This window comes from Collinsella sp. AM15-2 (assembly GCF_003471985.1).
GTDB lineage: Bacteria > Actinomycetota > Coriobacteriia > Coriobacteriales > Coriobacteriaceae > Collinsella.
Map to the genome: position 1 here is coordinate 1 of NZ_QRKO01000005.1, position 57671 is coordinate 57671.

Below are 57671 nucleotides of genomic sequence, written 5' to 3' on the forward strand. Positions count from 1 at the left end.
TCTGGCCGAACGAGTCCCCATACCCTCGTTCGGTCAGACACGCCGCCGCGTTGCTGCTTTGTGCCGTATAATGTCCACTACCTATGACGCGATACAAAAGAAAGGTGTTTGCCCATGCAGGCACAGAAGGCGGAGGGAACCCGCGACCTTATCGGCGCCGAGATGCGCGCTTGGCAAAAGATGCAGCAGATCGCTGCCGGCGTGTTCGAGCCGTTTGGTTTTAAACCCATCGAGACGCCCGCGATCGAGCAGGTGGACGTCTTTGTCCACGGCATCGGCCAGTCGACCGACGTCGTGCGCAAGGAGATGTTCCGCGTCTTTAGCGGCGCCAACCTGGAGCGCGTCTTTACCGAGGGCACCGACACAAAACTCAAGCCCAAGCAGCGCCTGGCGCTTCGTCCCGAGGGCACGGCCGGTGTGGTGCGCGCAGTCGTGGAGAACAACCTGGTGCCCCAGGGCTCCACGCCGTTTAAGGCTTACTACGCCGAGGCCATGTTCCGCGGCGAGCGTCCCCAGAAGGGCCGCCTGCGTCAGTTCCACCAGGTGGGTATCGAGTGGCTCGGCGCTCCCGATCCGGCGGCAGACGCCGAGTGCATCATCATGCTCATGGAGTTTTACAAGCGCCTGGGCTTCGATCTTTCCAAGCTCCGTCTGCTCATTAACTCGATGGGCGACGCTCAGTGCCGTCCGGCTTACCGCGAGCAGGTCAAGCAGTTTATCCTCGATCACGCTGACGAGATGTGTGACGAGTGCCGCGAGCGCGCCGAGCTCAACCCGCTGCGTGCCTTCGACTGCAAGAACGACCACTGCCGCGAGATCATGGCCGACGCGCCGCTGATGGGCGACAACTTGTGCGACGAGTGCCGCGAGCACTACGAGCAGGTCAAGCGCTATCTGGATGCCGCCGGTATCGAGTATGTCGAGGATCCCACACTGGTGCGTGGTCTGGACTACTACACCCGTACCGTCTTTGAGGTCGAGGCTCCCGGCGCCGGTGTCGGCTCCATTGGTGGCGGCGGTCGCTATGACGGTCTGGTCGAGCTCGAGGGTGGCAAGCCCACGGCGGGCGTCGGCTTCGCTGTCGGTTTTGAGCGCGCCCTGCTGGCCCTGCAGGCCTTTGGTAACGACTTGGGTGCCGAGGAGGCCCCGTGCGTCTACGTCGCCAACGCCGGCAAGGAGCTGCGCCAGAACGTCTTTGCCATCACGCAGGAGCTTCGCGCCGCTGGCATCGTGACCGAGGCCGACTACCAGGGTCGTTCGCTCAAAGCTCAGTTTAAGCAGGCCGACAAGGTTGGCGCCAAGCTCATTTTGGTCCTGGGTGGCGACGAGCTTGCCGCCGGCAAGGTCAAGGTGCGCGACATGGAGAGCCATGAAGAGGTCCTTGCCGATCTGGCCAACGTCGTCGAGGCGGTTCGCGAGCGCCTGTAGCGCATCATTTTGAGCTGCGGGTCCGCTTGAGTGTCTCGTCCATTGCGAGCGATTGTTACGGGGGTGTTTCGCATTTATGCGGAATGCCCCCGTTTGTGTATGCCGTCCACCGAGAAATACGACCATTTAGAGCAAAAACCCTTGCAATGCAGAAAAAACTTTTGTGTGGTAAAGCGCAATCAGTGTCGAAAGTATTTCGCAAGCGCCTATAATGAATACCGCATGTTACGTGCATAGAAGGAGGAATGGGAGGAAACGTGGCTGAGAACCTAAGCAACCAGTCTGTACCCGAAGCCGCGGCGCGCGTCGCTGCCGTGGTCAACCGCCTCGTTAACCGAATCGGCTCGAATGCCGAATCCAAGGAGCGTCTCGCTGAGATCGAGATCCCCGAGGAGCTGCGCGACAATCTGGCGCTGTTCTTGCGCCTGGAGCGCCGTGTGCTTAGCGAGTATGATCCCGAGATTGCGGACCTGTTCGACAAGATTTTGACAGCCGAGATTGTGGCCAATGCCGGCAACCCCGGTAGCCGTGCTGTCGACGAGTCCGTCGACGAGCAGGGCGTGCCCACTGCCGACGAGCCCACCGCCGTGGCGTTTCGCGAAGTCGTCGATCTGATCGACAGCCTGCCGCTCGATAAACAGCAGGTTATCGTCCGCGCCTTTACGAGCTTCTTCCATCTGGCAAACCTGTCGGAGGAGAATTACCGTGTGGCGCAGCTGCGCGAGCGCGAGGCCGGTGCGTCGACCGATACCGAGGTCGATCCCGCCAACGAACTCACCGTCGCCTATCACCAGTTGGTAAACGAGATGGGTGTCGAGGGTGCCAACGAGCTGCTCGGCAAGCTTGAGTTCCACCCTGTCTTTACCGCACATCCCACCGAAGCCCGTCGCAAGGCCGTCGAGGGCAAGATTCGCCGTATCTCCAACCTGCTGGAGGAGCGTCCGCGTCTGGGCGGCTCCGACCTGGTGGAGAACGAGCGCCATATGCTGCAGGAGATCGACGCCCTGGTGCGTACGAGCCCCATCGCGCTCAAGAAGCCCACGCCGGTCGAGGAAGCCGATACCATCATCGACATCTTCGATAACACGCTGTTCGACGTCATTCCCGTCATCTATCGTCGTTTTGACGACTGGGTGCTGGGTGATAAGGCCGGTACCGTGCCGCCGCTGTGCCCGGCATTCTTCCATCCCGGCAGCTGGATCGGCTCCGACCGCGACGGTAACCCCAACGTCACCGCCAAGGTAAGCCGTGAGGTCGCCGCCAAGTATTTCACCCATATGGTGCTCAAGCTCGAGGACAAGTGCCGCCGCATCGGCCGCAACCTCACGCTCGAGGCCACCTACAGCAAGCCGTCTGCCGAGCTCATCAACCTGTGGAACCATCAGGTCGAGATGAGCACCCAGTACACGGCACGCGCCGAGCTGATCTCCGAGCACGAGCCGCATCGCGCCGTCATGCTCGTCATGGCAGACCGACTCAACGCCACCGTCCGTCGCATCACCGACACCATGTACCACAGCGCCGATGAGTTCCTGGAGGACCTGCGCGTCGTCCAGCGCTCGCTGGCCGCCTGCGGTGCCGTCCGTGCTGCCTACGGCCCGGTCCAGACCATCATCTGGCAGGTCGAGTCCTTCGGCTTCCATATGGTCGAGATGGAGTTCCGTCAGCACTCCGTGGTGCACGCCCGCGCCCTCAAGGATATCCACGAGAACGGTATCCATGGCGACCTGCAGCCCATGACGCGCGAGGTCATCGATACCTTCCGTGCCATCGGCTCCATCCAGAAGCGCTACGGCAAGAAGATGGCGCATCGCTACATCATCTCGTTTACCAAGAGCGCCCAGCATGTGGCCGACGTCTTTGAGCTTGCCCACCTGTCCTTTGCACACGAGGAGGATGTCCCCGAGCTCGACGTGATCCCGCTGTTCGAGCAGCTCGAGGACCTTGAGGGCTGCGTCGACGTGCTCGACCAGATGCTTACGCTGCCCGTGGTGCAAAAGCGCCTTGCCCAGACCAACCGCCGCATGGAGGTCATGCTGGGCTATTCCGACTCCTCCAAGGACGCCGGTCCTACCACGGCCATGCTCGCGCTGCACTCCGCGCAGGAGCGCATCGCCAAGTGGGCCGAGAAGAACGATATCGACCTGGTGCTCATGCACGGTCGCGGCGGTGCCGTGGGCCGTGGCGGCGGCCCGGCCAACAAGGCCGTGCTGGCGCAGCCCAAGGGCTCGGTCAACTGTTTCTTTAAGCTCACCGAGCAGGGCGAGGTCATCTTTGCCCGTTACGGCAACCGCACGCTGGCCCAGCGCCATGTTGAGTCCGTTGCCGCCGCAACGCTTTTGCAGTCGGCCCCGAGTGTCGAGAAGACCAACACCGAGACCACGCAGAAGTTCTGGGATATGGCGGAGAAGCTCAACGCAGTAAGCCATGAGCGCTATCTGGACCTGCTGAACACCGAGGACTTTACACCGTGGTTCTCGACCGTGACGCCGCTGACCGAGGTCGGTCTGCTGCCGATCGGCTCGCGTCCCGCCAAGCGCGGCCTGGGCGCCAAGTCGCTCGACGACCTGCGTACCATTCCGTGGATCTTCAGCTGGAGCCAGGCGCGCATCAATCTGGCCGCTTGGTACGGCCTGGGTACTGCCTGCGAGCAGCTTGGCGACCTTGATCAGCTCAAGGCTGCCTACCAGGAGTGGCCGTTCTTCCGCACCTTTATCGACAACATCGAGATGTCGATCGCTAAGACCGACCAGCGCATTGCCAAGATGTATCTGCACCTGGGCGATCGCCAGGATCTGTCCGAGAAGGTCTTCACCGAGATGCAGCTCACCCGTAAGTGGGTCCTTGCCATCGTCGGTGACGAGTGGCCGCTACAGCGCCGCCGCGTGCTTGGCTGCGCTGTCCGCGTGCGCAACCCCTACGTCGACGCCCTGTCCATCGCCCAGGTCCGCGCCCTTCGCGAGGTGCGTATGAACCAGGACGAGATGGCCGAGGAGAAGAAGGCCGAGTACATGAGCCTGATTCTTTCGACTGTGACCGGCGTCTCGGCAGGATTGCAGAACACGGGGTAATCGATAGCCCTGTAGTCGTCCGGGCCCGCCATCAGCTTACTTTTAGGCACGTCCTCGGACATGCAAGAAGCCCTCGCTGCGCACTTCGTGCGGCGAGGGCTTCTTGCGTCCTGCGGAGTGTGCCTAAAAGTAAGCTGATGGCGGGCCCTACGATGTCCGGTCTTCGGTGGATTACTGGCTGGAGAGAGCTGGCGCGCTTCGCGCGTTTTGGATTGGGCCTGTCCCGGCGGCGCGTTTGGCGCTTCGCGCCTCGCGTCTTATCGATCGGGATTGATATGCATTTGGCGCTTCGCGCCTTACGACTGTAGCGGCCGCGGTTCCTTTTGGGATTGCGGCCGTTTTGTTGTGGGTCAAATATGAACGTTGTGTTAATGAGTCGGTGGACGGTGGTGTTTTTCGGCGAGCGGCGTATCCTCTCAACGGTTTAACTAGTGTGTTAGATGAAAGGAAGAGGGCGCTCGTCATTGTTTGAATGTGAACTGCCGTTTGACCACAAGACGTTGCATCTGGAACTCGAGGATAAGAACTTCGCGGGTGTGATGGAAGGTCATCAAAACGAGTTTAAGACCACGAAATCGCAGGAAGAGCTGGTGGAGGAGTCGCTTTCCAACCCTTACGGCTCGCCTTCGCTCGAGGAGCTTTGTGCTGGCAAGAAGGATATTGTCATCATTAGCTCAGATCATACGCGTCCCGTTCCCTCGCGTGTGACGATGCCTATTCTGCTGCATCACATCCACTCCGCTGCGCCTGAGGCGCGCGTTCGCATTCTGGTTGCTACGGGTATGCATCGTCCGTCGACGCACGAGGAGCTCGTCAACAAGTACGGCGAGGAGATCGTTGCCAACGAAGAAATCGTTATGCACGTCGCGACTGACGACAGCATGATGAAAAAGATCGGCACCCTGCCTTCTGGTGGCGAGTGCATCATCAACAAGATTGCGGCCGATTGCGATCTGCTGCTTGCCGAGGGCTTTATTGAGCCGCACTTCTTTGCCGGTTTCTCTGGTAGCCGCAAGTCCGTCCTGCCTGGCATCGCCAGCTACAAGACCATCATGTACAACCACAACGGTCAGTTTGTGAACGATTCCCACTCGCGTGCCGGCAACCTGTGCCACAACCACGTGAGCGAGGACATGTTTGCCGCCGCCGAGATGGCTCACCTTGCCTTTGTGCTCAACGTGGTGCTCAACGGCAAGCACGAGGTCATTGGCTCCTTTGCCGGCGACATCCACAAGGCGCACGAGGCTGGCTGCGAGTTCGTGAAGAGCCTTGCCGGCGTTGAGCCCGTCGAGTGCGAGATCGCCATTACCACTAACGGCGGCTACCCCCTCGATCAGAACATCTATCAGGCTGTGAAGGGCATGTGCGCTGCCGAGGCCACGCTTCCCGAGGGCGGTGTGATCATCGACGTCGCCGGTTGTGCCGACGGTCACGGCGGCGAGGGCTTCTATCACAACATCGCCGACAACGATCCGGCAGAGTTTGAGCGCGCCTGCATCGATCGTCCTAAGGACGAGACCCTGCCCGATCAGTGGACGAGCCAGATCTTTGCCCGCATCCTGGCGCATCACCCTGTGATCATGGTCACCGACCTGTGCGATCACCAGATGCTCAAGGATATGCACATGACGCCGGTCAACACTATCGAGGAAGCGCTCAAGCTCGCCTTTGAGATGAAGGGTGCCGATGCCAAGGTCGCCGTCATCCCCGATGGCCTGGGTGTTGTTGTCGCACAGCACTAGTGCGCGGCTTAAACGAATCGTTTATAACCGACAAGAAAGATAAGGTTTTATGCTTACCAAACTCCTCTGCGAATTCGGCGCAACGGCCCTCATGATCGTCTTTGGCGTGGGCGTTCACTGCGATACCGTGCTCAAGGGCACCAAGTATCAGGGCTCCGGCCATATGTTTGCCATCACCACCTGGTCCTTTGGCATCTCGGTCTGCCTGTTTGTCTTTGGTGGCGCTGTGTGCATGAACCCCGCCATGGTGCTTGCCCAGTGCATCGTCGGCCTGGTGCCGTGGGGCAACTGCATCCCCTTCATGCTTGCCGATATGCTCGGCGGCTTTGTGGGTGCCGTGATCGCTTGGTTTATGTATGCCGATGAGTTCAAGGCTTCCGAGGGCGTCGTCGACCCCATTGCCCAGCGCAACATCTTCTCGACCAACCCCACCACCGAGGGCACGAACTATGCTCGTAACTTCTTCTGCGAGGCTATCTGCACCTTCGTGTTCATCAGCGCCATCCTTGCTGCCGCTAGCCGCGCCGGCGAGAACGTTCTGATGCTCGCAATCTGCGTCGGCCTGATCGTTTGGGCTGTCGGCATGGGCATGGGCGGCATCACCGGCTTCGCCATGAACCAGGCTCGTGACCTTGGTCCTCGCATGGCCTATCAGGTGCTGCCGATTAAGAACAAGGCCGATAACAACTGGAAGTACGGCCTGCTTGTTCCTGGCATCGCGCCGTTTGTCGGTGCTATTGTGGCCGCGCTGTTTGTGCATGGCTTCTTGGGCATGTTCTAGTTCAAGGCTACATAGTTGTCCGCTGGCCGCATGGGGTAACTTCCCAGCGCGTCCTCGGACATGCAAAAAGGCTCGCTGCGCACTTCGTGCGGCGAGCCTTTTTGCGTCCTGCGGAATGCGCTGGGAAGTTACCCCATGCGGCCAGCTGCGGGATCTTAGTCGCGTTGGAACAAGCAACCCAACATATATATCTGAATTTGGATGGGAGGGGCTTATTGCTGATAGGGGCGTTGGGCTGATGTTGGCGCTTTGGGATGGGTTGTGCTTTTGGTTGGGCGGGGCATTGGGATGAGGGTTCTGTCTAGCCGAAGAGGGGCTTGATGGCTGATAGGTAGTCTTTGGCTACGTCCTCTTTTGGGGCTTCGAAGTTGTGCCAGGCCCACCATTGGACCATTCCTACGAAGCTTGAGGCTATGTGGTGTAGTAGGAAGCTTCGGTCCATGGTGGCGGCGGGGCCGTTTGGGTCGGTGGGGACGGTTTCGGCTGCTCGTGACATGATGGTCTTGCGTAAGCAGTCGGCGAAGACGCGTGAGCCGGCGCCGGCTACGAGGGCTCGGACGCCCTGGCGGCGCTCCCAGAGGTTGTTGAGGATATGTTCGACCTGTACGAGTGGGTCATCGAGGGGTGTACCGTCATCGTCGAGGGCATGGGTGCAGATATCGCGCACCAGCTCAGCGAGCAGGTCGTCTTTGCTCTTAAAGAGGCCGTAGAATGTCGCGCGGCCTACGTGAGCGCGCGCGATGATGTCGCCGACGGTGATCTTGCTGTAGTCCTCCTCGCGCAGGAGCTCGGAGAATGCTGCAACGATGGCGGCGCGGCTTTTTGCCTTGCGGGCATCCATGGCTATGCGTCCGCGTGAACGAGCAGGCAGCGGAGCGTGTCAGAGCAGCCCTCGTAAGGGCGCTTGCCGGCGCCGTAGCCGACGGCCTCGATGCGGTAACGGACCGGAAGGTGCTCGGACGTGCGTAGCGCGGCGACGATGGCGGCGCCCGTGGGCGTCACGAGCTCGCCGGTGACCGGTGCCGGCGCGAGAGCGATATTGCCTGCCTGGCACAGGTTGACGACAGCGGGGACGGGAATGGGCATGTGGCCGTGGGCGCAACGAATGGTACCGTGGCCCTCGGAGAGCGATTCGACCACAACATCCTCAACGCCCAGGTCGTCGAGGCAGATGGCGACAGAGCAGACATCGACGATGGAGTCGATGGCGCCCACCTCGTGGAACATGACGGTCTCGGGCGTTTTGCCGTGGGCCTTGGCCTCGGCGGCAGCGAGCGCGGTGAAGATGGCGAGGGCGCGACGTTTTGCTCCGTCGCTCAGCTGCGAGCCGTCGATGATGGCGGTGACGTCTGCCAAAGAGCGGTGGTGATGGTGGTGGGCGTGATGGTGACCCTCGTGGCCATGACCGTGGCCCTCATGGTCATGCTCGTGGCAGTGCTCGTGTTCGTGCTCGCCATGATCATGATGGTGGTGCTCGTGCATATGTTCGGCAGCCGCTTCGTTGCCGTAGAGCCAAGCCATATCGTGGTCGTGGTTCTCGAGCTCCTCTGCCAGCTGAACGTCAAAGTCGCAGGCGTCGATGCCATGCTTGTTTACGCGTGAAACGGCAATCTCAAAGCCGTCGACCGGCAGCGTGGCGAGTTGTTCGCGCAGGTGCTCCCCGCTGGCGCCCAGGTCGAGCAGGGCCGCGACGGTCATGTCGCCGCTGATGCCCGAGGTGCCGTCGATGATAAGCGTGCGCTGATGATTTGACATGGAATGCTCCTTAACGGGCGCAGGGTGTGCCGGCGCTCAGATGATTGATAAGACTTGCCTGGTAGGCGGCACCAAAGCCGTTGTCGATATTGACGACCGAAACGCCGCTGGCACAGGAGTTGAGCATGGCGAGCAGCGCGGCTACGCCGCCAAAACTTGCGCCGTAGCCCACGCTGGTGGGAACGGCGATGACCGGACAGCTCACCAGGCCGCCGATAACGCTCGCAAGGGCGCCCTCCATGCCGGCGATGGTGATGACCACCTGCGCCCGGGCAAGTTCCTCGGCGTGCGCGAGCAGTCGGTGCAGGCCAGCGACACCCACGTCGTAGAGGCGATTGACCTCGTTGCCGTAGAACTCGGCCGTCAACGCGGCTTCCTCGGCGACGGGCAGGTCGCTCGTGCCGGCGCAGGCGACGACGATGCGTCCGTTGCCGGTAGGGGAGGGCTTGCCGCCCACGAGGGCGAGCTGGGCGTCCGGGACATATCCCAGGTCGATGTCGTTGCCGAGAAGCTCAGCGGTGCGGGCTGCCTTTTCGGCATCCAAGCGTGTGACCAGGATGCGCTCCTGGCCGGCAACGAGTAATGCTTTGATAATGGCGGCAATTTGCTCGGCGGTTTTACCGGCACCGTAGACAACCTCGCCGGCCCCCTGGCGTACCCCGCGCGAAAGATCGAGTTGCGCAAAGCCCAGATCGGCGGTCGGCGCTGTCTGGATGCGCGTGAGGGCGGCGGCCGGGCTGACTGCTCCGCCGGCAACGTCGCTCAGCAATTGCTCAAGATCTCGCTTATCCATATATGTTCCCTTCGACGGCGCAAAGTTTAGCACTCAAAGGGTATGTTTCCGAACACTAAGACAGAATTGTTCGGAAACTATAGGACAGACTGATTCAATTGCTAGACGGATTGGCTAGTCGCGCAGGATGATGTCCATGGCGAGCATCAGATTGCGCTCGTCGATGGCAAACGGGGCGGCCTCGCGCGTCTTGGGCTTGGCACAAAACGCGATGCCCGTGCCCGCGGCCTGAATCATGGGGATGTCGTTGGCACCGTCGCCGATCGCGACGGTGTGGGCCATATCGACGCTGCACTCAACTGCCCAGTCCAGCAGCTGGATGAGCTTGGACTCCTTGGTCACAATGTCGGCAGCCAACTTACCGGTGAGCTTGCCGTCCACGACCTCCAGACGATTGGCCAGGCAAAAGTCGATACCCGCGGCAGCCACGATCTTATCGGCGACTTCGTGAAAGCCGCCACTCACGACGCCGACCTTCCAACCCTTGCTGTGTGCCGAGCGCACAAGCTCCAACGCGCCGGGGGTAAATGTCACGCGCTCAAAGGTGCGCTCGAACACGCTCTCGTCCAGGCCGGCGAGCAGCCCCACGCGCTCCTCGAGCGCCTGCTTAAAGTCAAGCTCGCCGCGCATGGCGCGTTCGGTGATCTGTGCCACCTGCTCGCCCACGCCGGCCTCTTCGCCCAACAGGTCGATGACCTCCTGGTTGATGAGCGTGGAGTCGATATCCATAACGATGAGGCGTGCAGTCATGGCGGGCCTTTCCGAGTGCTGTTTTATTGGGGCATATTGTCGCACGTGACGAGCGCGGGCGGGTGTCGCGGCGCGTCAATTGTTTCGTCTCCGTCAAGTCTTTGGGCAGGAGCCACTTTTTCGCGGCACATCGACGCGAGTGCGATAAGATAGAACGCCATGTCTGGCTGCGCGGTTTACGCAGGCTGGGCAAATCTGTACGACGCCGCCCGGAACGACACGGGGCGGCACAGATCCATAAAGGAGGATCACTGGTATGAGCCAGACCCGTCCCATCGATGAGCATTCCATGCACACCCGTACCTGCGGCGAGCTTCGCTTCGAGAACGTGGGCGAAGAGGTCACCCTCACCGGTTGGGTGAGCCGTCGCCGCGACCACGGCGGCCTTATCTTCTGCGACCTTCGCGACCGTGAGGGCATCACGCAGCTCACCTTCGACCCCGAGCACTCCGACGGCGACGCCTTTAAGATCGCCGAGACCATGCGTCCCGAGTGGCCCATCAAGATTCACGGCGTCGTGCGCGCCCGTGGCGAGGAGACCACCAACACCAAGCTCGCCACCGGCGAGATCGAGGTCCTGACCGACCACGCCGAGGTGCTCAATACGTCCGTCACCCCGCCGTTCCAGATCGAGGACGGCATCGAGACCAGCGAGGACACCCGTCTGCGCTATCGCTATCTGGACCTCCGTCGTCCCGAGATGATGGCCAACCTCAAGCTGCGCTCCGACTTTACCTTTGCCATTCGCGAGGCGCTGCACAACCGTGAGTTCATGGAGGTCGAGACGCCCTCCCTGTTCAAGTCTACGCCCGAGGGCGCCCGCGACTTCATCGTCCCCAGCCGCATCCAGCCGGGCAACTTCTATGCCCTGCCGCAGTCCCCGCAGCTCCTGAAGCAGCTGCTTATGGTCGGTGGCGTCGAGCGCTACTACCAGGTTGCCAAGTGCTTCCGCGACGAGGACTTGCGTGCCGACCGTCAGCCCGAGTTCACCCAGGTCGATATTGAGATGTCCTTCGTGGACCAGAATGACGTCATGAGCGCGCTCGAAGAGGTCCTGGCCGATGCCTTCGGCCGCATGGGTGTCGAGATGCCCACGCCGCTGCGTCGCATGAACTACTGGGAGGCCATGGACACCTATGGCTCCGACAAGCCCGATACCCGCTATGGCATGCACTTGGTCGACCTGACCGACATCTTCGCCAACTCCAAGTTCAAGGTCTTTGCGACTGCCGCAAACGAGGAGGGCTCTGTCGTCAAGGCTATCAACGCCAAGGGCGCCGGTGCCTGGGCACGTGCCAAGATCGATAAGCTCGCCGGCGTGGCCTCCACGTTTGGCGCCAAGGGCTTGGCCTGGATCGCCTTCCGCGAGGACGGCTCCATCAACAGCCCCATCGTCAAGTTCTTCTCGGACGAGGAGATGGCCGCTCTGCGCGAGCGCATGGACGTCGAGCCCGGCGACCTTGTGATGTTCGCCGCCGGCCCGCGCCTGCTCTCCGACGAGATCCTGGGCGGCATGCGTTCCCACATGGCCAACGCGCTCGAGATCAAGCGCGAGGGCCACGACTTCCTGTGGGTCGTCAACTTCCCGCTGTTCCACTGGGATGAGGACCGCAAGGCCTACGCTGCCGGGCACCAGCCCTTCACCCTGCCGACCGAGACCGACATCGCCAAGATCGAGGCCGACCCGCTGGCAGCCGGTTCGTGCACCTACGACTTTGTCATGGACGGCTTTGAGGCCGGCGGCGGCGGTATGCGTATCCACAACGCCGAGATGCAGATGTCCATGCTCAAGCTCCTGGGCTTTACTGAGGAGCGTGCCGAGTCTCAGTTTGGCTTCCTCATGGAGGCGCTCAAGTTTGGTGCGCCCCCGATGGGCGGTTTTGCTCTGGGCCTGGACCGCGTGTGCATGCTGCTCACCGGTTCCGACTCCATCCGCGACGTCATGGCGTTCCCCAAGACGGCCAGCGGCTCCGACCTCATGTCGGGCGCCCCGAGTGCCGTTAGCGGCGCCCAGCTCAAGGACGTTAGCCTGCGCCTGATGTAGGCGAGCGGCTACATATTGCCCGTAACGAGGGAAGGACGCGCGCCTTCCCTCGTTTTTTATGCGCCGAGGTTGTGGGGGCATGGGATGACCGGGCGTCGCGGAAAGTGCGTCCCGGAATCTGCGTCCAGAACGGGTCGCGCTTTCCCAAAGGGGGTCCTCTGGGAAAGCGCGACCCAGAATTCGGCAAAAAATGGGGCACAGTTTCCGGTTGAGCGGTCTAACGGAAACTGTGCCCCAGAATGAGCACTCAAAACGGGGCAGGCTTTCCGCAACAACTGTCTGGCGGAAAGCCTGTCCTAGTTTCTTATAGCGAGTCTCTCTGGATTAGCTGCATGTGCATCACGGAGGTGGTGGGCTCGGCGCCCTTGATCATGTCGAGCGCAATGTTGGCGGCCATGTGGCCTTCTTCGCGCAGGGGCTGGCGGACGGTCGTGAGCGCGGGGACGCAGCGCGCCGCAATCTCGTGATCGTCGAAGCCGACGACGGAAACGTCCGCCGGAACGGATAGGCCTGCCTCGTTGAGTGCGGTGATGACGCCAGCCGCGATACGGTCCGATCCGCAGAGCACGCCATCGAAAGCAATCTCGCGCGCGAGGATCTGGTGCATGGCCTGATAGCCGTCTCCGCTGTTCCAGCCGGTATAGATAACGTTTGCGCCTGGGAGGTCTTCGCCCAGGACGGTGCGGTAGCCGCGCAGGCGGTCGACAACAGCGGGGTTGTCTTGCGGTCCCAACACGGCGACGATATCTTTGCGCCCGCGCTCTTTCATAGCGAGCGCTGCAAAGCGTCCGCCCTCTTCGTCGTCAGAGTAGACTGTCGAGAACACATCGCGATAGGGGTGGCCCTCGAGCTGGCCGCACAACACGGTGGGTACGCCCAGCTCGCGCAGCACCTCGAGCAGCTCGCTGCCCTTGTAAGGGGAGACGTCGATCACGGCGTCGAACGAGCGGCGCTCAAAGTGCTCGCGTGCGCGGTTGCGCTCATGCGTAGAAGACGCCTGCAAGATAACGGGCAGATAGGACGACTCCGACAGTTCCTCGGTAATGCCGCTCAAAAATTCGCTATAGGTGGGGTCGCTGAAGAGCTCACTCAGGGGCTCGGTCACGAGCACGGCGATGATTTCCGTGCGCCCGACAGCGAGCGCTCGGCCGCGAGCGTTGGGGACAAAATTGACTTTCTTGGCCGCCGCACGGACGCGCTTTTTGGTTTCCTCGCTAATGCGGGGCGAATCGTTGAGGGCGCGCGATGCCGTGGAGCGCGACACGCCGGCAGCTGCGGCAACCTCGGCAAGCGTAGGTGCGGTGCGAACTGGCTGGGTCATGGCGTCTCCTGGAAAATGCGGTCGATGTTGTCACTGATACGGGCTGGTGCGGATACAGCTTACTATAGTGCACCTGAACAGCGTTCATGATATCCGGTGACAGGTGTCGTTTTGCAACCAAGCCGCAATCGAATACGTCTCGTGTGGGTGAGATATCAGCGGGCGTGGCGGTTGCCTACGAGCTTAAGAACGATGTTTTGCGTTGAGTTTCGATATTCAGGGTGACATAAGTGTCGCGGTTGTACAACCGGTTGCACCGTTAATCCGGCCAAATCGACCGTTCAGCGGACAACCGGTTGCACAGTTTTTTGCATCGCCCGTAAGATAAGGACAACCGGTTGCACAAGAATCACTACGATGACGAAGGAGCATCACCATGGACGCCATTAACGATTGGGAAAACCAAGCGCTCACCCACAGGAACCGCCTGGCACCCCATGCGTACTTTATGGGTTATGAGACCGCCGATCTCGCTGCTACGTACAGCCGCGAGCTGTCGCGCGGGTTTGTCCAGCTGTCTGGCTCGTGGCAGTTCCGCCTCTTTGAGGGGCCTGCTGCCGTCTCCAACGAGGAGCTCTCCACGTACAAGTCTGAGTGGGATCACGTGGAGGTTCCGCACCTGTGGCAGGTAGACGGCTATGGCAACCTTGCCTATACCGACGAGGGTTTCCCGTTTCCGGTGGATCAGCCGTTCGTTCCCTCCGACGACCCCACGGGCGTCTACCAGCGCATCGTCAACCTTCCCGCCGTTCCTGCCGGCGCCCGCGAGATCATTCGCTTCGATGGCATCGAGAGCTATGGCGAGCTGTACGTCAACGGCCAGTTTATCGGCATGACCAAGGGCTCGCGTCTGTCCGCCGAGTTCGACGTGACCGACGCGCTCGTCGAGGGCGACAACCTGTTTGCGGTCAAGGTCCTGCAGTACAGCGATGGCAGCTATATCGAGGATCAGGACATGTGGTGGGCTTCGGGCATCTTCCGCGATGTGTACCTTATGCAGCGTCCCGCCGCGCACCTGGTCGACTTTAGGTTCCGCACGCACCGCGAGGGCGATGCCGCTCTGATCACGCTCGATACGGTGGCCGAGGGCGCTACCCGCGTCGTGTTTACGCTCAGCGATGGCGAGAACGTGGTCGCTACGGGCGAGTGTGTCGACGGCCATGCCGAGTGCAGCGTTGCCGATGCCCACTTCTGGAACCCCGAGGACCCCTTCCTCTATGACCTTACGTTTGAGGTCTACGACGGTGACGAGGTCAGCGAGTACGTTCCGCATCGCCAGGGCCTTGCCGAGGTGACGGTCGAGGGCAATCATATCTACCTCAACGGCACCTACTTTAAGATGCATGGCGTCAACCGCCACGATCACGACGATCACAAGGGCCGCGCCGTGGGCCTCGATCGCATGCGCCGTGACCTGGAGCTCATGAAGCGACACAACATCAACGCGGTGCGCACCTCTCACTATGCCAATGACCCGCGCTTCTACGAGCTGTGCGATGAGTATGGCATCATGCTGGTCGCCGAGACCGATATGGAGAGTCACGGCTTCGAGAATATCGGCAATATCGCCCTGGTCACCGACGACCCGGCATGGGAGGCGGCCTACGTCGACCGCATTGAGCGCCTGGTGATGCAGGAGCGCAACCACGCCTGCATCATTATGTGGTCGATGGGCAACGAGAGCGGCTATGGCTGCAACATCCGCGCGATGTACGCCAAGGCTCACGAGCTCGATGATCGTCCGGTCCATTACGAGGAGGACCGCAACGCCGATACCGTCGACGTCATTTCCACGATGTACTCCCGTGTGTCGCAGATGAACGACTTTGGTGAGCATCCGTTCCCCAAGCCGCGCATCAACTGCGAGTACGGCCACTCCATGGGCAATGGCCCCGGAGGCCTGTCCGAGTACCAGGAGGTCTTCGATCGCTGGGATTGCATCCAAGGCCAGTTTATCTGGGAATGGTGCGACCACGGTTTGGCTGCTGTGACCGAGGACGGCGTTGCTTACGATATGTATGGTGGCGACAACGGCGATTACCCCAACAACAGCAACTTCTGCATCGATGGCATGGTGTTCCCTTGGCAGCAGCCGAGTCCGGGCCTCACTGAGTATGGCCAGGTCATCTGCCCGGTTCGCATGGCTTATGACACCGAGGCGGGCGAGCTGACCGTCACGAACAAGCGCTGGTTTACTACCCTCGAGGATGTCTGCCTGTCGGCGGAGACCCTGGTAGACGGCGATGTAGTGTGCCGCAAGACGCTTATGCCCGGCGCGGTGGCTCCCGGCGAATCCGTCCAGCTGCCACTGGTGATTCGCGAGGCCGCGGTAGGCGAGACCCTGCTGACCGTGTGCGCCTACACCATGGCGGCTCACGCCTGGTGCGAGCCGATGTTCCAGCTGGGCGCAAGCCAGTTTGCCATCGCAAACCATCCGGCGCCGGCCATCGCCGCCCCCGCTCGTCCTGAGCTTACGGTCGAGGAGACCGAGCAGGAGATCCGCATTCACTCCCTCAACGGCGAGCTGACCTTCAGCAAAGTCAACGGTACCGTGAGCGAGTGGAAGGCATCCGGCCGCGACGTAATGGCCTCTGGTCCCCAGGTTGGTTTTTGGCATCCGCTCGTCGACAACCACGCTCAGGAGTATGACTCCCTGTGGAAGGACAACTTCATCGATGTGATGCAGACGTCTACCCGCAAGGTTTCTTGGAAGCAGGACGGCAATGCGGTCGTCGTTACCGTGAGCCAGCGTATCGCTCCTCCCGTCCGCGCGTTCGGCATGCGCGTCGAGCTCGTCTACACCGTGCTTCCGAGCGGTCGCGTCGACCTCAAGGTTTCCGGCGAGCCCTACGGCGATTACTCGGATATCATCCCGCGCATCGGCATCTCCTTCGAGGTCCCCGGTTGCAATCGTGCCGTCGAGTGGTATGGCCACGGCCCGGGCGAGAACTATCCGGACTCGCTGCGCGCCAACCCGGTCGGTCATTACCGCACTACGGTCGACGACATGTTTACGCCCTACGTTATGCCTCAGGACTGCGCCAACCGTGAGGGTACCCGCTGGGTTGCCCTGCGCTCCAGTCACGGTGACGGCGTGTTGGTGACTCGTCCGGCTGATGCCGCCTCCAACCCGTTCTCGTTCTCGGCATGGCCCTATAGCTGCGAGGCAATCGATAACGCCAAGCACGTCTACGACCTTGTCAAGGGCGATACGGTCACGGTCAACATCAACGACCAGCTGCTCGGCCTTGGCTCGAACTCTTGGGGTTCCGAGGTACTCGATTCCTACCGCACCCGTTTTGAGAGCTTCAGCTTTGAGGTGTCCCTGCGACCGCTGACGTCTGCCGATCTGGCTCAGGCGCTGGCACCCATTAAGGAGGCATAAGTCATGCATGTCTTTAACTCGCGCGCCGATTTCGACGCTCAGATGAAGTCTGTCAAGAAGTGGATGCGCACCGGTCAGGCGCTCGATGGCGTTGCCGACCTGCAGCACGACGTGGCGTACTCCATCGGCGACTCGTTGGTGTACTGGTGGGTGAACGCCCACGAGGCGGCTACCGCCGACCTGGTCGGTCACCGTCGCTACCATGCCGTGCTCGCCCCGCTCGACGGCGACCTGACTGTCGAGGTGGCTTCCAAGACGGATCTTACCCGCACGCGCGCCTACAGCGATATCGACGATCGCGAGCGCTTTGAGGGTACGGGGGAGACCGTGACGATTCCCGCCGGCGGCGTTGCCGTCGTCGAGATCGACGAGGCCTACCGTGTCGTGGCCGATGTCGCGGATCCCCGCGTCGTGGTACTGCACGTGACGGTTGAAGGTTATTCCTTCCCCAACAAGTAGTATTCGTCCGTTTGGACGTTTGCTTCGCGCCGTTAAGGGGGATGGCTTTGTTGACTCCCTTTTCCCCATTCCCCTTAGCAGGTGCGTCGTCCACGATTGCGCTTGCAGTCCGGACGGTTTTAGATGAGATATAACGGATGATTGGGAGGGCTTATGAGCTCTGAAAAACGAGGAACGATCGGTTCGTTCGCTCTGCTGGGCATGACGGTCGCCGCCGTGTTCGGTATCAAGAACATCATCAACAACAACGCGGCCATCGGCTTGGCAGCTGCGCCGTCGTTCTTCTTCGCCACGCTTTTGTACTTTGTCCCCTATACCCTGGTTACCGCTGAGTTCGTCGGCCTCAACAGGGACTCCGAGTCTGGCGTGTACGCATGGGTTAAGACCTCGATGGGTGGTCGCTGGGCGTTCCTGACGGCATTTAGCTACTGGTTCGTTAACCTGTTCTACTTTGCGTCCGTCCTGCCCAACGTCATCATTTACGCGAGCTACGTGTTCTTTGGTGCCAATGCCGAGCTCTCGCAGCTGTGGATCACCATTATCGAGATCGTCGTCTTTGCTATCGCCACGTGGGTTTCGACCAAGGGCGCTAAGTGGATCGGCTCCATTTCCTCCTTCGGCTCGACCGCGGCTCTCGGCCTGACTGCCGTGTTCATCTTGCTGTCCCTGGCTGCTGCCTTTGGCGGCGTCGAGTTCGCTACGGCTCCTACCCCCGCTAACATGGCTCCCGACATGAGCAACTTCGCAACTATGTGGGGCTTCTTCGGTACGCTTGCCTGGATCATCCAGGGCGTTGGCGGCGCTGAGTCTGTCGGCGTGTTCCTTAACGACCTTAAGGGCGGCGTCAAGGCCTTCGTGCGCACCGTCGTTATCGCCGGCCTGACCATCGGCCTTCTGTACGCAGGTGCTTCGCTGCTGGTCAACCTGTTCATTCCCGAGGGCGGTGTTGCCATCTCCACCGGTATCTTCGACGTATTCGGCGCTGTCTTTGCCCACTTTGGCATTCCCATGGAAGTGTCCACGCGCGTCATTGGCCTGATCCTTCTCGCTGCCACGCTGGGCTCCCTCATGATGTGGACCTCTGCTCCCATCAAGGTCTTCTTCACCGAGATCCCCAAGGGCGTCTTTGGTAGCAAGATCGTCGAGCTCAACGAGCACGGCATTCCCGCCCGCGCCGCTTGGCTGCAGTTCGCCATCGTCGTCCCCATCCTGATCATCCCGGCCTTGGGATCTGGTAACCTCGACGACCTGCTCATGATCGTCACCAACATGACGGCTGCCACTGCTCTGCTCCCGCCGCTGCTGATCCTGCTTGCCTACTTTATGCTGCGCAAGAACTTCGACGCCGCTCCCCGTGACTTCCGCATGGGCTCGCGCAGCTTTGGTCTGGTCGTTGCCGCATTCCTGCTTGTGGTCTTCTGCTTTGTGCTTGTCTGCGGCACCATCCCGCTCGATCAGCCGCTGTGGCTGACGCTGGTCTACAACGTTGGCGGTGTGGTTGTCTTCCTGGGCCTTGCCGTGATGTGGTACAACCGCTATATCAACCGCCTGCGCGAGACCGATCCCGAGGCCGCCGAGAGCGAGCTGCGCCCTTCCGTCCTCGACATGATGGAGTAGCGGCTAGGATTAATCTACAGCTGTGGAATAAATCGATTCCCTTTCCTAAGGAGGGGCCTTACGAGGCCCCTCCTTTTGTGTTTTGGGGCATGGTTTTGGACCCCGTGGTCAAAAAATGCCAAATATGAGTACTGTTGCAAAAGAGGTGTCATATTTTTCGGCCTGTTCTGAGCAAAAACGGGCTCAAAATCAATTTATATAACCCCCTTTAAAGGGCGTTTGACGGCTTTCAACCTCTTCGAATCGCTCAAAGGAGGCAATTTGCTCTCGATTTTGCTGCTACTAAATTGGTGACAGTACTCATATTTGCCACTTTTTGCCCACGAGGTGTTCAGAGGAGCTCTCGACAAGCATCTAACGCTACAATAACTACCACGTGGCTGGGTTTGCCGGTCGAATGTGCGATGCCGCGGGAGGGGACATGGTCGAGTTTACAAAGACGATTAAAGATCCGTTGGGACTGCATGCCCGCCCGGTTGCGCTGCTTTACGACATCATTGCCAAGCATCGTAGCAACGTATCGGTCAGTATCGGCGATCGCCATACCGACGGCCGCGATGTAATGGGGCTCATGGCTCTCTACGGCGAGTGCGGCGAGGACATCATCTTCCGCGTTTCGGGCGTAGACGAGGCTTCCTGCGTCACATCGATCAGAAACCTCTCGCTCTAAGCATGACAGGGCGCGGCAAAGGACAGCTCTTTGCCGCGCCTTTTTGTTTCGTATAGGAAACTTTTTCGAAATCTAAATGGGGACCCTTTCCAAAAAGTTAACCACGTGCTAGTTTACTATAGCGAACATAGACGTGGTTAACTTTTGCTGCGTCGATGTTGAGGACGAACTGACGTTAGGAGCTCACTCATGTCTTGCGGACCGCAGATGCCGGCTATGCCGCTTTCGATGGTAAAAGCGGGCGAAACCGTGCGCGTGTCTCGCGTAAAGGGCAATGAGGATATGAAGCACCATCTCAAGGACCTCGGCTTTGTCGAGGGCAACGAGATCCACGTGGTGAGCTCGAGTGGCGCCAATATCATCGTCACGGTGCTGGGTGCACGCTTTGGTATCGATTCCAAGGTTGCCATGCACATCATGACCGTCGGTTAGTTCGCAGCATTTCGCAAAAAGCTGAAAGGGGGACAAGTACATGAAGACGTTGGGTGACGTCAAGGTGGGCGAGAGCTCTACCATCGTCAAGCTTCACGGTGAGGGTGCACTGCGCCGTCACCTTATGGACCTGGGGCTCATCAAGGGCACGTCGTTTAAGGTCGTAAAGGTCGCACCGCTCGGAGATCCGGTCGAGATCAACGTGCGCGGCTACGAGCTTTCCATCCGCAAGGAGGAGGCTGCCGTCGTCGAGGTCCAGTAAGGGCCAGCGGCGAGTATTTCTGCAGATAAAGTTAGGTTTTTCTAACTTAATGCAGCAACTTTGAAGCACATTATCCAGCTCGCGCGGAGAAAGCAGCGCGGGCACACAAGGAAGAAGGATTGAATGGCGGATTCTCAGATCCATGTCGCGCTGGCGGGTAACCCCAACTGCGGCAAGACCACGCTTTTCAACCTGATCACCGGCGCCAACGGCTACGTTGGCAACTGGCCCGGCGTCACGGTTGAGAAAAAGGAAGCCAAGCTCCTAAGCGACAAGAACGTTACCATCACGGACCTCCCTGGCATCTACTCGCTTTCCCCCTATAGCCCCGAGGAGCAGTGCTCGCGCGATTACCTCATGAGCGGCGAGCCCGATGTCGTCGTCCAGGTGGTCGATGCCACCAACCTCGAGCGCAACCTGTATCTGGCCCTTCAGGTTATCGAGACCGGCCTGCCCGTGGTCGTTGCCCTCAACATGGCCGACTTGGTCGAGAAGAACGGCGACAAGATTGACACGGACAAGCTTTCCAAGAAGCTCGGCTGCCCGGTCATGATGATCTCGGCCCTTAAGAACAAGGGCATCAAAGAGCTGTTCGAGCAGGTCAAGAAGTCTGCCGCTTCTAAGGGCCAGGTGCCGGAGCACAAGTTCGATTCCTCTATCGAGGACGTTCTGGACCACATCGAGAACAACCTGCCGGCGAGCGTTCCCGCCAACAAGCGTCGCTACTACGCTGTCAAGCTGTTCGAGCGCGACGCGGACGCCTGCAAGCTCATCAACCTCACTAAGGAGAAGGCCGCTCGCGTCGAGCAGCTGGTCGCCCAGTGCGAGCAGGATTGCGACGACGACGCCGAGTCCATCATTACCGGCGAGCGCTACGGCGTGATTGCCCACATCATCGACGAGTGCCTCACCAAGGCTCCTGCCAAGATGAGCACTTCCGAGAAGATCGACCGTGTGGTTACCAACCGCATCCTGGGCCTGCCGATCTTTGTGGTCATCATGTTCTGCGTGTACTACATCGCCGTTTCCACCCTGGGCGGCACGGTGACCGACTTCACCAACGACCAGCTCTTCGGTACCGACGGTTGGTACGTGCTCGGTCAGGGCCGCGACGCTTACGACGCGGCCGTCGAGGCTGCGGGCGACAACGCCGACTCGGTCGACCCGGCGCAGTACGGCCCCTATGTCCCGGGTATTACCACCGTGGTGCACGACGCCCTCGTGGCGGGCGGTACCGAGGACGGTGGCCTGGTTGATTCGCTGGTCTGCGACGGTATCGTCGGCGGCTTAGGCGCCATCTTCGGCTTCGTTCCGCAGATGTTCCTGCTCTTTGTGATGCTGTCCTTCCTGGAGGACTGCGGCTACATGGCCCGCGTCGCCTTTATCATGGACCGCGTGTTCCGCCGCTTTGGCCTGTCCGGTAAGTCCTTTATCCCCATGCTCGTGTCCTCGGGCTGCGGCGTCCCCGGCGTCATGGCCACCAAGACCATCGAGAACGAGAAGGACCGCCGCATGACGGTCATGACCACCACGTTCATTCCCTGTGGCGCTAAGCTGCCGATCATTGCCCTGCTCATGGGCTCCATCATCGGCGATTCTTCCACCACCGCCGCATGGATCAGCCCGCTGTTCTACTTCTTGGGCGTCTTTGCCGTCATCGCCTCGGGCCTCATGCTCAAGAAGACCAAGCTCTTCGCCGGTCGCCCGACGCCGTTCGTTATGGAGCTTCCTGCCTACCACTTCCCGGCGATCCGCTCTTGGGCGCTGCACGTGTGGGAGCGCTGCTGGGCCTTTATCAAGAAGGCCGGCACGGTCATCTTCGCGTCCACCGTTGTGGTGTGGTTCCTGTCCAACTTTGGTAGCTACAACGGCACGTTTGGCTTCCTGCCTGCGATGGACGGCATCCCCGAGGAGTTTATGGACTACTCCGTGCTCGCCATGCTGGGCAACCTGGTCGCTTGGATCTTCGCCCCGCTCGGCTTTAGCACCTGGCAGGCCACCGCGCTGACTGTCTCTGGACTTGTCGCCAAGGAGAACGTCGTCGCCACCGCCGGCTCGCTGCTGTCCGTTGCCGACGCCGCCGAGACCGACCCGAGCCTGTGGACCGCGTTCGCCGGCATGTTCCCGACTATGGGCGCTTGCGTTGCCTTTGGCGCCTTTAACCTGCTGTGCGCCCCGTGCTTTGCCGCCATGGGCACTATCCGCAACCAGATGGACTCCGGCAAGTGGACCGCGATTGCCATCGGCTACGAGTGCGCCTTTGCCTGGGTGATCGGCCTGTTCATCAACCAGTTCTACAACCTGCTTGTCCTTGGCCAGTTTGGTATTTGGACGGTTGTAGCCATCGTTCTGCTGGTTGCGATGCTCTTCCAGATCTTCCGTCCCATGCCCAAGCACGCTTGGACCGACGAGGACGAGACCAACACCGCTTCCGCTGCAGTTTCCGCTTAAGTCCGAATAAGGATCAGCCCCTTTCCACGAGCCCGGGTGTCCCAGCGACACTCGGGCTTTTTGGTGAGGGAGATGTGGCGTTTCCGCAGATAAAACCGACCAAAATATACCTGTCCCTTTTTGGCAGGTGGAGAATGGGGTAAAGTAAGTGATGGTTAACTAGAGGAGGCTTGCTATGGCACCTATCGATATTGTTGTACTGGCTATTATCGGTATTGCGTTTGTCGCCGTGTGCGTGCGCATTTATCGCAAGGGCACCTGCGCCGACTGCGCTCAAGGTGGCGTTTGCACAGGACATTGTTCCAACAAAAAGACCTGCGCCGCACTTAAGGGCGTGGACAAAATTGCCGAAGACTTGGGCCGCGGTATCAAGTAAGGTCCGTCATCCAAGCGCCCCGCGAGCATCCGTTCGCGGGGCGCTTTGCACATTTGGGGGCGAGCGTGGCGAGTTGAAGGGTGATTTTGGGGTATCGTTACCTGTACTGTTAATTGGCAACTTATCTATAACGGAGTAACCCCATGAGCGCTCGCGTAACCATGAAGGACATAGCCGCCGAGCTTGGCGTTTCCATCAATACCGTGCATAAGGCCCTGACGGGCAAGGCCGGCGTGAGCGAATCCGTGCGTGCCAAGGTGAATGCCAAGGCCGAGGCCATGGGCTACCACCGCAACACAAGTGCCTCGAGCCTGCGCCGCAAGGATATCAACTTGGTGTTTTGCCTGCCCCGCGCATCGCGCGAGGGGGCGTACTTTTTCCGTTACCTTTGGGAAGGCTGCAACCGCTTTGAGCAGGAGGTCATCGATCAGGGCATTACGGTTGAGCGCGTTGAATTTGGCGTGGGTGGCTACGCCGATGCGCTCGAGCAGATTGATGAGCGTCTGCAGGTGGGCGAGAAGATTGATGGCCTGCTTGCCTATGTTCCGGGCGATGACCGCGCAACCGAGCTCTTGAGGCAGATTGCCGAGGCGGGCGTGACAATCGAGCTCGTAGACGGCGACCGCCCGCACCTCGATCGCCTGGGTGCCAGTCTGGCGGACTATTCCGCGGCGGGCAGTCTTATGGCGGAGCAGGCGGCAAATCTGGTCCACGCTTCTGGGGTTGACGCCCGCGTGCTCCTGTTGGCGGGCGACCCCTATACCGATTCACACTACCTGACCGCCCGCGCCTTTCATAATTACCTGCGCGAACACGATATTCCATGGCAGGTTGAGGACCTTGCCGGCGCCCATGCGCAAGTCAAACAGCTCGAGCGCGAGCTTGAGCAGCGCCTGAGTGCGCCGGATGCTCCCGAGCTCATCTGTAGCGTTTTTGCCGTTGGTTCCGAGGTGGTCGCCGACGCGCTTGTTTCAAGCGGCAAGGCCGGCAAGGTCATGGTAATCGGCAACGACCTGTTCCCCGAGAGCGCCTTGGCCTTGCGCCGTGGCATCTTTACCAATATTGTCTATAAGGACCCGGTGAGCCTGGCCTACCGTGGCGCCAAGACCTTGGGCGAGTATCTGCTGTGGGGTAAAACTCCGGCGGAGCCCGTGCAGAAGGGTGCTGTGGAGATGGTGTTTGCCAGCAACGTCGACCGCTACTGCGAGCTTGCGGGAATTTAGCCGTTTAGTCAGGTACCCCCTCTTGCGACGTGCATTTTTTGGAGTATTCAGCAATGGCGTGTCCCGAAAGAGGTTAGGACGACTGTTTTAAGTGCCCCCGATGGCGTAATTCGCCATCGGGGGCATTTATTTATGCCGATTGGGCGCAATATGAGCATCAGATAGGGCTTCGAAGACGGTGCGCGGTGCGCTCCGATGCTGAATACTCCCAAAAATGCACGGCGGAACATGACCCACCTGGCCAAAGCGCTCAAGTTCGGTATTCGGGGACGCCTGCCAATTCGCAATACATACAAGTCACGGCTCCAGTAACCGTTGAACGGGCAAAATCGACCGTTCACCCCATGGTGGTTAGGTGAACGTTCACCTTTTAAGTCGCAATGAATTAGTATAGTGAACGTTCACCTAGAGGATAACGAGCGCATCGTGCGCCCGCTCCGCCAACAAAGGGGTTGTTTGATGAAAAACTTCATGGACGATCAGGATTTCCTGCTGAGCACCAAAACCGGTGAGGAGCTGTTCCACAACTTTGCCGAGGGCATGCCCATCGTTGACTACCACTGCCACATTTCTCCCAAGGAGATCTGGGACGACAAGCGTTTTGAGAACATCACCGAGGTTTGGCTGGGCGGTGACCACTACAAGTGGCGCCTGATGCGTGCCAACGGCGTCGACGAGCGCTTCATTACCGGCGATGCCCCTGCTCGCGAGAAGTTCCAGAAGTGGGCCGAGACCCTGGGCCGTTGCGTGGGCAACCCCGTCTTTGAGTGGAGCCACCTGGAGCTTAAGCGTTACTTTGGCTACGAGGGCGTCCTGAACGGCAAAACCGCTCAGGAGGTCTGGGACCTTGCCAACGCCAAGCTCGCTGAGGCCAGCTTTACTTGCCGCAACCTCATCAAGCAGTCCAACGTCCGCATGATCTGCACTACCGACGACCCCGCCGACAGCTTTGAGTGGCACAAGAAGATTGCCGCCGACGACAGTTTTGACGTTCAGGTCGTTCCCGCCATGCGCCCCGATGCCGCCCTGCGCATCGAGCGTGGCCAGGAGTTCGCCGACTACTGCAAGCATCTCTCCAAGGTTGCCGGCGTTGAGATCAGCGACTTCGAGGGCATGAAGGCCGCCATCTCCAAGCGCTACGACGTTGCCCACGAGCTGGGCTGCCGCGCTTCCGACCACGCGCTCGACTACGTTATGTACGTTCCGGCTACCGCCGACGAAATCGAGACTATCTTTGCCAAGGGCCTTGCCGCCGAGCCGCTTACCGAGGACGAGGTCCTCAAGTACAAGACGGCCTTCATGCAGTTTGTCGCTGGCGAGTATGTCCGCCTTGGCTGGGCCATGCAGCTGCACTTTGGCTGCAAGCGTGACAACAACCGCGCTATGTTCGCCAAGCTCGGCCCCGATACCGGCTACGACTGCATCTCCAACTACACGCCGTCCGACCAGCTGGCCGATTTCCTCAACTCCATCCAGGAGTCCACGGGTCTGCCCAAGACCATCCTGTACAGCCTGAACCCCATCGACAACACCATGATCGATACCGTGATGGGCTGCTTCCAGGAGGCTCCGACCGCCGGCAAGATCCAGAACGGCTCTGCCTGGTGGTTCAACGACAACGAGATCGGTATGCGCGAGCAGCTCACGGCTCTGGCTAACGAGGGCGTGTTGGGCAACTTTGTGGGCATGCTTACCGATTCCCGCTCCTTCCTGTCCTACCCGCGTCACGAGTACTTCCGTCGCGTGCTGTGCGGCGTGATCGGCGAGTGGGTCGAGCAGGGCAAGTATCCGGCCGACATGGAGCTGCTGGGAGCCATCGTGCGCGACATCAGCTACAACAACGCGGTCCGCTACTTTGGCTTTGACCTGGATACCGTCGAGGCTTAAACCCGTATCGAATCACACCGAACTCGGGAGCGCCGTTGCCACACGCGGCGCCCCCGTTTTGCCTGCACGCTAACAGCAATCTAAGGAGAGACATCGATGGAGAACATCAGCTACGAGACGCTCGAGAAGATTGGCTACAAGGGCTACCTGCTGCCCAAGGACGCGCCCGAGAAGGTTCTGCAGTTTGGCGAGGGCAATTTCCTGCGCGCCTTTGTCGACCGCTTCTTTGACATGGGCAACGAGGCAACCGGCTGGAACGGCAAGGTTGTCATGGTGCAGCCCATCAGCGGCGCCTTTGGCTTTGCCGACGGCATCAATGCCCAGGACGACCTGTACACCGTGCTGGTGCGCGGCAAGGAGAACGGCAACACGGTTGACGAGTCCCGCGTGATCAGCGCCTGCAGCCGCTGTCTCAATCCGTATCGCGAGGACGACTACCACGCCATGATGGAGGTCGCCGTCTCCGACGATTTGGAGATTATCGTCTCCAACACCACCGAGGCCGGTATTGCCTACGATCCGTCCTGCAAGGCCGACGACATGCCGCCCGCGAGCTTCCCCGCCAAGCTTGTCCAGGTCCTTCACACTCGCTGGGCCGCCGGCAAGCCGGGCGTCATCGTGCTCGCCTGCGAACTCATCGATCACAACGGCGAGGAGCTGCTGCGCATCATGAACCAGTACGTGAGCGACTGGGGCTGGGAGGACGAGTTTGCGCAGTGGATGGCCAACGACTGCACTGTCTGCACCACGCTCGTCGACACTATCGTCCCCGGCCGCATCCGCGACCCCAAGGAGGCCGCTGCCGTGGCCGAGCGCCTGGGCTACGAGGATCCCTTCCTGGCCGTGCGCGAGCCCTTCCAGATGTGGGGCATCCAGGGCGACGAGTCGCTTGCCGAGAAGCTTCCCTTCGTAAAGGCCGGCCTGCCGGGTGTCTTTGTTACCCCCGATGTCACCCCGTACAAGAAGCGCAAGGTCCGCATCCTCAACGGTGCCCATACCGCCTTTGTCCCGGGTTCCTGGGTTGCCGGCTTTGACATCGTGCGCGATTGCATGCACGACGAGACCGTTCGTGGCTTCATGAACACCATGCTCTACGACGAGGTCATTCCGACGCTTGCCGCCGACCTGGACGTCGAGGACTGTAAGGCCTTTGCCGCCGCCGTCGAGAACCGCTTCGACAACCCGTTTATCGACCACGCGCTGCTCTCCATTTGCCTCAACTCCACGGCCAAGTGGCGCGCTCGCGATCTGCCCACGCTCAAGGACTATGTTGCCGAGACCGGCAGCTTGCCCAAGTGCCTGGCCACGAGCCTCGCTACGCTCATCGCCTTCTACACGCAGGAGCTTGTGTCCCGCGAGGGCGATGGCCTGCACCTGCGCCGTGCCGATGGCACCGAGTACACCGCTCAGGACGACGCCTTCGTGCTCGATTTCTACGCCGCCCACGCCGGTGCAGACGATGCTGAGCTGGTGCATGACGTGCTCACCAACGAGCAGATGTGGGGCGAGGACCTTACGCAGATCACCGGCCTCGAGGAGTTTGTCGTCAACGCGCTCACCGTCGTGCGCGTCGAGGGCGCCAAGCAGGCCTTCGCCAACGCTCAGGCGTAAATTCCCGGTGCGGGCGCCAGACGGCTTGCTCACGCCTCGACTTCTGCTCAACCTGTAGAGTTAGGACCATTTGTAATGAACACTATCCAGATCAATCCGGCCGATAACGTGATCGTCGCGCTGTCGCCGCTTGCCAAGGGCACCGCCGTCGCGGTTCCCGGGGTGGGCGAGGTCGTTGCCGCGGAGGATATTCCGCAGGGCCACAAGATGGCCGTGCGCGCCATTGCGGCGGGGGAGGACGTCGTCAAGTACGGTCTTCCTATCGGTCACGTGACGGGCGACATCCAGCCCGGTCAGTGGCTTCATACGCATAACGTCAAGACCAACCTTTCGGGCGAGGTCGAGTACGCTTACAATCCGACGCATCCGGTCGTTGAGCCGGTTGAGCCCGAGACCTTTATGGGTTTCCGCCGCGCTGACGGCCGCGCCGCCACGCGCAACGAGCTGTGGATCATCCCCACGGTCGGCTGCGTCAACGAGGTCGCACGTGCCATGTGCGATCAGGCTCAGGATCTGGTCGAGGGCTCGCTGGAGGGCGTTTACTACTTCCCGCATCCCTTTGGCTGCTCGCAGACCGGTGCCGACCATGCCCAGACGCGCCGTCTGCTGGTGGCGCTCTCGCGTCACGCAAACGCTGCGGGTGTGCTGTTCCTGTCCCTCGGTTGCGAAAACTGCACGCACCAGCAGGTACTCGACGAGCTCGGTGACTTTGATCGCGAGCGCGTTCGATTCCTCGCCTGCCAGGATGTAGCCGACGAGCAGGTCGAGGGTCACAAGATCCTGTCCGAGCTTGCCGACCTGGCCAAGCAGGCCAAGCGTGAGCCCATTCCGGCCTCCGAGCTGGTCATTGGCCTTAAGTGCGGTGGCTCTGACGGTCTTTCGGGCATTACCGCCAACCCCACGATCGGTCGCGTGAGCGATATGGTCGTCGCCCGTGGCGGCACGTCGGTGCTCACCGAGGTGCCCGAGATGTTTGGCGCGGAGAGCATTCTGCTCGATCGCTGTGAGAGCCAGGACGTCTTTAACGCAGCTGCCGACATGCTCAACGGCTTTAAGGACTACTTTATCAGCCATGGTGAGGTCGTCTATGAGAACCCGAGCCCCGGCAACAAGGACGGCGGCATTACCACGCTCGAGGACAAGAGCTGCGGCTGCGTGCAAAAGGGCGGATCTGCCCCCATCGTCGACGTACTGCCGTATGCCGGTCAGGCTACCAAGCATGGCCTGAACATGCTGTGCGGTCCGGGCAACGACATGGTATCCACCACGGCCCTGACGGCTGCCGGCTGCCACGTAATCCTGTTCTCGACCGGCCGCGGCACGCCGTTTGGCGCACCGGCGCCTACCCTCAAGGTGTTCACCAACCAGCGTCTGTGCGACCACAAGGCCAACTGGATGGACTTTAACGCCGGCGTGATCGCCACGGGCGAGCGTACGCTCGACGAGGCTGCCCACGACCTGTACCAGCTGGTGCTAGAAACGGCGAGCGGCAAGCTTACGAGTGCCGAGCGTCGCGGCTGCCACGAGATCAGCATTTGGAAGGATGGCGTCTGCCTGTAGCGGTAAATGGGTTCGCATAGGGCGCTATTGACCATGGCCCCGTCGGGAGTGTTCCCGGCGGGGCCATGTTTGTTCTGTCTGTTCGGGCGTGTCTTCCTGAGGGTACGGGAGCGGCGAAAACAATAAACGTTCACCTAATCGACCTCAAATTTAAACCCACTCAATACCCATGTAATCGTGATTTTTTTCAAGTCAGATGTCCGTTTAACGGCAAAAAACGACCGTTCAAGGATAATATACAAGTGAACGTTCACCTATCATATGCAATCGCGCATAATCTAGCTAAACGTTCACCCTACGAGTGGGCGATATGCAGACAGACATCGGTATGGACTCCAATGTCTTGTTACAAGACAATCGAGAAAAGAGAGGGAGCTCGATGACTAACAAGATCGGTAAAAAGCGCAAGATCACATTCTGGACGCGCTTGGGCTTTGGTATGGGCGGCATGCTCAACTCCGGTGCCCTGAGCTTTACGCACAGCTACATGGTGCTGTTCCTGTCCACGGAGTGCGGTCTGTCCGCAGGCGAGGCTGCGCTGATCAGCTCGTTCGCCATCTATCTCAACGCCATTCTGTGCCCGCTCATGGGCTTTGTGGCCGATAACTTCTACGCTACTAAGATCGGCCGCATCTTTGGCCGCCGCCGTTTCTGGATCTTGCTGGCTATCCCGATGATGGTCGCCGAGCCGCTCATCTTTGTGGCTACGCCGTTTGGTTTCCCGTACTACTTTGTGTTGTACCTGATCTACAACGTCGCGTACACGTTCTGCACCGCCAACCTGTCGCCGCTTACCATCGAGATGACCGATGACTTCAAGGAGCGTACGTACCTCACCGGCTACAAGCACCTCTTTGGTAACGCCGCCGGCTTCCTGATGGCAGCACTCGTCGGCTTTGGCTTTGGCACCTTCGGCGAGACCAACCCGTTCAGCTACTTCATCATCGCTACGATTAACGCTTCGGTCATGGCAATCTCGCTGCTGTGCGTGTACCTGTCCACGTGGGAGCACACCCCCGAGGAGGTGGCTCAGGAGAAGATCGAGAGCGTCGGCGAGGGTATCAAGAAGTTTTTCATCGACGTTATCTCTACCTTCCGCAACAAGTCCTTCCGCAAGGTCCTGTATGCACAGGTCTCCACGAAGCTCGCTGCTGCCTGCTGGTCTGCCTGCCTGTCCTTCTTCATCGTCTACTGTCTGCAGATTCCTAAGTCCTACGAGTCCGTGATGGAGATGCCCGGCAAGGTCGTCGCTATCGTCTGCACCGCCATCTGGGTCGCCCTCATGGCCAAGAAGGGCTTCCACAAGTCTTGGTACCTGGCAAACGTCGGTTGCGCCGCGTGCATCATCGCCTACAACTACTTCGCCTTTGGTCAGATCAACGGCACCTCCACGGTCGCCATCGCCATGATCGCCTATCCCATCATCTTCGCCATCTGGAAGTTCTTCTACGTTGGCTTCCAGTATCTGCCCGATGTTCTGCTCAACTACATCCCCGATGTCGATGAGCTCATCACCCTGCGTCGTCGCGAGGGCATCTACAGCTCCGCACAGCAGCTCTGCCAGCAGATTGCCCAGGCTGTTGCCGTCAACGTATGGGCTATCGTCCTTGCTGCCTCCGGCTTCATTCAGACCGCCGGCAACAGCGACGCCGTGACCCAGCCCGCCACCGTGCCTCTGTACATCTGCGGCTACATGCTCATCGGCTGCGCCGGCTTCTTCCTGCTCGCGGCCGTCCTTGCCCGCGGCATCAAGATTGACAAGGAGCAGTGCGACATCCTTTGCGACGAGATCCACCGTGTCAAGGAGGGTGGCAAGATGGCCGACGTCAAGCCCGAGGTCAAGGCGCTTTGCGAGGAGCTCTCCGGCTTTAAGTACGAGGACTGCTTCGCCCACAACAATGTTGGCTTCCAGGACGGCAGCGTAATTCCCGCCGAGTAGGGCAGGCGCATCGTCCAAACCACAGGGCCGTGCCACCGGAGATCCACCGGCGGGTACGGCCCTTTTTTAAAAACGAGTAGTATGAACTTCTGATTACATTTGAGGGAGAGACCCATGGAGACGAACGTTATCTGGCGCAATGCCCGCGCGGCCGTTATCGAGCTCGACGATGGCGGCTACTTTACCTGTGCCGATACGTGGGAGATCTTTGTCAACGATGAGCCCGCCGGTACCACGAATACGGTCGAGACCTATGTCGATGGCCTGACCCCCGGCAAGCGCAACCTGATCCGCTTTGTCTGCGGCGAGCGCGAGTTGAGCGTAGGCGTCACCACGCCGGCGGAGCCCTTTACCATCAACGTTCGCGACTGCGGAGCCAAGGGCGATGCCGAGCACGATGACACCACCAACATTCAGGCTGCCATCATGGCCTGCCCCAAGGGCGGGCGCGTGCTGATCCCCGCCGGCAACTACCGCATCAAGTCCCTCTTCCTTAAGAGCAATATCAACATCGAGCTTGCCGAGGGCGCGGTGCTGCTGACCCGCCACGACCGCGCCGCGCTTGCCTACATTCCGGGCACGGTCACGGGTGACGAGGGGGCTGGGTACGCCGGCACCGATATGCTGCCCCTGGGCCGTTGGGAGGGCGAGAGCTTCTCGACCTACTGTTCGACCTTTACGGGCCTGAGCGTGCACGACGTGTGCATCTATGGCCGCGGCGCCATCGACGGCCAGACCGATTTTGCCGAGGACAACTGGTGGAACAAGGACTTTAAGAACATCTTCCGTCCCGAGGAGGGCCGCGAGATCGCCCGCCCGCGCATGATCTTCCTGTCCGAGTGCGAAAACGTGAGCCTTGCCGGCTTTACCGTGCGCAACAGCCCGGCGTGGAATATCCATCCCATTCTGTGCGAGCACGTCGATGCCCTGTGCCTGTCCATCGAGGGTCCCAAGAACTCCCACAACACCGACGGTTTCGATCCCGAGAGCTGCGGTTTTGTCCGCATCCTTGGCTGTCAGTTCTCGGTGGGCGACGACTGCATCGCCATCAAGAGCGGCAAACTGGGCATTGAACCCGAGCTCCGTCCCGCCACGCACGACGTGCTGATCTCGCACTGCTACATGCACGACGGCCACGGCGCCGTGGTGCTGGGATCCGAGGCCGCCGGCGGCATCAAGGACCTCACCGTGAGCAAGTGCCTCTTTGAGCGCACCGACCGCGGCCTGCGCGTCAAGACACGCCGCGGACGCGGCAAGGACGCCGTCAACGAGGGCATCACCTTCGAGCACATTCGCATGGATAAGGTGCTCACGCCCTTCGTGGTCAACTCGTTCTACTTCTGCGACAAGGACGGCAAGACCGACTACGTGCAGTCTCGCGAGGCGCTGCCCGTCGACGACCGTACGCCCGGCTTTGGCGCCACGACGTTTTGCGATATCGAGGCCACCAACTGCCATGCGGCCGCGGCCTATATCACGGGCCTTCCCGAGAGCAAGGTGACGCGCCTGACGTTCCAGGATGTCCATGTGACCTTTGCCGCCGATGCCGAGCCCTTTGTGCCGGCCATGGCCTGCGGCGTGGAGCCCATGGTGCGCCAGGGCATCATCGCGCAGAACGTGAAAGTCCTCGACCTGCAGAACGTGCGCATCGAGGGTCAGGATGGCGACGAGCTGCAGCTGCAAAACGTCGACAAGGTTATCCGCGCGTAGGGTAGTGCTCCTGCACAAGTGAATACGGCATGTTGAGGCGTGCGACGGTCGGGTCTGCCCGGCTGTCGCACGCAATCTATAGGTGCCGGCATTGCATGGTGGGTGTTCTGTGACAGAAAGCGTAATGACAGATGAGTGGTAAAGAGCAGCTCTTTGAGGTATCGCTCGAACGCGAAGGCGCGTATCGCAGCATTTCGGCGGCGCTCGAGGCGGCGGAGCGGTGCGTGTCCGATACGACCGTGCCGGTGCGTGTGCTGGTGGCGCCGGGCGAGTATCGCGAGCAGGTCGAAATTCGTCGTCCGCATGTGACGCTCGAGGGCGAGACGGCCGACAGCGTGCGTATCGTGGGAGGCCTGGGTGCCAAGATGCCTTCGGAAGATGGTAGCGGCCAGGATGGAAGACTCGGCACCTTCCGTACGTACACGGTGCTGGTCGATGCCGACGACGTGACGCTTGCGGGTCTAACAATCGAAAACAACGCCGGTGATGGGCGCGAGGTCGGCCAGGCGATTGCCCTGTATGCCGATGGTGACCGCCTGGTTGTCGATGCCTGCTGCATTAAGGGACACCAGGACACGCTCCTTTTGGGGCCGCTGCCGCCGCGCGAGGCCAAGCCGGGCGGCTTTATAGGCCCCAAGCAGTTCGCCCCGCGCCGCGTGGGGCGGCAGTATTTTCGACGTTGCCGGATCGAGGGCGATGTCGACTTTATCTTTGGCGGCGCGCGTGCCTACTTTGAGGGGTGTGAGATTCGCTCGCTCAACCGCGATATGGATGTCAACGGGTATGTAACGGCAGCCTCCACGCCCCAGGGCGAGCCGTACGGATTTGTGTTTCATGGCTGTTCGTTTACAGCCGATGAGGGCATTGCCCCCGGATCGGTCTATCTGGGTCGTCCATGGCGCGAGTGGGCCCAGACCGTTTTGCTCGAATGCTGGCTGGGCCCCCATATTTCACTCGAGGGTTGGTGGGATTGGAATAAGCCAGCGGCACATGACGGCACCCTGTATGCCGGCGGTGCCCTGTTTGGCCCGGCGGGTGATACTGCCGCTTGGGTGCCGTGGGCGCATTGCCTGACCGGTCAGGATTCCGAACGCTATGCGCGTGACCGAGTGCTTGCCGGCACGGATGGTTGGGATCCCGAGGGCGGCGACGGTGATGCGGTAGAGACGGCCGGGCTATCTGCCAATGGCCGCACCGTGCACATCGAGACGTACTACGAGGACGAACCTGCGCTGCGCGCCCGACTGAAGCGCGAGGGGCGCTCGGCCGCATTTACGGGCAAGACTCCCACAGACTTTGAGGCATGGAAGGCTGCGACCAGGACTCGTCTGTACGATATTTTGGGTCTTTCGCTTATGGACCGCGCCCCGATTGAGATTCGTGAGCTCAATCGCGTGCGGGTTGCCGGCAGCATCGTGCGTACTCATGCGGTGCTGCAGGTTGAGCACGATGTGTGGATGCCGTTTTACCTGTTGGAGCCGTCCCGCCCCAAGCTTGACGAGCGGGGACTCAAGCGCTGCTATATCTGCCCGCATGGTCACCAGGGGGCGGGTGCTGCAAGCATAGCCGGCGTTGCGGGCGTGCCGGCGGTCGACGATGCCGTGCGTAAGTTCAATTACGACTACGGTCTGCGTTTGGCGCGCATGGGTTATGTGACCGTCTGCCCCGATGCGCGTGGTTGGGGATACCGTCGTGACTGGAAGGGTCAGGGCGACGACGAGAACAGCTACCTGCGCGGTACGTGTCTGAATCAAGCACGTATGGCCGAGCCGCTGGGTCTTACGGTCGCGGGCCTCAACGCCTGGGACAACATGCGCTTGATTGATTACTTGGAGACACGCGGTGACATTGCCATGGACGACCTGGGCTGCTTTGGTTTTTCGGGCGGCGGTTACATGACGTTGTACCTGTCCGCGCTCGACCCGCGCGTGCGCAAGGCGTTTGTCTCGGGCTATCTGTACGGCGTTGATGATTCGCTACTGCACCTCAACGGCAATTGCAGCTGCAATTACACGCCTGGACTCTGGCGTCTGCTCGACATGGGCGACATTGCATCGCTTGTCGCGCCACGGCCGCTCTTGGTTCAGAGCTGCGAGAAAGACCATCTCAACGGCGCCCGCGGGCTTGCGAACGTAGACGAGCAGCTCGATATCGTTCGCGACGCCTACGCGCTGCTGGGCAAGGACGAAAACCTTCTGCACGAGGTCTGCCCGGGTGGACACCACCTGGGCGTGGCGCATCTTGCCGAGGATATCGAATGGCTCGATTCGCAAGTTGCGGAATACGCCCACGCATAGCCCCTCGGATGTTGTGAATGAACGGTATGTACCTGTATGACCGCCGGTGTGCGGGTGAGGAGAAGAATATGGAAACGAAAAACTTGAGCGAATCGACCGTCTGCTGCTTTGGCGATTCGACCACCTGGGGCGATAACGGATGCGGCGGGGGAGGCAACGACATCTCTTGGACCTCGCACCTGGGTGCGCTGCTGGGCGGCGCTACGATCGAGAACTTTGGTATTAAGGGTTCGCGTATTGCCGTCAAGGCCGACCGTAGCGATTCGTTTGTTGAGCGCTTGGACGGCATCGATCACACGGCAGATATCTGCATCGTCTTTGGCGGCGTTAACGACTTTAGCCGTAACGTGCCGCTGGGAGAGCTGGGCAGCACGGACGTGCACGAGTTCTACGGTGCGCTCGACTACCTGATCCGCACCATCACGGCGCGCTCGCCTCAGGCAAAGCTGATGTTTATGACGCCGTGCAAGACGAGCGGCAAACACGAGAAGGATATTCCGGCAAGCAACGAGGCCAACCATCTGGGCCTGACGCAAGACGCCTATGTGCGCGCGATGCTGGAGGTCTGCGATCGCTACTCGGTGCCGGTGATCGACCTGTATGCGCAAAGCGGCATCAGCCCGTTTTTGCCGGAGCACCGCGAGCTCTACATGCCGGACGGTCTGCATTACAGCCCTGCCGGCTATGAGCGCCTGGCGCATCGCATCGCTGCGGGCCTCACCGCCGTTTGCCGTTAAAAGTTTGCCGTTCACGGGGATTATAGGGTTAACGTTCACCCTATAATCCCCGTTCGCGTTACACTAGGGGAAACGTTCACCCATCAATAACGTCAGAGGGGACAGCAATGGGTTGCAATCAGATTCTGGACCGTTATATCGAGCAGTTGATCGAGACCTCTACGCCTCAGGCGCCGGCCTGGAATATCGAAAAGCTTCGCGCCGGCAAGGAGAACACCTGGAATTACATTGACGGCTGCATGATCAAGGCGCTCATCGAGCTGTACGAGATCACCGGCGAGCAGCGTTACCTGACCTTCGCCGACGACTATATCGACTTCTTTGTCCAGGATGACGGCACCATCAAGCATTACGATCCCCAGGAGTACAACCTCGACAACGTCAACGCGGGCAAAACCCTCTACAAACTCTATGACCTGGTGGGCAAGCCCAAGTACCGTGCCGCCATGGATACCATCTACCGTCAGCTCGAGACCCAGCCGCGTACCAAAGAGGGTGTGTTTTGGCACAAAGCCGTCTACCCCAACCAGATCTGGCTCGACGGCATGTACATGGCGCAGCCGTTCTACATGCAGTACGAGCTGAGCTTCCACAACCGCCGTGCCTGCTCGGATAGCTTCCATATGTTCCAGGTGGTGCACGACCTGATGCGCAACCCCCTCAACGGCCTGTACTATCACGCCTACGACGCGAGCCGCAAGCAGTTCTGGTGCGATCCCGTCACCGGCCTTTCGGCCAACTTCTGGCTGCGCGCCGAGGGCTGGTTCGCCATGGCGCTCATCGATACCTGGGAGCTCATGCCGCCCTCGATGTCGGCCGAGAAGGACGAGATCCGCAAGATGTTCCACGACCTGATCGACGCCATGCTGCCGTATCAGGACGAGAAGACCGGCATGTGGCACCAGGTCATCAACCTGCCCAATATCGCCCCCAACTATCTGGAGGAGTCGGGCAGCGCCATCTTTGCCAACGCCATCATGAAGGGCGTGCGCCTGGGCGTGCTGGGCGAGCGCTACTACCAGTACGGCCGCCGTGCGTTTGACGGCATCTGCGACACGTGCCTGTCCGAGCGCGACGGACAGCTGGCGCTCGACAACATCTGCCTGGTGGCGGGTCTTGGCAACACCGCGCACCGCGAGGGCACGTTTGGCTACTACATGAGCGAGCCCGTCGTCAAAAACGACGCGAAGGGCGTGGCGCCGCTGGTGCTCGCCTATATCGAGACTATGCATCATGACAAGTTGGCCGGTAAGCGCGATCCGCTCGCCCCTTCGGGCGTGTGCTCCATCGATGACCCGTTTGGCGGCTACACGCCGGGCATCAATGCTCATAAGGGGCGTGAATAGCGTGGGGGCCATTACTCCGGGCGTGCGTTTACACGACCTTCCGCAGGGGACCGTCGAGGAACGCATTCGCATGGCAGGAGAGCTGGGCTTTTCGTGCATTCAGCTGCCGAGCAAGGTGCTCTACGCATCAATGGGAATCGATCGATGCGGTCTGACCCGCGAGCTCGCCGAGCATTTGCGTGCGGTGCTCGATGAGGCGGGCGTTTCGGTCGCCGTGCTCGGCTGTTATAAGAATCTGGCGACGCCCGATCGACAACAGCTCACGGATAACTTTGCCGAGTACGAGGCGTGCTTGAACTTTGCTCAGATGCTCGGCGGCTGTCCGGTTGGCACCGAGACCGGTCGTCCCAATGCGCAGAACTGCGTTGCTGACGACCGTATGACCGACGAGGCACTCGATGCGTTTATGGATGGACTCGCGCGCGTCTGCGAGTGCGCCGAGGCCGTGGGTGGGCAAATACTGATCGAGCCCGGCTGGAACGAGACGGTCAACACGCCAGATCGCTGCCGTGAGGTGCTGGAGCGCGTCCCGAGCCCGGCGCTCGGCGTGATCTACGACCCGGTGTCGCTGCTGCATCCCAGCGTCGTTGGCGAGGCGCAGGAAATCACCGCGCGTATGCTCTACTTATGCGGCAGTAAGATTCGCGTGCTGCACGCCAAGGATTTTGAGGTCGTCGACAACGAGGACGAAGCCGGCTGGTGCGATGGTACGGGTTCTCGCCTGGTGTGCCACGGCGTGGGCGAGACGGGCCGCTATGACTTTGAGCCCGTGGTGGCCTGGGCGGCTGCCGCCTGTTCGGGGATTCCTTGTGTGGTCGAGAACAGCGTGCCGGCGACGGCGGCTAGCTGCCTGGCGACACTCGAGCGCATGTCCGCTCGCTGCGGGGCTCCGCATCGCGAGATATAGCATTGGCTTTTGCCGTGGCGGCATATTGAGTTTGCTTGACTGGGGGCGGCGGTGAAGGGTTTTTATCGTCGCCTCATTGGATTACATCAAAAAGGGGAGTTGCGTGGCTATCCACATTGTCGAAGAGGCGAATCGTTGCCTAGGTTGCAAAAGGGCGTTCTGCCAGCTTAAAGGCTGCCCGGTGCAGACGCCTATTCCGCAGGTCATTGACTTGTTCAAGCAGCGTCGTCTGGAAGAGGCAGGTGAGCTGCTGTTCCAGAACAACCCCATGAGCGCGGTCTGCTCCATGATCTGCAACCATTCGGGCCAGTGCGAGGGCGCGTGCATTCAGGGCCGTAAGGGCGCACCGGTGCATTTTTCGAGTATCGAGAACTATATCTCGACGGCATATTTGGACCGTAAGGAGTGGAAGCCCGCGCCGTCGTGCGGCAAGCAGGTTGCCGTGGTCGGTTCCGGTCCTGCCGGCATTACCGTGGCCATTAAGATGGCCCAGCTGGGCTGTGCCGTCACGGTGTTTGAGCAACGCCCCGAGATCGGCGGCGTGCTGGAGTACGGCATCCCCGAGTTTCGCCTGCCCCGTGCTCTCGTGCAAAAGTACCGTCACGTGATGTGCTCGCTTGGCGTACGCGTCCGTCCCTCGACCACCATTGGCGGCGCGCTGCATATCGACGACCTGTTGCGCGACGGCTACGATGCGGTCTTTGTCGGTACCGGTACCTGGCGCGCCCGCAAGCTGGGTATTCCCGGCGAGTCGCGTGGTAACGTACTGTTTGGTATCGATTACCTGGTCGATCCCACGAGCGTGGCGATCGGTCAGAACGTGGCGGTTATCGGCGCCGGCAACGTGGCCATGGATGTTGCCCGCACGGCTCTGCGCTCGGGCGCTCGCAAGGTTACCGTGTATGCCCGATCGCGCCATATCTCGGCCATCGATGACGAGGTGGAGCTGACCGAGCTTGACGGTGCCGAGATCGTGCGCGGCAAGGCGATTTGCGCCATCGACGATAACGGTCCGGTTTTCGAGACGGCTATCTTTGACGAGGACGACAACGTGGTGGGCTACGAGGAAGAACTTGACCATGTGCCCGCCGACACGGTTGTGATTGCGGCCTCGCAGGTGCCCAAGGACAAACTGGTGCTTACGACGGGCGGTCTGGAGACCGACCATCGCGGTCTTCTTTCGGTCGATGAGTGCGGCATGACCACCGTGCCTGGCGTCTTTGCCGCCGGCGACGTGGTCAACGGCCCGCTCACCGTGGTCCATGCCGTAGCCGGCGCCAAGCTCGCCGTCGAAGGCATGACCAGCTACCTGGGCCTCTAACCCATCCCATCCATCAGTTGCGGTGGAATACGGACTGTTTTGGCTGTCAAAGGCCTCATCTACTCCGTATTCCACCGCAACTTTTTGTGGGCTGAGTAAAAGCCGGGGGAGCGTGTACGGTCGGGTACAGCGCGGTTACTGATACGATAAGTACGTTAGCAACTGCCGCCGAGCGGCTCAAACGAAAGGAACCCTGTATGGAGTCTTCCGCCTACCCGATGCTCTTTAGCCCGATCAAGGTCGGTACGACCGAGGTCAAGAACCGCGTCTTTATGCCGCCGGTGTCCACCAACCTGGCCGATCATGGCTATGTGACTGACGACTTGGTCGATCACTACCGTGCCCGCGCCAAGGGCGGTGTGGGCCTGATCATCACCGAGGTCGTGACGGTCGAGCCCACCTATACCTATCTGCCGGGCGACATGTGCTGCTACGATGACACGTTCATCTCTGGCTGGGAAAAGCTCGCCGCGGCCGTCCACGAGTATGGCTGCAAGATCATGCCGCAGCTCTTCCACCCCGCCTACATGGCCTTCAACATCCCGGGCACGCCGCGCCTGATCGCTCCGTCCTTTGTGGGTCCGTCCTATGCCCGCGAGGCGCCGCGCCCTATCACGGTCGATGAGATCCACGAGCTCACGCATCAGTTTGGTGACGCTGCCGTGCGCATGCAGAAGGCCGGTGTCGACGGCGTCGAGGTCCATGCGGCACACGCCCACGGCATGCTCGGCGGCTTTTTGACCCCGCTCTATAACAAGCGCACCGACGAGTACGGTGGCTCGCTCGACGCCCGCATGCGCTTCCTGCTCGAGGTCATCGCCGAGATTCGCGAGCGCTGCGGCAAGGACTTTATCATCGACGTCCGTATCTCGGGCGACGAGTACACCGATGGCGGCCTGACCCTCAACGACATGATCTATGTCTCGCGTCGCTTGGAGAAGGCCGGCGTCGACATGATCCACGTGTCGGGCGGCACCACCATCAAGCGCGGTTCTGCAATTCCCGCCGCCGGCACGCAGCAGGCCTCGCACGCCGCCTGCTCGCGCGAGATCAAAAAGCACGTCAACATTCCCGTTGCCACGGTCGGCCGCATTAACGAGGCATGGATTGCCGAGGAACTGATCGAGGACGGCGCCGCCGACATCTGCATGATGGGCCGTGCCAATCTGTGCGATGCCGAGTTCTGCAACAAGGCGGCTGCCGGCAACGCCGACGAGATCCGTCCCTGCATCGGCTGCCTGCGCTGCCTGAACGGCATCATGTTTGGCAAGCGCATCTCCTGCACCGTCAACCCGGACGTGGAGCGCGACGAGGCCGGCTATGAGCCTGCCGCCGAGGCCAAGAACGTGCTCGTTGTGGGCGCCGGTCCTGCGGGCATGGAGGCAGCCTACATTGCCGCCAAGCGCGGCCACAACGTGGTGCTCGTGGATAAGCAGGACGAGCCGGGCGGCGAGATGCGCATCGCGGCCGTTCCGCCGGCAAAGCAGGAGCTCACGCGCGTGATCAAGTATCAGTACCGTCGCCTGGCCGAGGCCGGCGTCACATGCGTCTTTGGTACCGAGCTGACCGCCGAGGACATCCAGCGCGACTACGCGGGTTACGAGGTTGTCCTGGCCTATGGCGCCGAACCCATCGCCCCGGCCTTTATGCAGGGCTTTAAGCAGGTCATGACGGCTGATGACCTGCTGGGCGGCAAGGCTTTCCCGGGCAAGAAGATTGTCATTGTGGGCGGCGGCACCGTTGGCTGCGAGACGGCCGATTACCTGGCCCCGTTGGTCAACGATCTGTCGCCGGCAAACCGCGACGTCACCGTTATCGAGATGACCAAGACGCTCGCCGCCAACGAGGGCGGCGCCGGTCGCGCGGTCCTCATCACGCGTATGCTTTCCAAGGGCGTTCACGTGCTGACCGAGGCCAAGGTGACCGAGATTACCGAGGACACCATCAGTTACGAAAAGGACGGCGAGGTCCACACCATCGCCGACGCCGACACGCTGGTGCTTGCCATGGGTTACCGCCCCAACACCAAGCTGGCCGATGACCTTGCCGTTGCCGGCGTTGCCACCCACGTGCTGGGCGATGCCCAGAAGTGCGGCAACATCCGCGACGCCATCGGCGACGGCTACAAGGTCGCCTGCGAGCTGTAGGCTCTTGGCAAATAGGGGAGCGGCCGCCTTGCGGTGACTTAAGCGATAGCCAATCTAAAAAGGCGCCGCGACACATGGATCGTCGCGGCGCCTTTTGTCTGGCGGTTTGTTGGGGGTCGGTGCGCCCCGTGGGCCTTATTACAGGCCCAAGATCTCCTTGACCTTGGCGATGATGGCCTCGTCGGTGGCGTTGGCAAAGAAGTACTCCTGGAAGTGCTCACCAGCGAGGGCGCCCTTCACCAGATCCTGATCGATCTCGCCCAGGACGTCGACGAGCGGACGCATGGTCGCAGCGCGCACGCCGTCGAGGATCTTCTTGTTGCGCTGCTCGGGCTCAACGCGCTCGGCGGGGTAGCCGTTGCCCGAGCCAAAGCCAAAGAGCTTCTCGAAGGTGTACTCGAGGTTGAGCTCCTGGCCCCAGCCGTTCTTGAGGGCGAAGGGCATGGCGACGGCATTGCCATCGTTGACCTGGGCAAAGGTGTAGGCATCCAGCGGGTCGGCAACATGGCCGCACAGCACGCCGGGGAAGGAGTTGCAGGCGAGCATGGCGCCCTCGCCGGTGCCGCAACCGGTCACGACGTAGTCGGCAGCGCCGGAGTTGAGCAGCACGGCGGCAAGAATGCCGTTCTGCACGTAGGTGAGGGGCTTGGAGTCGGCGTCGGCATACATGCCATAGTTAAAGACGGTGTGCCCCATGGGCTCGACAACCTTCTTAAGGGCAGCCTCGATCATAGGGTTCTTGGAGTTCTGAGAATTCTCGTTGATTAGAGCGATCTTCATTTGAGTTAACCTTTCAACTAAATCTTCCAGTTTTTTGTTTCTGTGCGCGGGCGGCGGCAAAGCCAACCCGCGATGAGCTATGCGGGCGGTCGGCAGTTAAGTCTGTCGCGAGTTCCGCACGCAAAGGAAAGCACTTAATGTGCTTTCCGTCTTGCGCAGGACTGTCCGAGCAGCAGACTTAACTGCCGACCGCCTCGCCCAGTTTCCTTATTGCGGCTGTTTGCCGATGTATGCGAGGATGCCGCCGTCCACGTACAGAATGTGCCCGTTGACGAAGTTCGATGCGTCGGAAGCCAGGAACACGGCGGGGCCCTTCAGGTCCTCGGGCGTGCCCCAACGGGCGGCCGGCGTCTTGGCAATGATGAACTGGTCAAACGGGTGGCGGCTGCCGTCGGGCTGCGTCTCGCGCAGCGGTGCGGTCTGCGGCGTGGCGATGTAGCCGGGCCCAATGCCGTTGCACTGGATATTGGCCTCGCCAAACTCGGAGCAGATGTTCTTGGTGAGCATCTTGAGTCCGCCCTTGGCGGCGGCATAGCCGGCGATGGTCTCGCGGCCCAGCTCGCTCATCATGGAGCAGATATTGATGATCTTGCCGTGACCCTTGGCGATCATGCCCGGCAGGCAGGCCTTGGACACGATGAACGGGGCATTGAGGTCGATGTCGACGACGCGACGGAAGTCCTCGGCGCTCATGTCGAGCATCGGGGTGCGCTGGATGACGCCGGCGTTGTTGACCAGAATGTCGGGCGTGGTGCCAAAATCGGCCTCGATCTTGGCGATGAGCTCGGCGACGACGGCCTCGTCGGTGACGTCGGCAACATAGCCGTGAGCATCAAAGCCCAGCTCGCGGTAGTGCTTCTCGGCCTCGGCGACCTTGTCGGCGTGACGGGCGTTAAAGGCGATCCTGGCGCCGGCTTCGCCGAGTGCCTCGGCCATGGCCATGCCGATGCCATAGGTGGCGCCGGTCACGAGCGCGACCTTGCCGTCCAGGCGGAAGCTGTCCATAAGGTTAGACATTACAATCCTTCCAAAAGAAACGTTCATCTATATAAGTCTTGCTTCTATTACAAGTTCAGTATAGGAGAAGCGGAGGAATTAAAAGTCAGGTTTTCCTAGAATCAGGTGAACGTTCACTTTTAAAAGGTGAACGGTTGCAGCCGCTCGTCGCGATATCTGCTACATGGAGTAGCGCCCGTGCGCATCGCATTTCTCCTCTCATAGATGCGCGGCGCAAGAGGTCCCGAGTTCAACACGAGCTCGGGCCTTTTTGTTTGGATTACGGACGCATTGCCGGACGAAAACACTATGCGTTTGGTAAATAGTCGTATGAACGTGAAATTTGTATCTAGTTTCCGTACGCAAATAAGACGAAAACAGTTTGCGTCTGATTCTAAGCCGTACGCAAATGTTTTTCGTCTTATAATACGGTTCAGATGAGCATGAAAAGGAGAAGGACCGTACGTATGGTTGTCAGAGAGAGTCCTACCGTCGAATACAAGGAAAGCGTAACGCCGACGTTTCTTAAAACGGTGAGCGCCTATGCAAACTACGGGACGGGCAAGATAGAGTTTGGCGTTGACGACGGTGGTGTTGCAGTCGGTCTTTCTGACCCGGTTGCGGAGTGTCTGCGCATCGAGAACATGATTAATGACAGTCTGGATCCTGCGCCTCGTTACACGCTCGAGCTCGACGAGAACCGCGGAACTGTAACGCTTACGGTTTACGAGGGGCAGGACAAGCCCTATCGAAGCAAGGGGAAGGCCTACAGGCGAAATGATTCGGCGACGGTAGAGGTCGACCGTTTTGAATACGGCAGGCTGACGCTCGAAGGCAGCAATCTGACGTTCGATGCGCTCACCTCGGCTCGCCAGGACCTGAGTTTTCATACGCTCGAACACAAGTGCATCGAGCATCTAGGCATTTCTGAGCTCACGTCGGATATCATGCGAACGCTTCGCCTGCTCGGCAAGGATGGCTATACCAATGCCGCGGCGATATTGGCGGATAACAACGAATTTCCGGGCATCGACTGCGTTCGTTTTGGCGACACCGAGGACGTGCTTTTAGATCGTGAGACGACGACGGGCCTGTCTGCAATTGAGCAGGTTGATAGAGCAGTTGCCATGTTCGCGCGCTACTATCGTTATGAGCGCATCGAAGGTGTCGAGCGTGTTCAGACCGACCGGATTCCCCTCGAGGCATTCCGCGAGGCAGTTGCAAACGCTCTAGTGCATCGGACGTGGGACGTGCAAGCGAATGTTCAGGTTGCTCTGTATGATGATCGCGTCGTTGTGACTTCACCCGGGTCGTTGCCCGCTGGCTTGACGACGGAGCAATACCTGTATGGACAGATATCCGTGCTCAGAAATCCCATCGTTGCCGAGGTCTTCTTAAAGTTGGACTATATCGAGAAGTTTGGAACGGGAATTGCGCGCATTAGGCGTGCCTATCGCGATTCGATTAATCAGCCGGTCTTTGATATTCGTGGCGGCGTGGTAGCTGTCGCGTTGCCCGTTACCGATGCCTTTGAAGGGTCTGGAGAAGAGGCTCAGGTTCTTAAGGCCTTGTCGGGCGGACGAATTATGTCGCGAAGTGAGATTGAGAAACAGACGGGGCTGAGCCGTGCGCGAACATTGTCCGCGCTCGAATCTCTGCTCAGCCGAAACGCGATCATGAAACAGGGGACAGGCCGCGCCACGAAATACGAGCGAGCGTAGTCCGAAAGACCTGTGTTACCAGGCAGGCCCCAAGCCGCGAATGGCTTGGGGCCTTTTGCATGCCGGCTGGCAATGGACCAATTTATGTCAAGTTATAGCAACATATAGCTCCGCTTGCGGGGTTTGCGACGGGCTATTCCTCATCGTCCGTATAGCGCGTGCGTCGTTATTTGCGACATCGATATGCCGGGCACTCGAGCCTCGTTTGCTCCGCGGCTGTTCGCTATTTGGCGCCAAACGCCATGCGGACGAATCGCTGGGCAAACAGCTTGTTGGCGAAGTTGATGATGTGGCCCAAGAACAGTGCCGAGATGGCGGTGGTTACGCCAAAGCCGCCTAAGTTGTGCATGCATACCAGCGACAGCGTGAGCGAGGCGGCGACATGCGAGCAATCGAACATGACCTTTACGTCTCCAAAACGGCGCTTGAGCTTTTCCGCAATGACCTGCACCAAGCCGTCGGGTGCGTTGGGGACAACGCCCATGTTGACGACGAGACTGACGCCAAATGCGGTGATAGCGAGGGAGAGCAGCATGGTCGCAACCTGCGCGGGGAGCGCCGTGGGATGCAGCGGGTTGAACGCCATGAACAGATCGGTGAAGCCGCCCATTAGCGTTGAAAAGCAAAGCTCGAGCAAAATGCGCGGTTGAAATTCGCGTCGCAAGATGGCGAGCTGCGCCGCGATGTAAGCGACATAGGTAGTTGTAATCCAAAAGCCGAGCGTCTTGCCCGTGAGCATGGATGGGGTCGTGGCAAAGCACGTGAGCGCGGCGACGCCCAGGCCAGATGCCGTCTGGAGGCTCATACCGAGTGCCAGCACGGCAACGCCCGCCAGATACATCAGCATTCTTATGACGGTATGACGCCAGTCGATCTTCTCGCCATGCATGATGATGAGCGGTCGCATGCTGCTGCATCCTTTCGATTGAAGGATATTTAAAGAGAAATGTCTGACCTGGGCCGGCAAAAAGAGGGTTATCGGAGGCACTGCCTCAACGGCAGAAAAGCCGGCCCCATGGTCAGTCGTCTAGGAATGTCTCGTTGTGCCAGAATGGGACTGAAGGGCTCAACGAGACGGGAAGAAAGCAAATGGCATGGCATGGGCAATAGGATGCCAAGATGGTAGGGTGCGTCTTAGCATCCTATTGCCCAGGCTTGACGAAATCGGTTTCGTTGAGATTTAGTATACGTATGGGAATCCATTTGCAAAGCGAAATAGAAGAAATTAGGTGAACGTTCACCTAATTGCAACAACTTATCGGTCAAAAGCCGAATCCCGGCCCTACCCCTCAAACATCGCCGTGGGATGGGGGATGCGATAGTATTACGTGGAGTTATTCGACAAACCGTGGGCTTCATTCGAGGGCTTTATGGAACAGCACCAGCATTATCAGAGCCTGCAAGATCAGGCATACAACGCATTGCGCTCTAAGATCATCTATGCCGAGCTCAAACCCGGCACACGTCTTTCGGCGATTGGTCTGGAAAAGGAGACGGGAATTGGGCGTACGCCCATTCGCGAGTCCTTTGTGCGTCTGCGTGAGCAGGAACTGGTGGAAACGCGTCCCAAAAGCGGCACCTATGTCTCAAAAATCAGCATGGAGCGCGCTGAGAACGCCTGTTTCTTGCGCGAGAAACTCGAGAGAAGTGTGCTCATTAAATGCTGCTCTGCCGCCACGCCCGAGCAAAAGCATCGGCTCGGGCAGATTCTTGCCGAGTCCGAGTCGCTCGATCATCGTGAAACGCGTCGCTTTTTTGATCTGGACAACCTGTTCCATGAGACGTGTTTTGAGATTGCCGGCCGCCACATGTTGTGGGATTGGATGAAGAGCGTCAACACGCATTTTGAGCGATACAACTGGTTGCGTATGGTGTCGCAGGATCTGGATTGGGAGCCGATTCGTCGGCAGCATCGCCGGATTCTCGAGGCCATTAAGAAGGGCGATACCGACACGGCGAGCTATCTGGCAGAGACGCATTTGCATCTAATGCCCGAGGAGCAGGGTCCGGTTATCGCCTTGCATCCCGACTATTTTGAGCTGTCCAAAGACTCGGCCATCTAACTCGCCCCCCACATTAGTTGCGGTGAAATAAGGATTGTTTTGCGGCTCTGACGGCGTAAACAGTCCCTATTTCACCGCAAGTGCTGGGACACATCGGGGCATGAAAAAGCTGCGGCGCCGCTTGGAGGAAAAAACCGGAAGCAAGGGTCCATTCCTCCAGACGGCGCCGCAGCTGTTTTGGTGGCTCGGCTTTTGTCGAAGTGGCTCAGCTGGGCGCGACTGCCAGCCGAGTAGGCAAAGCGGCTCGGGCGCGTGTCGCTTCCGTCACGTTCTATCAGCATACAAGACGGTTTTGGTTCTTGTTCGTGACGGAAACGGCGCGCTTCCGAGCCGCTTTAAAAGAAAGGGGGCGAGGTCTAGGACACGCCCCCTTTCACGATAGAGAGCTGAACCTAGCCGCGGACCTTCTTGACGACGTCCATGGCCTCGCGGGCAATCTGCTCGACCTTGGAGAAGTCGCCGTCGGCGAACAGGGCCGGCTTGACCATCCAGGTGCCACCGCAGGCGATGATGGCGGAGGAGCTCAGGTACTCCTCGACGTTGGCAGTGCTCACGCCGCCGGTGGGCATAAAGCGATGGCCGACAAACGGAGCAGCGAGGGCCTTGATGGTGTTCAGGCCACCATACTGAGCCGCGGGGAAGAACTTGGTGACCTTGAGGCCCAGGTTCTCGGCGGCGGTAACCTCGGAGGGGGTCACGGTGCCAGGAAGGACGGGCAGGTCGATGCCGATGCAGTGCTTTACAACGTCCTCGTTGTAACCCGGGGAGACGATGAACTTGGCACCGGCGGCGCGGGCCTGCTCAACCTGCTCGACAGTCAGGACGGTGCCAGCGCCGACGCACATCTCGGGCTCGGCCTCAGCCATGGCGGCGATGCACTCGGCGGCGCAGGCGGTGCGGAAGGTGACCTCGGCGGACTTCATGCCAGCTGCCATAAGGGCGTGGGCGAGCGGTGCGGCATCCTCGACCTTGTCGAGGACGACAACCGGCACGATGCCCAGGGATTCAAGCGTGGTGTAGAACTGATCGAACATGGTGTTCCTTTCGATGTGAGGCGCGCACGGGCGCGTGATTGCCAAAGAAGATTGGCCATGAGCCGGTTCCGGATTGGTTATCGGAGGCACTGCTTGGGTCACAAGCAATTTCGGAACCGGCTACGAGGCCAGTCGTGAAGGAATGCCAGGCAGAGCCGGAATGGGACTAAGTGGTTCTACCTGATCGGGGAAAGCGGGGAGCGGGTCGCAGGGGTATGGGTATGGGAAACTGCGGCCCGCGGAATGGGGATGGCTTAGCGCGCGACGCGGGTGCCACCGTCGGCGGCGGATGCCACGGCTGCGATCTCGTCTGCGGTTACCAGGTTGGAATCGCCCTTGATGGTGAGCTTGAGGATCGAGGCGGCGATGGCGTAGTTGACGGCGTCCTGCGGGGCAAAGTCGTTGATGAGGGCATGGACGAGGCCGGCGTTGAAAGCGTCGCCGGCGGCAACGCCCTCGAGCACGTGCACGTCGTGAGCAGGGGAGAACCAGTGCTCGCCGCTCTCGGCGTCATAGAGCATGCCCATCCAGATGGAGCGCTCGACGCAGGAGATGTTGCGGACGACCGAGGCGACCTTCTTGCAACCGTACTCGGCGCAGATCTGACGGGCCATCTCGACGTAGGTGTCGCGCTCCTCGATGCCGTGGGCAAGGGAGCCGGAGACGCAGGTCATACCGAGGCCGGCAGGAGCGTCCTCGTCGTTGGCAATGCAGATGTCAACGAGCGGCAGGAGTTCCTTCATGGTGGCCTGCGACTTCTCGGGCGACCACATCTTGCCGCGATAGTTCACGTCGCACACGGTGGTGATGCCTTTGGCGCGGCAGGCGGTGAGGGCATCCTTGCAGGCGGCGGCCATCTCGTCGGAGACGGCGGGCGTCACGCCGGAGAAGTAGAAGACATCGACACCCTTGAGGATCTCGTCCCAGTCAAAGACGTCGCGCTTGGCCATGTTGATGGCAGAGTACTTGCGGTCGTAGACGCAGCCGTTGCCGCGCTGCGAGGCGCCGACCTCAAACACATAGGAGCCAAGACGGTCGCCCTGGCGCACGACGCGTGAGGTATCGACGTCGTAGACCTTCAGCGAACGCAGGGCGCACTCGCCCAGACGGTTGGCCGGGACAACGGAGACGTAAGCTGCCTTGTCACCCTGGTAGGCCAGGGAAAGCGCGGTGTTGGCTTCGGCGCCGCCGTAGCGGACATCAAACTCGGTCGCCTGCTCAATGCGCAGATGATCTTTGGGCGAGAGCCTCATCATGATCTCGCCGAAGGTAAGAACCGTTTTACCCATGGTCGCGCAGCTCCTTCTTGCTCGTGCGTACACCTTTGATATGGCGTTGGCACGGAGGTGCCAAGACGGTAGGGTACATCTTTGCACCTCCGTGCCAACGCTTGCCGAAATCGGTTTACGAAATCGGTTTCGTTTCGAGTTGTAGTATACTCACCTACAGCGTTTTGCAAGCGAGATTTTTAAAAAAATGCCTAAAATGGCTCAGACTGCCGACAATTGGGAAACGGGGTGCGCTATGGCGCAGATGAGAATCAAGGACATTGCCGCCGAGGCGGGCGTGAGCCCGGCCACGGTCTCGCGCTATCTCAACAACCGCCCCGGGCAGATGACCGAGGAAACCCGCGCTCGCATCGCGGCGGTTATCGAGCGCACCGGCTATCGTCCACGTGCCGCCGCGCGCAATCTGCGCAGCTCGCGCACCAACCTCATCGGCGTGATCTTGGCCGACATTGCTAACCCGTTCTCCAGCGCCATGCTCGAAGGGCTTTCCGCTAGTGCCGCAGCGCGCGGCTGCTCGCTTATGACTGCCATTAGCGGCAATGATTCCGCCAAGGAAGCAGAGTCGCTCACCAGACTTATCGATGCCGGTGTGGACGGCCTGGTCGTCAACACCTGTGGCGGCAATGACGAGGCGATTGCCGCGGCTGCGGGGCGCCTGCCCGTCGTGCTGCTCGACCGCGATGTTGCCGCCGCCGGTGTCGATCTGGTGACCTCCAACAACCGTGAGCTGGTCGCCGGCCTGGTAGACGCCTTGGCCTCTGCGGGCAGCGAGCGCCTGTGCCTGCTCACCGAGGCAAGCGACGACAGCCCCGTGCGTCGCGAACGCGCCGAGGCGTTTGCCGACGAGCTCTCGCGCCGCGGCCTGGCCGGCGAGGTCGTCACCTTGGCGGACGGTGGTGTCGAGGGTGTCAGTCGCCTGGACGAGACCATCCGCGGCTATGCGGGTAAAAAGCTCGGCCTCATTGCCGTCAACGGCTTGGTTTTCCTGCGCCTGACCGAGGCGCTGGCCCAGCTGGGGCCCTCGTTGCCGGCGGGTCTCAAGATTGCAACGTTTGACGACTATCCCTGGAACCACGTGCTCTTTGGCGGTGTGACCACGGCCGCGCAGGACACCCTCACCATTGCCGAGCGCGTGGTCGAGCGCCTGTCCGAGCGCATCGACGTCGTTACCACTACGGTGGGCGACGCCGCAAAGCTCGCCCCCAAGCGCATCGAGATACCCGGCCACATCGAACACCGCGCTTCGACCTCGCGCTAACTACTCGTTCGCAACTGCCTGTTCGCGCACGTTTTTTGAGCGCTTGATACGCTTTAACCCTGCGGAAACATTTTTCTGCGATAGTATCTGCGATATAGACCAGTCGAAACCCGCCCGAAAGAAAGGGGAGCGACATGAACCAGCAGAACATCGATTACGTACTCCGCTCCGTAGAGCAGCGTGATATCCGCTTTGTGCGTCTATGGTTTGTCGACATTCTCGGCCGCCTCAAGAACTTTGCCATTAGCCCCGAGGACCTCGAGGTCGCTTTTGAGGAGGGTATTGGCTTTGACGGCTCCGCCATCGAGGGCTTTGCCACGCCCGAGGAGGCCGACATGCTGGCGTTCCCCGATGCTTCGACCTTCCAGATCCTGCCGTGGCGCCCGAGCCACAACGGCGTCGCCCGCGTGTTCTGCGATGTGTGCACTCCCGATCGCAAGCCGTTTGCCGGCGACCCGCGCGATGCCCTGCGCCGCATGTTCCGCAAGGCCGAGAAGGCTGGCTATCTGCTCAACGTGGGTGCCGAGCTGGAGTATTACTACTTCCCCGACGAGCACACCCCCGAGCCGCTCGACAACGTGGGCTACTTCGATCTTTCGGTGAGCGATGCCGCCCGCGACCTGCGTCGCAACACGGTCCTCACGCTCGAGAAGATGTCCGTGCCCGTGGAGTACACCTTCCACGCCGCCGGCCGCTCGCAGCACGGCATGAGCTTGCGCCATGCCGAGGCCCTGAGTATGTCCGACGCCATCACTACGGCCAAACTCATCATTAAGCAGCAGGCCTACGAGAGCGGTTGCCACGCTTCCTTTATGCCCAAGCCGTTGGCGGGCGAGGACGGCAGCGCCATGTTTTTGCATCAGTCGCTGTTCGACCACGACGGCAACAACGTCTTTTGGGGCGAGGACGACGAGAAGTACCACCTCTCCGAAATCGCCAAGCACTACATGGCCGGCATCTTGGCGCACGCGCGCGAGATCAGCGCCATCACCAATCCCACGGTCAACTCGTACAAGCGCATCACCACGGGTGGCGACTCCGTGCCGCAGTACGCCACGTGGGGCCTGCGCAACCGCGCGAGTATGGTCCGCATCCCGGTCTACAAGCCCGGCAAGCCGCTGTCCACGCGCATCGAGCTGCGCAGTCCCGACCCCATGGCCAACCCGTACCTGGTCAACGCCGTCACGCTGGCGGCTGGTCTGGACGGCATCGAGCGCAAGCTGGAACTCCCGCCCGAGGCCACGGCCGAGACGCTCAAGCTTACCGACCGTCAGATGGTCGAGGCCGGCTACGCGCCGCTGCCGCGCTCGCTCAAAGAGGCGCTCGACGTGTTTGAGGACTCGCAGTTTATGAAGGATGCCCTCGGCGAGCACATCCACAGCTTCTTCCTCAAAAAGAAGCGCGACGAGTGGCATAAGTTTGAGTCTACGATCACCGAGTGGGAGATCAAGCACTACCTGGCGAACTCCTAATCGCGCTGGCTTGTTCCAGTACGATTGAGCTCATTTCTTTGGAGGCCGATATGTCCGAAAAGAGTGCCCTGTTCATGGCGCGCACGACGCGCTTCCACGAGTTTGCCCGCAGCTTGACGACTACCCTGGGTGTCGAGGTGAGCCTGGCAACCCCCGATTCGCCAACTGCGGCGCACGACTTTGACCTGCTGATTCTCGATTCAGATGGCATCCGCAGCGACCGCATCGATCAGATTGCCAAGTGGCTTGACGATCGCGGCGGCGTCCCCATGCTGGTGATCGTCGACGACGAGGCACTCGGTACCTTGCGCCTGCCCAATCACGCGCATGCCGACTTTGTATGCCCCACGGCGACGCCCAACGAGCTCAAGGCTCGCGCGCAGCGCCTGATGGGCGAGGAGGAGACCGTTACCGCCGACGATGTGCTCAATATCGATAACCTCGAGATTAACCTGGCTACCTACCAGGTGACGCTCGATAACGAGCCCATCGACCTGACGCTGATGGAGTACTCACTGCTGAGCTTTTTGGCGACGCACCCCAACCGCGCCTACAGCCGCGAGGTGCTGCTGCACCGCGTGTGGGGCTTTGAGTACTGCGGCGGCACGCGCACCGTCGACGTGCACATTCGACGCATCCGCTCCAAGGTGGGCCCGCAGATCGCGGCGCACATCACCACCGTCCGCGGCGTGGGCTATCTGTTTAAGGACTAGATTTCCACCACAAAGGGGACAGGCACCTTTGTGATGGTTTTGACGCAGATGCGGGTTCCTCTCGAATCTGCAACAGAACTTAAGCCTTCCTAAAAGATTGCGTTCTCATACACTTGCGCCCGCATATTGGGGTACAACTCAACGTGAACAACGATGGCCCGCCACGTGTTTGGCGGGCCTTTGGTTATTTGACGAAAGGATCGCAGCCATGAGCGAGAACGATTCCCAGCGTCCCCAGGATGCGGGCAACGCCGGCGAGACCCAGCAGCAGCCGCGTGTGCAGGTGGAGTCGACGCCTGCCGACAGCAACATTCCCTACGTGCAGGCATACGACACGCAGACCGGCAAGCCGCTGGGCAGCCAGCAGGTTGTAAACAAGCACACAGTGGTCAAGACCAAGACCAAAAAGCTGCCGATCTTTATTACGGCGCTTGCCGGCTGCGCCTGCGGTGCCCTGCTGGTCATCGCACTCATCATGAGCGGCACGCTCAACATTGGCGGCGGAAAGAATGCCGTGACGGCGGGTGCTTCGGGTTCATCGACGCAAAAGATTACGATTGATTCCGAGGACACCACGCTGGCCGAGGCCGTTTCTGCCAAGGCGTTGCCCTCCGTGGTTTCCATTACCGCCACTTCGAGCGGTGGCCAGAATGGCTCGCTTTCGCAGTCTGCCGACGAGTCGGACAACTCGGGCAGCGTCGGTTCGGGCGTGGTGCTCGATACCGAGGGCCACATCCTCACCAACAACCACGTGGTCGATGGCTACGACCAGTACGTGGTGACCATGGACGACGGCACTACCTACGAGGCCGAGTTCGTGGGCAACGATGCTTCGAGCGACCTGGCCGTCATCAAGCTCAAGGACGCCGACGCCTCTAAGCTCACGCCGATCGAGATTGGCGACTCCTCCAAGCTCAACGTGGGCGAGTGGGTCATGGCGATCGGTTCGCCGTTTGGCAACGAGCAGTCTGTCTCCACGGGCATTGTGTCGGCGCTGTATCGCTCCACGGCCATGAGCTCTACCAACGGTAACACCATCTATGCCAACATGATCCAGACCGATGCCGCCATCAACCCGGGCAACTCCGGCGGCGCGCTCGTTAACGACAACGGCGAGCTGGTGGGCATCAACTCGCTCATCGAGAGCTACTCGGGCTCCAGCTCGGGCGTGGGCTTTGCCATTCCCGTTAACTACGCCAAGAACATTGCCGACCAGATCATCGGCGGTAAGACACCGGTGCACCCGTACCTGGGAGCCACGCTTTCGAGCGTCAACGCGCTCAACGCCCGCACCAACAAGCTGAGCACCGATAGCGGCGCGTACGTGGCGAGCGTCGTCGAGGATGGTCCCGCCGCCAAGGCCGGCATCCAGGAGGGCGATGTCATTACCAAGCTGGGCGACGATGAGATTTCGAGCGCCGACGGCCTGATCATCGCGCTGCGCAGCCACGAGGTGGGCGAGAAGGTCGAGATCACGCTCATGCGCGGCAAGGAAGAGAAGAAGGTCACGGTTGAGCTGGGCTCCGACGAGGAGCTGCAGAACCAGCAGCAGAACGACAGCGCGACCGATACCGGCAACGGCGGTATTACCGACGAGCAGCTGCGCCAGTATCTGGAGGAGCTGCTTGGCCAGCAGGGCCAGGGTCAGGGCAACGGCCAGGGTTTCTAACGAGCTGTATCGCACATATCGAAGCCAGAGGGGCTGTTCCGCCAGCGCGGGACAGCCCCTCTTTTCGCGATGATCCGTTGGGGACGGAGGAAAACGGATCATTTAGAACTGGCAAGGGCATGGTTTAATCGCGCGATCCACCCTAGTCTGGCGGCTGCCGATTCGGTGCGGTTCGAAAGGGTTATTCGGCGCCATGGTGACCGGTGGTACTCTTGTATCCGTTTGAAATCGAGCGAAGGAGTGCCGCTATGGAGCAATCGAGCCTGTTTGGTGACGGCGTGGACATCGATACCGAAACGCCCGCGAGCGCGGATGCCGCTGCACCGGCCGACGCCCATGCCCAGGCCGCCGCGCGCGCGGCCGAGCTGCGCCACGAGCTCGATTACCACGCCTATCGCTACTACATGCTTGACGCGCCCGAGATCACGGACGCCGCCTTCGACAAAATGCTCGTTGAGCTGCAGGAGATCGAGGCGGCCTATCCCGACCTGGTGACGCCCGACAGCTATACCCAGCGCGTGGGCGGATACGTGAGCGAGCAGTTTACGCCGGTCACGCACATGGCACGCATGTATTCCATGGACGATGCCATGGATCTGGACGAACTTGATGCGTGGCTCCAGCGCACCGAGGATGCCCTCGGTGCCGGTAGCGTCACCTATACCTGCGAGCTTAAGATCGACGGCCTGGGCGTGGCCCTTACCTACCAAAACGGCACCTTCGTACGCGCCGCCACGCGCGGCGACGGCACCACGGGCGAGGATGTGTCGCTCAACGTCCGTACCATCAAGGATGTGCCCATGCACCTGTCCGAACCTGCGCTCGCCCACATGGGTGCCGACCGCGAGCGCACCATTGAGGTGCGCGGCGAGGTCTACATGCCCAAGGGCAGCTTTGTGCGTCTGAACGACGAGGCCGATGCCGAGGGCCGCGACCCCTTCGCCAACCCGCGCAACGCCGCCGCCGGCAGCCTGCGTCAAAAGGATCCCAAGGTCACGGCGCGCCGCGATCTGGCCACCTTTATCTACGCCATCGCCGATACCGACCCGCTGCACGTCCACAGCCAGCGCGAGTTCCTGGACTGGCTGCGTAGCGCTGGCTTTAGCGTCAACCCCAACGTGGCTCGTTGCGCCACGCCGTCCGAGGTCCACGAGTTCTGTGCCCAGGCGCTCGAGCACCGCGACGACCTGGATTACGACATCGACGGCGTGGTCGTAAAGGTCGACAGCTTCCAACAGCAGCTCAACCTGGGCTTTACCGCTCGCGCACCGCGTTGGGCCATCGCCTTTAAGTTCCCGCCCGAGGAAAAGCAGACCGTCCTGCGCGAGATTCGCATCCAGGTGGGTCGCACCGGCGTGCTCACGCCGGTCGCCGAGTTCGACCCGGTGACGGTCGCCGGCTCCACCATCGCGCGCGCCACGCTGCACAACATCGACGAGATCCGCCGCAAGAACGTGCGCGAGGGCGACACCATCATCGTGCATAAGGCGGGCGACGTGATTCCCGAGGTCGTGGGCCCGGTGCTCGACAAGCGCCCGGCCGATTCGGTCGACTGGCACATGCCCGAGGTCTGCCCCGTGTGCGGTAGCCCCGTGGTTCACGAGGATGGCGAGGTTGCCTACCGCTGCGTGTCCATCGACTGCCCCGCACAGCTCAAGGAGCGTTTGCTCCACTGGGTGAGCCGCGGCTGCATGGACGTCGATGGCCTGGGCGACGAGATCGTCGACAAGATGATCGCCGCCGGGCTGATTCACGACGTCGCGGACTTCTACCAGCTCACGGTTGACGACATCGCCGGACTGGACACGGGGCGCACCTATGCCAGCTCCAATAGCAAAAAGGGCGTCAAGAAGGGCGACCCCATTCCGGTAGGCCTCAAGACGGCCGAGAAAATCATCGCCGAGCTCAACAAGTCCAAGAGCCAGCCGCTCGGTCGCGTGCTGTTTGCCCTGGGCATCCGCCACGTGGGCAAGAGTGTGGGCGAGGTTATTGCCGAGCGATTCCTGTCGATTGACAAGCTTATCTTGGCGAGCGAAGAGGATATCGCCGAGTGCGAGGGCATCGGTCCCAAGATTGCGGCGAGCGTCAAGCAGTTCCTGGCCGTGCCCGAAAACCTTGCCGTGCTGGAGCGCCTGCGCCAGGCGGGCCTGTCGCTCGAGGTCGACTTGGGCGCCGCGCATGCACAAGCCGCAGCCGACGCGGGCGTGGCGGGCGAGCTCGCCGATGCACAACCGCTCGCGGGTCTGACCTTCGTGCTCACCGGCACGCTCGTCAACCGCACTCGCGACGAGGCGGGCGCGGCGCTCAAGGTGCTCGGCGCCAAGGTTTCGGGCAGTGTGTCAAAGAAGACGAGCTATCTGGTCGCCGGCCCCAAAGCGGGCTCCAAGCTTACCAAGGCCGAGCAGCTGGGTGTGCCCGTGCTGGACGAGGACGCGCTCGAGCAGATCCTGGCGACTGGTGAGGTGCCGGAGGCGTAATGGATATCGAGAATCGCAATTGCTCGCAGGCGGAAGGGCGCGCGAGGCATTCCCAAGTGCAGGCAAAAGAGCGCTTAATGATGCGAATTTGCGTTGCCGAGCGCGAGCGCGCGGCGGGTGCATCTCGCGATGCCTTTGAGGCGTTGACCGAGTTAGAGGCGAGGCTCGGTCTAGCCT

At 60.6% G+C, this 57671-nt stretch carries 43 protein-coding genes (1 of these 43 running past the window's edge); 33 read left to right on the forward strand and 10 right to left on the reverse strand.

The window, feature by feature from the left end; all coding sequences use genetic code 11:
* Window positions 1-114: 114 nt before the first annotated feature.
* The 4 genes from hisS (at window position 115) to larD (ending at window position 7022) form a co-directional block, all read left to right on the forward strand.
* Complete coding sequence (gene hisS, locus DW171_RS03445; RefSeq protein ID WP_117757833.1) at window positions 115-1428, forward strand: histidine--tRNA ligase; 1314 nt, start codon at window positions 115-117, stop codon at window positions 1426-1428.
* A gap of 257 nt (window positions 1429-1685) precedes the next feature.
* Window positions 1686-4499 carry a phosphoenolpyruvate carboxylase gene (locus DW171_RS03450; protein WP_369832462.1) on the forward strand — a complete coding sequence of 938 codons (2814 nt, stop codon included), beginning with the start codon at window positions 1686-1688 and terminating at the stop codon, window positions 4497-4499.
* A gap of 464 nt (window positions 4500-4963) precedes the next feature.
* On the forward strand, window positions 4964-6241 hold the full coding sequence (larA, locus tag DW171_RS03455; protein WP_233504135.1) for a nickel-dependent lactate racemase: 1278 nt from the start codon (window positions 4964-4966) through the stop codon (window positions 6239-6241).
* A gap of 49 nt (window positions 6242-6290) precedes the next feature.
* Window positions 6291-7022, forward strand: coding sequence for a D/L-lactic acid transporter LarD (larD, locus tag DW171_RS03460; RefSeq protein WP_117765423.1), 732 nt, complete (start codon window positions 6291-6293; stop codon window positions 7020-7022).
* A gap of 301 nt (window positions 7023-7323) precedes the next feature.
* Here larD and DW171_RS03465 read toward each other — a convergent pair whose 3' ends face one another.
* From DW171_RS03465 to serB, 4 genes are all read right to left on the reverse strand, one after another.
* Window positions 7324-7863: a TetR/AcrR family transcriptional regulator gene (locus tag DW171_RS03465; protein ID WP_118270422.1), complete on the reverse strand. Its 540-nt coding sequence runs from the start codon at window positions 7861-7863 to the stop codon at window positions 7324-7326.
* 2 nt (window positions 7864-7865) lie between these two features.
* The gene (locus DW171_RS03470; RefSeq protein WP_118270423.1) at window positions 7866-8777 is read right to left on the reverse strand and encodes a LarC family nickel insertion protein; all 912 of its coding nucleotides are present in this window, start codon (window positions 8775-8777) and stop codon (window positions 7866-7868) included.
* 10 nt (window positions 8778-8787) lie between these two features.
* The gene (gene larB / locus DW171_RS03475; protein ID WP_118270424.1) at window positions 8788-9570 is read right to left on the reverse strand and encodes a nickel pincer cofactor biosynthesis protein LarB; all 783 of its coding nucleotides are present in this window, start codon (window positions 9568-9570) and stop codon (window positions 8788-8790) included.
* A 114-nt stretch (window positions 9571-9684) separates the two neighbouring features.
* Window positions 9685-10320: a phosphoserine phosphatase SerB gene (serB, locus tag DW171_RS03480; protein WP_118270425.1), complete on the reverse strand. Its 636-nt coding sequence runs from the start codon at window positions 10318-10320 to the stop codon at window positions 9685-9687.
* Window positions 10321-10576: 256 nt separating this feature from the next.
* Here serB and aspS point away from each other — a divergent pair, with 256 nt between their 5' ends.
* Window positions 10577-12364 (forward strand): aspartate--tRNA ligase, encoded by a 1788-nt coding sequence (gene aspS, locus DW171_RS03485; protein WP_118270426.1) that lies wholly within the window; start codon window positions 10577-10579, stop codon window positions 12362-12364.
* Between the two features lie 304 nt (window positions 12365-12668).
* Here the strand turns inward: aspS and DW171_RS03490 are convergent, their stop codons facing one another.
* Window positions 12669-13685 carry a LacI family DNA-binding transcriptional regulator gene (locus DW171_RS03490; RefSeq protein WP_118270427.1) on the reverse strand — a complete coding sequence of 339 codons (1017 nt, stop codon included), beginning with the start codon at window positions 13683-13685 and terminating at the stop codon, window positions 12669-12671.
* A gap of 376 nt (window positions 13686-14061) precedes the next feature.
* Here DW171_RS03490 and DW171_RS03495 point away from each other — a divergent pair, with 376 nt between their 5' ends.
* From DW171_RS03495 to DW171_RS03590, 20 genes are all read left to right on the forward strand, one after another.
* Window positions 14062-17070: a glycoside hydrolase family 2 TIM barrel-domain containing protein gene (locus tag DW171_RS03495; protein WP_118270428.1), complete on the forward strand. Its 3009-nt coding sequence runs from the start codon at window positions 14062-14064 to the stop codon at window positions 17068-17070.
* Window positions 17071-17073: 3 nt separating this feature from the next.
* On the forward strand, window positions 17074-17529 hold the full coding sequence (locus DW171_RS03500; RefSeq protein WP_117757843.1) for a hypothetical protein: 456 nt from the start codon (window positions 17074-17076) through the stop codon (window positions 17527-17529).
* 153 nt (window positions 17530-17682) lie between these two features.
* Window positions 17683-19146 carry an amino acid permease gene (locus tag DW171_RS03505; RefSeq protein ID WP_117736197.1) on the forward strand — a complete coding sequence of 488 codons (1464 nt, stop codon included), beginning with the start codon at window positions 17683-17685 and terminating at the stop codon, window positions 19144-19146.
* Between the two features lie 421 nt (window positions 19147-19567).
* Complete coding sequence (locus DW171_RS03510) at window positions 19568-19816, forward strand: HPr family phosphocarrier protein (RefSeq protein ID WP_158559602.1); 249 nt, start codon at window positions 19568-19570, stop codon at window positions 19814-19816.
* 189 nt (window positions 19817-20005) lie between these two features.
* A complete protein-coding gene (locus DW171_RS03515; RefSeq protein WP_022094360.1) occupies window positions 20006-20248 on the forward strand; it encodes a FeoA family protein in 243 nt (80 codons plus the stop codon).
* A gap of 40 nt (window positions 20249-20288) precedes the next feature.
* Complete coding sequence (locus DW171_RS03520; protein WP_006234774.1) at window positions 20289-20510, forward strand: FeoA family protein; 222 nt, start codon at window positions 20289-20291, stop codon at window positions 20508-20510.
* A 123-nt stretch (window positions 20511-20633) separates the two neighbouring features.
* On the forward strand, window positions 20634-22961 hold the full coding sequence (locus DW171_RS03525; RefSeq protein ID WP_118270429.1) for a ferrous iron transporter B: 2328 nt from the start codon (window positions 20634-20636) through the stop codon (window positions 22959-22961).
* 175 nt (window positions 22962-23136) lie between these two features.
* Window positions 23137-23337: a hypothetical protein gene (locus tag DW171_RS03530; RefSeq protein WP_117797110.1), complete on the forward strand. Its 201-nt coding sequence runs from the start codon at window positions 23137-23139 to the stop codon at window positions 23335-23337.
* Window positions 23338-23480: 143 nt separating this feature from the next.
* Window positions 23481-24560 carry a substrate-binding domain-containing protein gene (locus DW171_RS03535; protein ID WP_118270430.1) on the forward strand — a complete coding sequence of 360 codons (1080 nt, stop codon included), beginning with the start codon at window positions 23481-23483 and terminating at the stop codon, window positions 24558-24560.
* A gap of 459 nt (window positions 24561-25019) precedes the next feature.
* Window positions 25020-26447 (forward strand): glucuronate isomerase, encoded by a 1428-nt coding sequence (uxaC, locus tag DW171_RS03540; protein ID WP_118270431.1) that lies wholly within the window; start codon window positions 25020-25022, stop codon window positions 26445-26447.
* Window positions 26448-26543: 96 nt separating this feature from the next.
* Window positions 26544-28058: a tagaturonate reductase gene (locus DW171_RS03545; RefSeq protein WP_118270432.1), complete on the forward strand. Its 1515-nt coding sequence runs from the start codon at window positions 26544-26546 to the stop codon at window positions 28056-28058.
* A 75-nt stretch (window positions 28059-28133) separates the two neighbouring features.
* Window positions 28134-29618 (forward strand): UxaA family hydrolase, encoded by a 1485-nt coding sequence (locus DW171_RS03550; protein ID WP_118270433.1) that lies wholly within the window; start codon window positions 28134-28136, stop codon window positions 29616-29618.
* A 379-nt stretch (window positions 29619-29997) separates the two neighbouring features.
* The gene (locus tag DW171_RS03555) at window positions 29998-31557 is read left to right on the forward strand and encodes an MFS transporter (RefSeq protein ID WP_157758022.1); all 1560 of its coding nucleotides are present in this window, start codon (window positions 29998-30000) and stop codon (window positions 31555-31557) included.
* A gap of 114 nt (window positions 31558-31671) precedes the next feature.
* The gene (locus DW171_RS03560) at window positions 31672-33267 is read left to right on the forward strand and encodes a glycoside hydrolase family 28 protein (RefSeq protein ID WP_118270434.1); all 1596 of its coding nucleotides are present in this window, start codon (window positions 31672-31674) and stop codon (window positions 33265-33267) included.
* 131 nt (window positions 33268-33398) lie between these two features.
* Window positions 33399-35564, forward strand: a complete 2166-nt coding sequence (locus DW171_RS03565) for a pectinesterase family protein (RefSeq protein ID WP_118270435.1) — start codon at window positions 33399-33401, stop codon at window positions 35562-35564.
* A 68-nt stretch (window positions 35565-35632) separates the two neighbouring features.
* Complete coding sequence (locus tag DW171_RS03570; protein WP_117778845.1) at window positions 35633-36301, forward strand: SGNH/GDSL hydrolase family protein; 669 nt, start codon at window positions 35633-35635, stop codon at window positions 36299-36301.
* Window positions 36302-36408: 107 nt separating this feature from the next.
* Window positions 36409-37647, forward strand: coding sequence for a glycoside hydrolase family 105 protein (locus tag DW171_RS03575; RefSeq protein ID WP_099432661.1), 1239 nt, complete (start codon window positions 36409-36411; stop codon window positions 37645-37647).
* A gap of 1 nt (window position 37648) precedes the next feature.
* Window positions 37649-38554: a sugar phosphate isomerase/epimerase gene (locus tag DW171_RS03580; RefSeq protein WP_158571000.1), complete on the forward strand. Its 906-nt coding sequence runs from the start codon at window positions 37649-37651 to the stop codon at window positions 38552-38554.
* 103 nt (window positions 38555-38657) lie between these two features.
* Window positions 38658-39875 carry an FAD-dependent oxidoreductase gene (locus DW171_RS03585; RefSeq protein WP_118270437.1) on the forward strand — a complete coding sequence of 406 codons (1218 nt, stop codon included), beginning with the start codon at window positions 38658-38660 and terminating at the stop codon, window positions 39873-39875.
* Window positions 39876-40072: 197 nt separating this feature from the next.
* A complete protein-coding gene (locus DW171_RS03590) occupies window positions 40073-42022 on the forward strand; it encodes an NAD(P)/FAD-dependent oxidoreductase (RefSeq protein WP_118270438.1) in 1950 nt (649 codons plus the stop codon).
* Window positions 42023-42160: 138 nt separating this feature from the next.
* On the opposite strand, the gene DW171_RS03595 is transcribed toward DW171_RS03590, so the two are convergent.
* Complete coding sequence (locus tag DW171_RS03595; RefSeq protein ID WP_118270439.1) at window positions 42161-42802, reverse strand: RpiB/LacA/LacB family sugar-phosphate isomerase; 642 nt, start codon at window positions 42800-42802, stop codon at window positions 42161-42163.
* A 207-nt stretch (window positions 42803-43009) separates the two neighbouring features.
* Complete coding sequence (locus DW171_RS03600; RefSeq protein WP_117758209.1) at window positions 43010-43819, reverse strand: gluconate 5-dehydrogenase; 810 nt, start codon at window positions 43817-43819, stop codon at window positions 43010-43012.
* Window positions 43820-44265: 446 nt separating this feature from the next.
* Between DW171_RS03600 and DW171_RS03605 the strand changes: the two genes are divergently transcribed.
* On the forward strand, window positions 44266-45519 hold the full coding sequence (locus DW171_RS03605; RefSeq protein WP_158548901.1) for an ATP-binding protein: 1254 nt from the start codon (window positions 44266-44268) through the stop codon (window positions 45517-45519).
* A gap of 223 nt (window positions 45520-45742) precedes the next feature.
* Here DW171_RS03605 and DW171_RS03610 read toward each other — a convergent pair whose 3' ends face one another.
* Window positions 45743-46426, reverse strand: a complete 684-nt coding sequence (locus tag DW171_RS03610) for a YitT family protein (RefSeq protein WP_118270440.1) — start codon at window positions 46424-46426, stop codon at window positions 45743-45745.
* Between the two features lie 463 nt (window positions 46427-46889).
* Here DW171_RS03610 and DW171_RS03615 point away from each other — a divergent pair, with 463 nt between their 5' ends.
* Window positions 46890-47582, forward strand: a complete 693-nt coding sequence (locus tag DW171_RS03615; RefSeq protein WP_118270441.1) for a GntR family transcriptional regulator — start codon at window positions 46890-46892, stop codon at window positions 47580-47582.
* 392 nt (window positions 47583-47974) lie between these two features.
* Here the strand turns inward: DW171_RS03615 and eda are convergent, their stop codons facing one another.
* Window positions 47975-48616 carry a bifunctional 4-hydroxy-2-oxoglutarate aldolase/2-dehydro-3-deoxy-phosphogluconate aldolase gene (eda, locus tag DW171_RS03620; RefSeq protein WP_118270442.1) on the reverse strand — a complete coding sequence of 214 codons (642 nt, stop codon included), beginning with the start codon at window positions 48614-48616 and terminating at the stop codon, window positions 47975-47977.
* Window positions 48617-48870: 254 nt separating this feature from the next.
* Window positions 48871-49905 (reverse strand): sugar kinase, encoded by a 1035-nt coding sequence (locus tag DW171_RS03625; protein WP_117757441.1) that lies wholly within the window; start codon window positions 49903-49905, stop codon window positions 48871-48873.
* A 235-nt stretch (window positions 49906-50140) separates the two neighbouring features.
* Here DW171_RS03625 and DW171_RS03630 point away from each other — a divergent pair, with 235 nt between their 5' ends.
* The 6 genes from DW171_RS03630 to DW171_RS03655 all read left to right on the forward strand — a co-directional run.
* The gene (locus DW171_RS03630; protein WP_158571001.1) at window positions 50141-51163 is read left to right on the forward strand and encodes a LacI family DNA-binding transcriptional regulator; all 1023 of its coding nucleotides are present in this window, start codon (window positions 50141-50143) and stop codon (window positions 51161-51163) included.
* A gap of 134 nt (window positions 51164-51297) precedes the next feature.
* Window positions 51298-52635 (forward strand): glutamine synthetase family protein, encoded by a 1338-nt coding sequence (locus DW171_RS03635; RefSeq protein ID WP_117648002.1) that lies wholly within the window; start codon window positions 51298-51300, stop codon window positions 52633-52635.
* A gap of 50 nt (window positions 52636-52685) precedes the next feature.
* Window positions 52686-53348 carry a response regulator transcription factor gene (locus tag DW171_RS03640; protein WP_006234733.1) on the forward strand — a complete coding sequence of 221 codons (663 nt, stop codon included), beginning with the start codon at window positions 52686-52688 and terminating at the stop codon, window positions 53346-53348.
* Between the two features lie 208 nt (window positions 53349-53556).
* Window positions 53557-55017, forward strand: coding sequence for a S1C family serine protease (locus DW171_RS03645; protein ID WP_118270444.1), 1461 nt, complete (start codon window positions 53557-53559; stop codon window positions 55015-55017).
* A gap of 248 nt (window positions 55018-55265) precedes the next feature.
* Window positions 55266-57494: an NAD-dependent DNA ligase LigA gene (gene ligA, locus DW171_RS03650; protein WP_118270445.1), complete on the forward strand. Its 2229-nt coding sequence runs from the start codon at window positions 55266-55268 to the stop codon at window positions 57492-57494.
* Window positions 57494-57671 carry the 5' portion of a hypothetical protein gene (locus DW171_RS03655; protein ID WP_118270446.1) on the forward strand. 2 nt of this gene lie beyond the right edge of the window, so only the first 178 of its 180 coding nucleotides appear in the window; it begins with the start codon at window positions 57494-57496; the stop codon is cut by the window's right edge — 1 of its three bases falls inside, at window position 57671. The genes ligA and DW171_RS03655 overlap by 1 nt, the downstream gene beginning before the upstream one ends.

Excerpts from the sequence above, each read along its gene's own strand:
- hisS (WP_117757833.1), top strand. The coding sequence starts at position 115 with ATGCAGGCACAGAAGGCGGAGGGAACCCGCGACCTTATCGGCGCCGAG.
- larD (WP_117765423.1), top strand. The coding sequence starts at position 6,291 with ATGCTTACCAAACTCCTCTGCGAATTCGGCGCAACGGCCCTCATGATC.
- DW171_RS03465 (WP_118270422.1), bottom strand. The coding sequence starts at position 7,863 with ATGGATGCCCGCAAGGCAAAAAGCCGCGCCGCCATCGTTGCAGCATTC.
- DW171_RS03470 (WP_118270423.1), bottom strand. The coding sequence starts at position 8,777 with ATGTCAAATCATCAGCGCACGCTTATCATCGACGGCACCTCGGGCATC.
- larB (WP_118270424.1), bottom strand. The coding sequence starts at position 9,570 with ATGGATAAGCGAGATCTTGAGCAATTGCTGAGCGACGTTGCCGGCGGA.
- serB (WP_118270425.1), bottom strand. The coding sequence starts at position 10,320 with ATGACTGCACGCCTCATCGTTATGGATATCGACTCCACGCTCATCAAC.
- aspS (WP_118270426.1), top strand. The coding sequence starts at position 10,577 with ATGAGCCAGACCCGTCCCATCGATGAGCATTCCATGCACACCCGTACC.
- DW171_RS03490 (WP_118270427.1), bottom strand. The coding sequence starts at position 13,685 with ATGACCCAGCCAGTTCGCACCGCACCTACGCTTGCCGAGGTTGCCGCA.
- DW171_RS03495 (WP_118270428.1), top strand. The coding sequence starts at position 14,062 with ATGGACGCCATTAACGATTGGGAAAACCAAGCGCTCACCCACAGGAAC.
- DW171_RS03500 (WP_117757843.1), top strand. The coding sequence starts at position 17,074 with ATGCATGTCTTTAACTCGCGCGCCGATTTCGACGCTCAGATGAAGTCT.
- DW171_RS03505 (WP_117736197.1), top strand. The coding sequence starts at position 17,683 with ATGAGCTCTGAAAAACGAGGAACGATCGGTTCGTTCGCTCTGCTGGGC.
- DW171_RS03510 (WP_158559602.1), top strand. The coding sequence starts at position 19,568 with ATGGTCGAGTTTACAAAGACGATTAAAGATCCGTTGGGACTGCATGCC.
- DW171_RS03515 (WP_022094360.1), top strand. The coding sequence starts at position 20,006 with ATGTCTTGCGGACCGCAGATGCCGGCTATGCCGCTTTCGATGGTAAAA.
- DW171_RS03520 (WP_006234774.1), top strand. The coding sequence starts at position 20,289 with ATGAAGACGTTGGGTGACGTCAAGGTGGGCGAGAGCTCTACCATCGTC.
- DW171_RS03525 (WP_118270429.1), top strand. The coding sequence starts at position 20,634 with ATGGCGGATTCTCAGATCCATGTCGCGCTGGCGGGTAACCCCAACTGC.
- DW171_RS03530 (WP_117797110.1), top strand. The coding sequence starts at position 23,137 with ATGGCACCTATCGATATTGTTGTACTGGCTATTATCGGTATTGCGTTT.
- DW171_RS03535 (WP_118270430.1), top strand. The coding sequence starts at position 23,481 with ATGAGCGCTCGCGTAACCATGAAGGACATAGCCGCCGAGCTTGGCGTT.
- uxaC (WP_118270431.1), top strand. The coding sequence starts at position 25,020 with ATGAAAAACTTCATGGACGATCAGGATTTCCTGCTGAGCACCAAAACC.
- DW171_RS03545 (WP_118270432.1), top strand. The coding sequence starts at position 26,544 with ATGGAGAACATCAGCTACGAGACGCTCGAGAAGATTGGCTACAAGGGC.
- DW171_RS03550 (WP_118270433.1), top strand. The coding sequence starts at position 28,134 with ATGAACACTATCCAGATCAATCCGGCCGATAACGTGATCGTCGCGCTG.
- DW171_RS03555 (WP_157758022.1), top strand. The coding sequence starts at position 29,998 with ATGACTAACAAGATCGGTAAAAAGCGCAAGATCACATTCTGGACGCGC.
- DW171_RS03560 (WP_118270434.1), top strand. The coding sequence starts at position 31,672 with ATGGAGACGAACGTTATCTGGCGCAATGCCCGCGCGGCCGTTATCGAG.
- DW171_RS03565 (WP_118270435.1), top strand. The coding sequence starts at position 33,399 with ATGAGTGGTAAAGAGCAGCTCTTTGAGGTATCGCTCGAACGCGAAGGC.
- DW171_RS03570 (WP_117778845.1), top strand. The coding sequence starts at position 35,633 with ATGGAAACGAAAAACTTGAGCGAATCGACCGTCTGCTGCTTTGGCGAT.
- DW171_RS03575 (WP_099432661.1), top strand. The coding sequence starts at position 36,409 with ATGGGTTGCAATCAGATTCTGGACCGTTATATCGAGCAGTTGATCGAG.
- DW171_RS03590 (WP_118270438.1), top strand. The coding sequence starts at position 40,073 with ATGGAGTCTTCCGCCTACCCGATGCTCTTTAGCCCGATCAAGGTCGGT.
- DW171_RS03595 (WP_118270439.1), bottom strand. The coding sequence starts at position 42,802 with ATGAAGATCGCTCTAATCAACGAGAATTCTCAGAACTCCAAGAACCCT.
- DW171_RS03600 (WP_117758209.1), bottom strand. The coding sequence starts at position 43,819 with ATGTCTAACCTTATGGACAGCTTCCGCCTGGACGGCAAGGTCGCGCTC.
- DW171_RS03605 (WP_158548901.1), top strand. The coding sequence starts at position 44,266 with ATGGTTGTCAGAGAGAGTCCTACCGTCGAATACAAGGAAAGCGTAACG.
- DW171_RS03610 (WP_118270440.1), bottom strand. The coding sequence starts at position 46,426 with ATGCGACCGCTCATCATCATGCATGGCGAGAAGATCGACTGGCGTCAT.
- DW171_RS03615 (WP_118270441.1), top strand. The coding sequence starts at position 46,890 with ATGGAACAGCACCAGCATTATCAGAGCCTGCAAGATCAGGCATACAAC.
- eda (WP_118270442.1), bottom strand. The coding sequence starts at position 48,616 with ATGTTCGATCAGTTCTACACCACGCTTGAATCCCTGGGCATCGTGCCG.
- DW171_RS03625 (WP_117757441.1), bottom strand. The coding sequence starts at position 49,905 with ATGGGTAAAACGGTTCTTACCTTCGGCGAGATCATGATGAGGCTCTCG.
- DW171_RS03630 (WP_158571001.1), top strand. The coding sequence starts at position 50,141 with ATGGCGCAGATGAGAATCAAGGACATTGCCGCCGAGGCGGGCGTGAGC.
- DW171_RS03635 (WP_117648002.1), top strand. The coding sequence starts at position 51,298 with ATGAACCAGCAGAACATCGATTACGTACTCCGCTCCGTAGAGCAGCGT.
- DW171_RS03640 (WP_006234733.1), top strand. The coding sequence starts at position 52,686 with ATGTCCGAAAAGAGTGCCCTGTTCATGGCGCGCACGACGCGCTTCCAC.
- DW171_RS03645 (WP_118270444.1), top strand. The coding sequence starts at position 53,557 with ATGAGCGAGAACGATTCCCAGCGTCCCCAGGATGCGGGCAACGCCGGC.
- ligA (WP_118270445.1), top strand. The coding sequence starts at position 55,266 with ATGGAGCAATCGAGCCTGTTTGGTGACGGCGTGGACATCGATACCGAA.